Origin of the sequence: Endozoicomonas sp. OPT23 (assembly GCF_009653635.1) — a bacterium.
Classification (GTDB): domain Bacteria; phylum Pseudomonadota; class Gammaproteobacteria; order Pseudomonadales; family Endozoicomonadaceae; genus Endozoicomonas_A.
The window spans coordinates 922743-980413 of sequence record NZ_PPFD01000003.1 but is presented as its reverse complement, the minus strand read 5'-3'; the positions used below and the strand labels follow the sequence as shown (position 1 = coordinate 980413).

Here is a 57671-nt window from a genome sequence, read left to right as displayed (position 1 = left end):
GCGTCGTGTGTTGAAAAGCCCCCAATAGCAATGGTTGAGAAACTGTGACTGATGGCGTCAAACAGGCTCATCCCTGCTCCCCAGTAACCCAGAGTGCAGACCGCTGTCAGGCCCAAATAGAGCATCCAGAGTGCTTTGGCAGTCTCCTTGATACGAGGCGTAAGCTTCTGGTCCTTGATAGGGCCTGGAGTTTCGGTGCGATAGAGCTGCATACCACCAATACCCAGCATTGGCATTATGGCCACGGCCAGCACAATGATTCCCATACCGCCGAGCCACTGCAGCTGCTGGCGATAGAACAGTATTGATTTAGGCAGTTCATCAATGCCCGTCAGAATGGTTGCGCCGGTGGTGGTAAGCCCGGACATGGACTCAAAAATAGCGTCAGTAAGGCTTAGATCAGGCTCAGGCATCAAAGCCAGTGGCAGAGCACCCATACCGCCCAACACCACCCAGAACAGCACGGTAATAATAAAACCGTCGCGATTCCTCAGGTCTGCCTTGATTCGCCGAAACGGAAACCAGAGCAAGGCTCCGATCAGAAAGGTCAGAAAGAAACTGTAGAGAAACAGGGAGACTTCCTGTTCGCCATAGATCAAAGCCACGGCAAGAGGCGGAAGGCTGGAAAAGCTGAACAGCATCAATAGGATGCCCAGGACAGGCAGAATGACAGAAAACTGCATAGAACCCTGATTTTCTATATATACAGGCTGAGCCTGCTGGCATCGCTTGTGATTAGAACGTGTGCGGACACACGTGACTGAATATGTCGTGTGTTCGGTTATTCAACAAGCGGGTAATGGTTAATACTGAATGCGTACTAGTGTACCGCATTGTCGCAAAATATTGTTTGGAAAAGATAGCTGTTGTTAGAAAAAAGCCTCTTTGATATTGGTGGTATCAAGAGGCTTTTCCTGAATGGCTGTGAGCGATATTTGATCAGTCAGAAGAAGCCAAGGCCGACCTGGAAGAGCTGTTCCACTTCATGAATACGACGTTTGTCGCTCAAAAAGAGAATAACATGATCACCGGATTCAATTCTTGTGGTGTCGTGAGCAATCAGCACTTCTTCGTTACGAACAATGGCACCTATGCTGGCACCCTGCGGCAAATCAATCTGCTGAACCGTCTTCCCTACTACCTTGGAAGATTTCTCATCACCATGAGCAATCGCCTCAATGGCTTCTGCTGCGCCACGTCGAAGTGAGTGAACGTTTACGACGTCACCGCGGCGAACGTGCTTAAGCAGACTACCAATAGTGGCCTGTTGCGGGGATATAGCGATATCGATTTCACCACCCTGCACCAGATCTACGTAGGCAGGGTTGTTGATCAGAGCCATAACCTTGCGTGCGCCCAGACGTTTGGCCAGCATGGCGGCCATCACGTTGGCTTCGTCATCGTTGGTGAGAGCACAGAAGATATCGGTCTCTTCGATGTTCTCGGAGATCAGCAGTTCCTTGTCGGAAGCATTGCCGTTGAACACCATAGCTCGAGTCAAAGTTTCAGACAGAAACTGACAACGAGCCATATTCTGTTCGATTACCTTCACCTTGAAATCATCCTCGGCAGACTGAGCCAGACGCAGACCAATGTTACCGCCACCGGCAATAATGATGCGTTTATAATCATCGTCCAGTCGCTGAAGCTCACTCATCACTGCGCGAATATGACGACGATCAGCGACGAAGAAAACCTCGTCATCTGCTTCAATAACGGTTGTGCCTTTCGGAACAATCGCTTTACCACGACGGAAAATAGCTGCAACACGGGTATCCACGTCTGGCATATGTTCGCGTAAGTAACGAAGCTCCTGTCCTACCAATGGCCCACCGTAATAGGCTTTCATAGCAACCAGCTGGGCTCGACCATCAGCAAAATCGAGAACCTGAAGAGCGCCCGGACGTTCCAGCAGGCGACGGACGTAGTTGGTTACGACTTGCTCAGGACTGATCAAAACGTCGATAGGCAGTGCATCGTCGGCAAACAGACCTTCCTTGTTCAGGTAGGCTGCCTGACGAATACGGGCAATTTTCGAAGGCGTATGAAACATGGTGTAGGCAATCTGGCAGGCCACCATGTTCACTTCGTCACTGTTAGTCACTGCAACCAGCATATCGGCATCGTCGGCACCGGCCTGCTTCAATACCGATGGGAAAGAAGCCATACCCTGAATGGTTCGAATATCAATCCGATCCTGAAGTTCACGAAGCCGTTCACCGTTGGTGTCGACCACGGTGATGTCGTTTTCCTCGCTGGCCAGATTTTCAGCCAGAGTTCCGCCTACCTGGCCGGCTCCGAGAATGATAATTTTCATGAATGGCTTATTCCTGTTTTACCAACAGCCACAAGCAGCTTCTATTTTTATTCAGCTGCTCTCTACAAGTCAGAGGTCTTTTCCAGACTGCTTTTCTCAGCAGCCTTTTCTCAGAAGAGCATAGAAAAAACCGTCGCCTGAACCGGGCAGAATCTGACGGCCAAAGCCGGTATCCAATCCCCAGTCACCTTCAAATGCTTGCAGTTCAGCGCACTCTTCTTTGGCAAGAAAGCGTTCGATCTGTTTGCTGTTTTCTGCAGGCATGATTGAACAGGTTGCATACAGCAGTGTGCCACCGGGCTTCAGCAAAGACCACATGGTTTCCAGAATTCTGCCTTGCAGTTCTGCAAGGGCATCAATGTCTTCCGGTTTGCGCAGCAGCTTGATATCCGGATGACGACGAATCACACCAGTGGCGGAACAAGGTGCATCCAGCAGAATATGATCGTACTGTTCACCGTCCCACCAAACGTCAGGTTCGCAACCATCACCGGCCATCAGTTTGGCTCTCAAGCCAATACGTTCAAGGTTTTCCTGAACTCGTGTAAGTCGCTTTTCATCCACATCCAGAGCCTGGAGTTCAATCTCCGGATTGATTTCCAGTAGCTGGCAGGTTTTACCACCGGGAGCGCAACAGGCGTCCAGAACTCTGTCTCCTGCTTTTACTTTCAGCAGGTTTCCTGACAGCTGAGCAGATTCATCCTGAACGCTGGAAACACCATCGAAAAAGCCTGGCAGATTATCCACAGCCTGAGCTTTGGTGAGAGTGATGCCCTGAGGTGCAATTACAGAAGGGTTGGCAGAAATGCCTGCCTCAAGCAGTTTCTTCAGGTAACGGTTACGGCTGACATGTTGTTCATTCACTCGAATGGTCATCGGTGGTGAACTGTTATTGGCAGCAGCAATGTTTTGCCAGTAATCCGGCCATGCCTTTTTGATTTTGCCCAGCAACCATTGTGGGTGTGCTGTAAGGCTGATGTCGTCAGTCTCGGTGAACTCTTTCAGTTCCTGTTCCTGACGTTGTGCATTTCTCAGTACACCATTTACCAAGCCACGAGCCCATGCCTTGCCGAGAGTGCGGGTAACCTGAACGGTTTCACCGATAGCAGCGTGGGCAGGAATACGGGTATAGAACAGTTGATAGAGGCCAACCAGCATCAGACTGTGAATATCCTTTTCCTTGGTTTTCAATGGTTTATCCATCAATTTACCAAGCCAGGCATCCAGTCGGAAATAATAGCGCAGCGTGCCGTAGCAAAGCTCTGCTAACAATGGCTGATCCTTTTTGCCAAGAGTATCCTGATACACAGGCAGAGCCTGATTCAGGGAGTCACCGGCAACGACACGACTAACGACTTTAGCTGCCGCCAGTCGTACGGAAGATTGTTTGGCCATCAGTTGAATACTTTTCCGGTAGCAAACATTTCTTTGCGGCTGTTCAAAATATCTTGAACGGCCATGGCACGACTGCCGGACAGCTGAACGTTTTTCAGTCTCAGCAGACCTTCTGCACAGGCAACATCAATGCCTTCCTTGTCAGCCTTAACGATGGTTCCCGGAGCTGCTTCTGGAGAGATGTCATAATCTTCTTCCACTCTGGTGGCGTCCCAAACTCGAATGGAAACATCATCCATTTGAGTGGTAGTGACAGGCCATGGATTGAATGCACGAACACGGCAATCCAGCTCCGCTGCTGGCTTATTCCAGTCCAGAACCGCTTCTTCCTTGCTCATTTTGTGGGCGTAATTGGCAAGGCTATCGTCCTGCTTTTCAGCTTTAACCGTACCTTCAGCAAAGGCATTCACGGTTTCAATCAAGGCAGGCTGACCTACTTCAATTAAACGGTCGTGAAGGTTGGCAGAGGTATCTGTGTCATTGATCGGGCAGATCGCTTTCAGCAGCATGTCGCCGGTATCCAGACCAACATCCATCTGCATGATGGTGACACCGGACTCTTTGTCACCTGCTTCAACAGCACGTTGAATAGGTGCTGCACCACGCCAGCGAGGCAGGATGGAGCCGTGAACGTTGATGCAGCCGTGCTTTGGAATATCTAGAACGCTCTGAGGCAGAATCAGGCCGTAAGCGACAACAATCATCAGGTCCGGTTTCAGATCAGCCAGTTGCTGACGGGCTTCTTCGTCTTTCTTCAGTGACAAAGGCTGAAAAACAGGAATCTCATGTTGCAGAGCCAGCTCTTTAACCGGGCTGGGCTTGAGTTTGCGCCCTCGTCCTGCCGGTCGGTCCGGCTGGGTGTAAACAGCGATAACTTCGTGCTGGCTGTCCAGTACTGCCTGCAGGTGTGCACTGGCAAATTCCGGAGTTCCGGCAAAAACAATTCGAAGGCTTTTCATCAGGGGTGTTCAGGCCTTTTGGCTGAAAAAGAAAAAATAATACCGCGGTGATGATAGACAGCAATAGTTGATACTACATCTATCAGATGTACGCCAACACTCAGACTCTCAGCACTAAGCAAGTGAAATCTCTGCTTTTCTATACTTTTGTTAATGGAGTTGTCAATCTTTCAAGGAACTCGAGATTATGCCTATACGACCGATATCTGGCGGAAGCACTCAGGAAGCGTCAGGCCATACAAAGACAAGAGAAACAATACCGGCGGGTGTTTCGAATGGTAGGAAGACAACTCCACAGATCGATCGTTCCTACACTGAAAGCTTGCAAAATCCCGCCTCCAATCAGATTGAACAACAACTGCTGGATAGAAAAGTCTCTATTTCTTCTGCTACAGAACAAAGCGGAGAGGAGTTAAGGTGTTGTATTCAGAACCTCTATCAATCAGAAAAAATGACGGTCCGTGAGCGTGCAAACCTTGACCAGGCTCGGGCTGATCATTTTGAGAGTGCTGGAATCCCCCATTACAACGTAGTGGTAGTGGGGGAAGGTCCTGCAGGCTTGAATGCGGCAATAGAGCAAGCCCGCGAAGGTAAGAGCGTTTGTGTATTGGAGAAAAGGGGGGATGAAACCTGGGATATTCGTTCAAGCGTGATGCTTATTGGGACTACTGATTCCAAATCGATTGAAGATATTTTGGCTGAATTACAGGAAGTTTTGGGGGAAGGTTATGTTTTCTCTCATTCGAAAAAATATGATCCGCTGCACCATAAGTCTATCAAGCAGCTTAGAAAAAGAGTCAGTGAAGGAGTGATACAGACTGATGTGCTCCAAAGAATTCTTCACAAAGCAATTGAGCATAAGTACCCTGAAAAAATACAGTTTATGAGAAATGTAGACATAGATGGTTTCGATCCCTGGCTACAGACAGTCAAATATTCAAATAATAATGAACAAGTAGCTTTTGACAGTATTATCCACGCTGATGGCGTTAAGGGACAAACCAGAAAAAACTTTGCTGATGTTTTAGGTATTTCAACAAGGTATGAAACAGTTCCTTTGTCTTATGCTCCTTTCTCACAATGTGCATATATTCATGCACCTGAATTGCTCGAACTCCGTTCTACGGTTCTTGATTCTAATAAGCTACACACTACAAGCCTTCCGCTCAGAGAAAAGCTGAAAGAATTAGGCTGGAAAAATACAGAGAAGCTGCCACTTGCCTATCTACTGAAGAGTCATGAAGGCTCCGAAAAAGTATGGGTAGCTAGTGAGTGTCCATCTAGCCTTACAAAAGAAAAACAGCCTGAGTGGAATAAACTACTGTGTGATCTTGCTTTTGGGCAAACATCATCTGGCTCTGTTCGTGGGGTGGATTGTGTCAATTTTGTCGAACCGGCAAAAAAAGATGAGAGAGCAAGCAAAAAATCAAAATTAAGTCAGGCTATTTTCAAGTTGGATAAAAAGAAACTTATTAATCCTGAAGCACATACGGTTTTTGGTAGAACCATTGCTATTGGAGATGCAGCAGAAACGCCTGTCTTTTTAGTCAGAGAAGGTATTGCTCATGCTTTTTCAGATGGATCTTATGTCCGTGTTCCTGAACCGTACAGATTACAGGCTTCAGATAAACTTTCCGATCAGCTCGTCAAAGATGCTCAAGAAGATGCAAATGAATATGATGAATATGACGAAGACGGGAACGTGATACTTTATCCCTTAAATAAGCGATTGTATTCAGAAGATATCGAGAGAGTTAGTGACTCAGAAGCCTATTCAGCATTACCTATTCCTGTTTCTGAAGATCTTTCTGATGGCTTGTTTCGTCATGAGACGTCAGGAGTCAGTGACACAAAAGCCGGTACTAATGAAACCGTAAATGAAGAGGATATGTATAAAGCTCTATTTATGTGGGCGAATCTGGATGGGGAATCCTCTGATGAGGACTTTTAATGTAGAAAATCTGAATAGCTAGAAACTGTAATTCATCAATCTCCGCTCATTTCTTGAAAAATACAACCGCTCACATTTGATAAACATAAGCGGCTTTGGAAAAATTATCAGGCCATTTCAAGGCGCTTGTTTTTGATCAGTTTCTTACGGATACGTTCCTGCTTGAGCTTGGACAGATAATCTACAAAAAGCTTGCCGTTCAAGTGGTCCAGTTCATGCTGAACGCAGACTGCTGGCAGAGCGTCCAGCTCCATGGAGTACTCTTTACCGTCACGGTCCAGAGCTGTCAGACGAACTTCAGCAAAGCGATCGAGCAGTTCAAAATAACCGGGAACTGACAGGCAACCTTCTGACAGGTCGGTCAGTTCTTCTCCAATGGCTTCAAAAGCTGGATTAATCAGTACCAGAGGTTCATTGCCTTCTTCAGAGAAGTCCATCACTACGATGCGCTTATGAATGTCCACCTGTGTGGCAGCAAGGCCAACACCTTTGGATTCGTACATGGTTTCCAGCATGTCATCGACGATCTTACGAATTTCGTCGTTTACCTCGGCCACTGGCTCGGCGATGGTGCGAAGTCTTTCGTCGGGATATTGCAGGATTTGCAGAAGCGCCATGGGTCTCTCTGATTTTTAATAAATTTGAATAAAAATTAATTCTAAATTTCTTTTAGAGATATAGGTAGTTTTAAGTACGTTTGTTCTTAAATCAAGACCAATGGCTGCATTGCTTGTGAGTACTGACAGCAGCTGACGCATTGGCGCAGTCAGCTGAAAGAAACTGTTTATTTATGTCGTGCAGGTATGAGAGAGGCAGAGCCTGAGTAGCTAAAGGTACTATTTAGCCACTCAGGCTGCATACTGACTGCTGGGCCAATGCCTTGCAGCAGCCAGGACAGCGTTAATATCACAATGCTCGGGGCCCCCGCTGTGCTGAATTAATCGCTTAGTCAGATCTTTGGCTGCAGAATGGGAATAACCCTTTCTTGTCAGAATGCGATAGACCGTTCTGGTCAGCTGGCATTTAACAAAGGCTTTTTCCCTGAGGAGTGCTTTCTGTTCCAGAGATTCATAAGAAGGTTTGTCGTTAACCCACTTAACAAATTCAATCTTACGTCCCTGAAGCTGATACAGAGCTTTTGAAATCGCCTTATCAGAGGCTCTGGCTGAGTAACCTTTGGCAATAAGCTCCCTGAGAGCCCATTGATAGAGGTGAAGGGCTACAACTGAACTGAAGCTGTTTCGCTGACGCCGGGTGGCGAGGACTTCCATTGCTAATCCGTTTAAATGTGGCTTTTCATACCTGCCAGCTCCTACATCCCTGGAGTGACAATTTCTTTTTCTTTTCAGGTCGTTTATTTAGCGGCTGATCAGACGGCCTTATATTTGCCGGTAAATTTATCCCAGAACGCCCGTAATTGGTAGCCTGTGAGCAAAAACAGGGCAATATAGAATCATTCCCTTTGGTCGAGAACAAGAGATAGACATTCTCTGATAGATCACATTTCAGAGCTTGTGGAATGAGCGTCCATTGCCGGGACAAGTAACCAGTTGGTAAACTGCGGGAAAACCGGCATAAGGCTGGCAATAAAAGAATACAGCCGAATCAGGGTTGAATTCAGGCATTGGACCAGAGCGAAATGAAAAGGCTGCAAGGGATCGGGGATCTATGAGACGCATCATAATGGGAGTTCTTCTGCTCTGTCTGTCGATGACAGGCATGGCCTATGAGAGTCCGATCAAGGCCGACTCGCCTCAGGACTATGTGGTCCAGAAAGGCGATACCCTTTGGGAGATATCTAACCGTTTTCTGAAAAGCCCCTGGCTCTGGCCGGAAATCTGGCACGCTAACCAGCAGATTCACAACCCTCACCTGATCTTCCCCGGTGACATGATAAGCATGGTTTACATCGATGGTAAGCCAAGATTGACCGTGATACGTCGTGGTGAGAGTGGCCGTACGATCAAACTCAGCCCCAAGGTTCGCAGGCTGCCTTCAGAGTCAGCCATTCCGGCTATTCCTCTGGGGATGATCAACTCTTTCCTGAACGACAGCAGAATGTTCACTTCCAAGCAGGATATTGAAAGAGCTCCTTATGTCTTTGCTTCCCGGCAGGAACGTATCATTACCGGTGCAGGCGACAAGATTTATGCTCGTGGCCGTGTAGACAGTCTGAGTAAAGATCTCACTATCTATCGTTCTGGTGACGCTGTGCTGGACCCGGATACGGGGGAATTGCTGGGTGTTATCGGTCATAACATCGCCAGTGCAGACCTAATGAAGGTTGAAGATGGTATTGCCAGCCTGAGAGTTAAGAAGAGCAACTCTGAAGTGCGTCCCGGAGATAGATTGATTGCTTCCGATGCTTTCAGTCAGGTTACAACTTTCTTCCCAAGAGCTCCTGATGCGCCAATTACCGGAAAGATTGCCAGTGCCCTGGAAAGCATCAAAAAAGTAGGCCAGTACAACACTGTTATTCTGAACGTGGGTGAGCGTGAAGGCTTGAAACAGGGCGACATTCTGGTGGTTTACAAGAATGTAAAAGTAAAAGACCAGATGACCGGCGAGATGATTCAGCTACCGCTTGAGCGTGCAGGTATCGTGATGGTTTATCGCCCTTTTGAGAAAGTGAGCTATGGTATTGTCCTGACCGCTTTCGAAGAAATTAGTGTTGGGGATGTGATCAAAAGCCCCTGAGGTGAAATGACCGACTCTCATCAACCAGAGCATCAACAAAAATATTCCGATTGGCAGCAGCTACGAAAATGGCTGCTGCTTTCGTTTCAGCCCGGTTTAGGTCCTGTTCGCTTCAACAGTTTATTGCAAGAGTTCGGTTCTGTAGATGCTGTCTTTTCTGCATCCTACACAGAGTTGAAACAGGGGCTTCCGGAAAAGTTGGCAGACAAAATTGCCGGTAATCCGGAAACTCCAGATATTAACGCCTGGTTAGAAAATGCCAGAAATTGGCTGGAAGCCAGCACAGCCCATCATATAATTTCCTTTAACTCACCTTTATACCCAGCCCGCCTTCGTGAGCTTAATGATGCTCCTCCTCTGCTCTATGTGATTGGTAATCCACAACTGCTTAATGAACCTCAGCTGGCAATGGTTGGTAGCCGACGTCCAACACCAGCAGCAAGAAGATTGGCTCAAGAACTTGCTTCGGAGCTCTCAAAAGCAGGTTTGGTAATTACCAGTGGTATGGCATTAGGGGTGGATACAGCAGCCCACCAGGGAACCCTTGGGGGTTATTGTTCAACTATTGCCGTGCTGGGAACGGGTGTGAATGTCGTTTATCCCCAAAGCAATACTGCACTCTATGCCGCTATTGCTCAGCAAGGCGCATTGGTCAGCGAGTTTCCTCTGGGCACTGCTCCAACACCCAACAACTTTCCCAAACGAAACAGAATTATCAGTGGCCTCTCTCTTGGCGTGCTGGTTGTGGAAGCATCGGTAAAAAGTGGTTCTCTTATCTCAGCGCGACTGGCTGCAGAACAAGGACGAGAAGTGTTTGCCGTGCCAGGTTCTGTGCTGAACCCTATGAGTAAAGGCTGTCACAAGTTGATACGGGAGGGGGCTGTGTTGGTGGAAACGGCTGAGGATGTTCTTCTGGAATTACAGCCGTTACTCCAGCCATTGTTGGCGGAAGAGGAAAAATTCGAGCCGTCTTCTGAACTCAGCGGAGCGCAAAGAGTTGTTCTTGAATCAATGGGCTTTGATCCTGTCAGTACTGATTCACTCAGTGAACTTACCGGTCTCAGCTGGGAAGAACTGTCTGTTGTTCTGACTGAGATGGAGCTGGATGGAATCATTGCTTCAGTGCCTGGTGGTTATGTGAGAACCAGAAAATAACCTCGCTGTTACTTTTCAGGCGCTTTCAGGAGAAAAGCCCTGGAGCAAGACGACTGACAAACACCCTGCTAGAATTCGACTTTTCCTGATCAGCCTGGGTGAAAGCCTAAAATGATTAAACCATTTGTTGCCATTCTTATGGATTCTGACTCAGACCTGCCTGTTGCCAAGGCTGCGCTTGAGGTGTTGAAGAATTTGGGTATTCAGATTGAAGTGAAGGTACACTCCGCTCTTCGAACGCCGGATATTATTCGTACTTACGTAGCAGATGCTGACAAGCGTGGAGTCGCCGCTTATATAGCCTGTGCAGGTATGTCGGCTCACCTGGCTGGCGTGGTTGCTTCTCTGACGGTTAAGCCTGTTATCGGGGTGCCTGTCAGTAATAGTTCTCTGGATGGAATGGATGCCCTGCTCTCTACGGTACAGATGCCAGGAGGGACTCCAGTAGCAACGGTTGCGATTGGAGAAACTGGCGCCAGAAATGCAGGCTATCTGGCTGCCCAGATCATAGCTCTTGGCGACAAAGAGCTGGCCAACCGTTTAAGAATGGAACGTCAGGCCAGCGCAGAAGAAGTATTAGCAAAAGACGCTGCATTGCAGCAGCAACTGGCAGGTTAATGAATGGCCCTGAACCCTTCGCTTAATAGCTCTTTAGATAGCTCGACATTAAACAGCTCGACCATAGAAAGTCTGCAAACTATTCCTGATGTTTTAAAAGACAATGGTGTTATAGCTTACCCGACAGAAGCAGTCTGGGGGCTGGGTTGTGACCCATGGAATGAAAAAGCAGTAATGAAGCTGCTCAATATAAAAAAACGACCTGTAGAAAAAGGCGTCATTCTTATTGCCGCCAGTGAAGAGCAGGTTCTGCCTCTGCTGGAAAACCTTTCACAAGAGCAGAGAGCAAAGCTTTCAGCCAGCTGGCCCGGCCCTTACACCTGGTTGCTGCCCGACCCCAACCAGTGGACGCCGGATTGGATTCGTGGCCAGTTCAGCACAGTAGCGGTTCGTGTCAGTAACCATCCTGTAGTTAAAGGGCTCTGTGAAAAAGCGGGAAAACCTCTGGTTTCTACTTCAGCCAACCTGGCTGGAGAAGCTCCACTGATGACTCAGGAAGCCGTTTCAAAACAGCTGGGCAATCAGCTGGATCTTATTGTTGCCGGTGATACTGGCGCACGTAACGAACCTTCGGAAATACGCGATCTTCAGAGTGGGCAGCTGATCAGGGCTGGCTGACAGCTCTGATCAAAAAACAACTTATTTAAAAAGAATATCTCTCCCACAGACAGGACAGACTCGTTCAGGATTAACACCGTGAAAGACTTTTCATCAAAGGCCGCCAGTGAAGCGGTTGAGCAGGTTAAACAGTATCTGATGTCCCTGCAGGACAATATCTGCAAGGCGCTTGAACAGGAAGATGGTTCTGCCTGTTTTAAAGAAGAAAGCTGGGAATACCATGGTGGCGGTGGAGGCCGTGCCCGTGTTATTGAAGGTGGCAATATCTTTGAGAAAGGCGGTGTGAACTTCTCCTTTGTAAAAGGCGACAAGCTGCCAGCATCTTCTACAGCCAGCCGCCCCGAGCTTGAAGGTCGCAGCTTTCAGGCTATGGGTGTTTCTCTGGTTCTACACCCACGTAACCCGCTAGTGCCAACATCTCATGCCAACGTTCGTCTGCTGGTGGCTGAGAAAGAAGGTGAAGACCCTGTCTGGTGGTTTGGCGGCGGCTACGACCTGACGCCTTATTATCCATTTGAAGAAGACTGCCTGCACTGGCACCAGACCGCCAAAGACGCCTGCGATCCTTTTGGTGAAGACGTTTATCCAAGGTTTAAAAGGTGGTGTGATGAGTATTTCTTCCTCAAGCATCGCAACGAAACTCGGGGTGTCGGTGGTCTGTTCTACGATGATCTGAACGAATGGCCTTTCGAACGCTGCTTTGAATTTATGCAGTCCGTGGGTGACAGTTTTATCAAGGCTTATCAGCCTATTGTTCACAAGCGCAAAGAGTCTGAATACACCGAGCAGCAACGCCGTTTCCAGGAATACCGTCGTGGCCGTTATGTGGAGTTCAACCTGGTTTATGACCGTGGCACCCTGTTTGGTCTTCAGTCAGGTGGTCGAACCGAGTCTATTCTTATGTCTCTGCCGCCAGTAGTGCGCTGGGATTACAACTGGCATCCGGAAGATGGCACTGAAGAAGCAAGGCTCTACAATGAGTTCCTGAAGCCAAGAGACTGGGTATAAACGGAGACGACACCATGGCCACAGCGGTTGATCATTATGCGGTAATGGGCAATCCCATTGCTCACAGTAAGTCTCCTTTCATTCATGCGATGTTCGCTGATGCTACTGACCAGAAGCTGCACTATGCGGCTCAGCTGGTGGAGGCGAATGGCTTTGAAAAAGCACTGGCAACCTTTTTTGATCAGGGTGGACACCTTGGGCTCAGCATCACTGTGCCTTTCAAGGAACAGGCATGGCAGCTGGCAGAGATTCGTACAGAGCGAGCCGAAAAGGCTGGTGCCTTGAACACGCTCTGGCTAGACAGTGAAGGCAAGCTGAAGGGTGATAACACCGATGGCCTTGGACTGGTTAGAGATTTGAAGATGAACAATGGTGTGTCTCTGAAAGATGCCCGTGTTCTGGTGCTTGGTGCTGGTGGTGCTGTCAGAGGTGTTCTTGAGCCAATTCTGGCTGAGCAGCCAAAGGACGTGGTGATTGCCAACCGGACTGTCAGTAAGGCAGAAACTCTGGCCGAGCTGTTCTCAGGTAAACCTGTTTCCGCCTGTGGTTTTGCAGAAGTCACTGGCAGCTTTGACGTTATCATTAATGGTACATCAGCCAGCTTACACGGGGATTTACCACCGGTTCCTGCCTCAGTGATTACCAGGACAACTACCTGCTACGACATGATGTATTCAGCCGGAACCACAGTCTTTAATCAGTGGGCTCTGGACCAGGGGGCTGGAAAAGTCATTGATGGTCTGGGTATGCTGGTAGAACAGGCCGCTGAACAGTTCGCTATCTGGCGAGGAGTTCGGCCCGACACGGAAGCAGTCTTCACAAAACTCCGACAAGAGATGAGCTGATATGCTGACTGGCCTGCAAAAGGGTGATCTACTGTTTCAATTCCGCACTGGCGGTGAGCTGGAATGGATTATCAGCCGACTCTTTGCAGGCTATAACGGAATGGCCATTAATCATGTGGCCATCTATTCCGGCGAAAATGAAGTGATAGAAGCCATTATGCCCAGAGTTCAAAAAACGACTCTGGACTACTTTATTTCCCGCTCTGTTGTTGATGGTCTGGATCGCCCGTGTATCCTTCATGCAAGGGTTAAACCCCGGTACTCAGCTTTGGCAGAAGGTGCTGTTGCTTTTGCCGATCAGCAATTGCAGCTTCCCTACAATATTGATTACTCCGCAAAATCCAGAAGCTGGTATTGCAGTGCCTTAATTCTGGAAGCTTTTCGTTATGCCAACGGCAATATCCCTGTCTTTCCCGAAACTCCAATGGGGTTCAGGGATCTGGAAACCGGAGAGCTTTTTCCCTACTGGGTTGAGCTCTATAAAACCATTGGTCAGTCCATTCCTGAAGGAGAGCCCGGCTCTCACCCTGCTCTGCTATCTTGCTCTGACAAACTCGAAGTAGTCGGCCTTTTGGGCCAGCTTCCTGTCAGGCAGAACTCCTGGACCAATCTTGATAAGGGAATGCAGTTGGCCTGATATCAACTGAAAAATGAGATCTTTGGTCGTTACTCATGAAACGCGTGTTGTTGCTCTCAGTTCTGTTTATTCAGCTTATTGCTCCCCAGGCCAAAGCCGTTAGCCTGACTGCTTCGCCAACACCGCAGGCTAATATTTATATAGACTTATTTTTAGTTTCGTTGGCTGTGCTTCAGAGCCTTGAAAGAGACCCGTCACCGGTAGAAATTCAGTATCCAGATCCAATCAGTTACACCATTGAACTGTCTTCAGAAGAATTTGAAAACTCTCAACCTGTTTATATCTGGACTCAACTGCCCTCTCCTCCTGGTCCTGAAGATATAAAGAAACTGAAGGAAAATAACTGCTCAAGTAGTGGTAGCTTTGTGGGGTGTAAGACAGAGGTAGAAGAAAGTTATATCAGGATAAACCTGCCATCTGCGCCATTTTGTGCAAACCAGCTTATACAGTTTGATAGCCATTCATATCTGATGGCTTATGATCCGGAAAGCTATTCAAAAGCATCCGGTTACTCGAAAAGTAAGGTTCGTTTTTCTGAAACTTACGAATGGGGTGAAGAGTTTTTTAACCCTCGTGCTCAGTCTTTTGAGTTGAATATGCTGACAATAAGGCAAACTGGTGGAGAAGAAAGAGGCGATGATGATCCGAATAGAAGACCAAAAAATCCTTTTCCTTCTTTTTTACCAAAAATGGACTTTGCATTTTTGAGTGACCTGGAATTAAAAGCAATGGTTGAACAGGCCTTCAAAAATGGAGACTTGAGAGATCAGGCGTTGCGGAACGTATTTGCAGCGAGCAATGGAATTGACTCTGGGGAATTAAATCAATGGTACTGGAGACAAGAGTACCTAAGACAATTGAGTGATAACCAAAGACCAAGAGCAGGTAGTACTGGAAGTGTTTCAAGAGAAAGAGTTAGTGGTGTTTGGGTTCACAGGAGGGAGAGAAGCTCCAGCTCCCCTTACAGAGCAAGCCGTCACTCAGGCTCTCCATCAGGCTCATTCACTCCCCCATCAACATTGAGCACTGAATTTTCGTCTCTGACAAATCAGGCTTGCCAGTTTCAATCACCGGCGATCACAAGTAACGAACCTGAATTGCCACTGGTGTCTGATGTAGATAAAGAAGGTTATGACAGGCATGGCTGGTCACCTACCTCAGATGGAGATGTGGACGACGATGAATTAGAAGATGAGGAACTATAAGTAAAGACTTGCGAGAGAAAAGCCCATAATCTGGGCTTCCCAATAAAATTACTGTTTTTTTAATTCAGCCTGAAGATAAAGCATCTCCAGCGCCACAGTAGCACCCGCCAGAGCGGTAATATCACCATGGTCGTAAGCCGGAGCCACTTCCACCACATCCATACCGACAATATCCAATCCCTGCAAACCACGCAGCAAGTGCAGAGCACGATCTGTCGTTAAACCACCACAGACAGGTGTTCCTGTGCCGGGTGCATAAGCCGGATCAAGACCATCAACGTCAAACGTCAGATAAATACGACGATCACCCACTGTTTCACGAATCTTCTGCAGAATTTCATCCACAGGAGCACTGTTCACATAGCTGGCATCCAGCACATTAAACGGTGTGTTTTCATGGTCGTAAGTGGTGCGAATACCGATCTGAACCGATGCAGACGCATCGATCAAACCTTCAGTCTGAGCGTGGTGGAACATGGTGCCGTGGTCAAACTTGCCGCCCTGATCATAGTCATCGGTGTGAGCATCGAAATGCACCAGAGCCAGCGGACCATAGTGTTTGGCGTGTGCTCTCAATAGAGGCAGAGTCACGAAGTGATCGCCACCAAAGCTGAGCATACGTTTGCCGGAAGCAATGATCTGATCAGAGTGAGCGAACAGGGTGTCGCACATATCCTGAGCATCACCGCAGTCAAACACCAGATCGCCGCAGTCAGCCACTGACAGATGCTTCTGGAAGTTATAAAACCATGGGTAACGCTTGCCTTCCCAGGCCAGATTCACCGATGCCTTACGAATGGCCTCAGGCCCGAAACGACTGCCGCTGCGACCAGTGGTAGCGATATCAAAGGGAATGCCTGTGACAATCACATCCGAATCAGCATTCACCGGATCGAAATCCAGTGGCTGCCTCAGAAACCCGAAGGCATTGGAGTAAAGGGAATAGTCTTCCCGCTTTCCGAGAGTACTCATACCAGTTCCTCGGCCTCAACCTTGCAGTGAGCCTTGTGTTGGTAATGATTGAAACTCATATCATACCCACATTTCAGTGGCAGCTGACACTCGGTCATGCAACTGAATTCGCCATTTTCACGCAGAGGCGCTGGCGAGTTAAAACCAATCAGGTCCCAGCTGCCCGGCTTCAGGGCTTCCAGCAGCTTCTCCAGAATCTGTGTATCTTCCTGAACATCCAGATTGGTTTCAAAGCTGACGTAAGAGCTGTCTTCCTGAGGCGTGATATGGAAAGTGGCGTAGCGATCACCCTTGATGGCATTCAGGGAATAACCGAAAGGTTCGAACAGCCAGTCACTCAGTGCAAAGCCTGGCAGAATCTCATCCAGTCTTAGCAGCTTGCGAATACCTTCAATGGTCTGGCCTTCACTGCGCAAATACTCAGCACCCTCACCCTTGATGTGATACATCAGCAGTTCACTGGTTTGATCACAGTCATCCGGTGAGTAAGGACGGTCCATATGAAAGATGTAGTTATGGTGGCTGTCCATATTGCCCAGTCGGAACGCTTTGCCTGGAATACGCGCTTTCAGACGTTCGATATCCTGCTCCCACGATGTCACCTGCAGGTGAGACATATACTCGTTCTTGCGCTGATAGCTGGCAAAAAGCAGGTGATCTTCGTTGATACTGTCGAGAAAATGCAAAAATGCATCAATCAGTGTGGTGGTGCCACAAGTCAGCATCAGGAAGCGGTCTTTCCAGACAAACAGACTGGACTCAGACAGTAGATAAGCATCGCAGTCATCGTTGCTGATGGTGGTCAGGATTTCAGCCTGAGCTTTGGCAACCACCTTTGCCCAGTATTCACGGCCCAGTTCTCTCAGAGAACCGGCTTCAGAAGCTGTAACGACTTCTACTTTTTTTTCAGAGCCTTCGAAGAACATCACAGCTCGTTTCCTCCAAGATGTTCGAGGTAGGTATAGCCTTTCAGGCCTGCTTCCAGTTCATCGAGAACCGATTCCCGCTCTTCTTCAGGCAGGTAGTCTTCCACCAGTTTCTGATAGGTGTGCAGGAAGCTTTCCGGCTTCAGGTTAACGTAGCGAAGCACGTCTTCGACCGAATCACCGGCCTGATAGTCAGACAGTTCTATAAGACCAATGTCGCTAACACGAACAGAAACCGTGTCTGTGTCACCAAACAGGTTATGCATATCACCAAGAATTTCCTGATAAGCGCCGACCAGAAAAATACCGATCATATAAGGCTTATCCGGGTGCCATTCAGGAACCGGCAACGTAGTTTCTATGCCCTGCCCGTCCACATACTGGTCAATGGTGCCGTCGGAATCGCAGGTGATATCCAGCATCACCGCACGCTTCTCTGGTGGACGATTCAGACCAGACAGTGGAAGTACAGGGAAGACCTGATCAATACCCCAGGCATCGGGTAGAGACTGAAACAGAGAAAAGTTCACATAGAACTTGTCAGCCAGTTTCTCACTGAGTTCATCAATGATGGGGCGATGTGAACGGTTTTTGTGAGAAAGCCGTTTTGACAGCTCATAACAGATACGCAGGTTTATGTTCTCAGCCCAGGCGCGTTGCTGAAGGTCCAGCATTCCCATGCCAAACTGAGTATGAACCTCTGTTACGTCGCTTTGGGTATCATGGAAAATCTCCCCCAGAGCACGCTGGGAAACGCCTTTCTCCAGCTCCTGCCAGGAGTGCCACATATTGTGGAGCAATTGCGGATCTTCTTCCGCAGGTGCTTCCTGTTCTTCAGGCTCGTAGCTTTCGACACCGACTACGTCGGTGATCAGAACAGCGTGGTGAGCCGTCAGGTTTCGACCGGATTCGGAGATGATTCGTGGAACCGGAATTTCCTGCTCTGCACAAAGATCTCCAATGGTATAGACGATATTGTTCGCATATTCCTGCAGACCGTAGTTCATGGAGCAACTGCTCTGACTGCGAGTGCCTTCATAATCCACAGCCAGACCTCCACCGACGTCGATGCAGTGAATCGGTGCACCCAGTCGAAAGAGCTCAGCATAAACCCGTGCACACTCACTGATACCGTGACGAATATCTCGAATGTTGGACATCTGTGAACCGAGATGGAAATGCAGCAATTGCATGCTGTCGAGATTGCCACCGGCTTTAAGTTTGCCGATAACGGTCAGAACCTGGCTGGCAGAAAGACCGAACTTGGATTTCTCACCACCGCTGGCCTGCCACTTGCCTTTACCCTGCGACGCAAGGCGAACCCGAAGGCCAAGGCGAGGCGTAACGCCCAGCTCTTTGGCTTCCTTCATGACCATTTCCAGCTCGGTCATTTTTTCCAGAACGATATAAACCTGATGCCCCAGCTTTTCACCGATCAGCGCCAGACGAATGTATTCCTTATCCTTGTAACCGTTGCAAACGATTACCGAGCTGGCACGGTTGGCCATTGCCAGCACGGCCAGAAGCTCAGGCTTTGAGCCTGCTTCCAGACCCAGCTGACGATCCTGACGGGCAGACTGGCTTTCCAGAATCTCTTCCACAACCGTGCGCTGCTGGTTCACCTTGATGGGGTAAACCGCAAGATACTCATTCTGGTAGCCGTACTCATGGATGGCCTGATTAAAGGCATCGCAGAGCGTGTTCACCCTGTGATGAAGTATTTCAGGGAAGCGAACCAGTACCGGCAGAGAGGCACCCTTGCGCACCAGCTGAGCAGCAATATCGTTCAGACTGACCGCAGGGCGACCCTGAGGAAGGTAAACCACTTCCCCATTGTCGTTGATGTCGAAGTACCCCTGACTCCAGTAGCGGGCATTGTAAGTGGAGCGTGATTCTTCAACGCTCCAGCCGCTTTCTACGGGGCCTTCCGGAAGCATGTCCGGCTCTTTTAACAGAGGTTGATTAATATCTTTAGCCATTAACCTTGTTTATCGCCTGTTCTACGTAGGCCGGAAGAGCAAAGCAGGCCTGATGGATAGCCGGAGTGTAGTAGCGGGTTTCGATACCGCTGGCTGCAAAGCGTTGGGTGATCACATCCAGAGGCAGCTTGCGTGCTTCATGGTTGTCGGAACCCCATGCGAAGGTCATTACACCGCCAACGTAAGTAGGAACGGCAGCGTTGTAGAAGTTGGTGTCGCTCATGTAAGGGCTCAAGCGGCGAACGGTGGTTTCCACCTCTTCCAGCTGCATGAAGCAGACGCCGTTTTGAGCAACAAAGATGCCGCCTTCAGTCAGCAGGCGCTTGCAACCAGCGTAGAAGTCGGAGGAGAACAGAACTTCACCCGGACCAATCGGGTCGGTGCAGTCGGAAATGATAACGTCGAAGCTGCCATCAGCCGCCAGTTCCGGGTTGTTAACGAAGTCTACGCCGTCAGCAATCACCAGGTTGGTTCTTGGTTCGTCGAAAGCGCCTGCCGAGTGGTTTGGCAGCCACTTCTTGCACATTTCTACCACGGCGTTGTCGATCTCAACCATGGTCACGTGCTCAATGCTTTTGTGACGCAACACTTCACGAAGGATGCCGCCGTCGCCACCGCCGATGATCAGCACACGCTTAGCATTGCCATGGGACAGAATAGGCACATGAGTCATCATCTCGTGGTAGATAAACTCATCACGTTCGGTGGTCTGGATTACGCCGTCCAGAGCCATCATGCGGCCAAATGCCTTGTTGTTGAAAATCACCAGATGCTGGTGTTCGGTCTGATGCTCAAACAACAGTTCGTCCACGGAAAAGCTCTGGCCGTAACCATCGTAAAGCGTTTCGGAATAGGTATTGTCTTTCAGCATGGTGCTTTTCCTTTTAAAACCGACAGTACCGCGGCTCTGAACAGGCAGGCGCGGATCGGGACAACTTATTAGTTAACTTAGCGGCTAAGTGGTTTCTGGAAAGTTATTCGAGTGAAATTGGTATCGACGTTCAGGCTTAACCGTTGAGAACAGGGCAAGCTAACATCCGTCATTTACCAGGTATTTTTGATGGGCGAATTAAACCCCTGAAAGCTATCGGAGGCAACCCCTCTAGGTAGATAAATCAGGTCGAGTGGTGCTGATTCCTCCTCGAGCTATTACCGCCTGAGAATATTGTGATTTAAGTACGCTGAATGGGATGAAATTAATGCAGTGGCATGAAGATGGGAGCTCGAACTTTCTCTTTGAGTAATCACTGCTAACCAGCAAAATCTCGTATTCATCCTGCCCTTTTATAAACGAGGTTTCTGTTTCGTTTTTCTGAATAGCGGCCTGTGAATCGAAAATATTGGCTAATGTTTTTCTGAGCACAGCTGGATCATCATCACCGTAAGGGTCGAATGTAAATATACCTTCCTGCCAGCGTTTATCTGAATCGAATCCAGCCCCCAAAGCGATGGCCGCAACAACATGGTTGGCAGAAGTACCTCCAGTAAGGCTGCTTAATACTGATCCGGCAGAGCCGGATTTTCCCAGCACAACAGGTACTGCACACCTCAGATTCTGCTTTATCAGTTCTCTGGTCGTTTTCGTATCAAGCTGAGCAGCTGGAATTTCAATATAATTTGAAGACCTTTTAAGAAGTGGCTTTGCAAGAAATTGAATCTCTGGCAGGCAACGAAGACTGTTTCTGGCATCTGAATAATCCAGAGGGTTTCCTTTACCTCCTGCTCCGGGCAGTAGCTCAAGCTGCGTATTTAGCTCTCTTATTACAGGTGCACTGACCTCTTCCTGTATCAGGCTTTGAAGGCATTCTCTTCGATTGAGCATAAGCGCCAGGTATGCCTTTTCAAAAAGGCCAGGCCAACTGGAAGCAAGAGAGTCTCTGAATGAGAAGATATCCTGATTATTGCTATTGAGCAGCCTGTGTGAGGACACAATCACAGGCGTGTCCTGCTCAAGAATGGGGTCAAAAAGGGTAACTCTGAAGTAATGATCTCGTTCGTGGTTTATAGAGCTGGCTATGACTCTTTGACCAGTGGGTGAAGCAGCATAACTGGCCAGGCTGGCTAAAAGGAAACAGCTTGAACGGCTACTGGTTTGTTTGATGTCAGAGATAGTCGGGGTGACTTTAATAACCGCGTCAGAATACTGAAGGTAGCTTGCTTTATCGATATTTAGATCAGCAAGTAACTCTTGGTCAGAACAGAAAACTGCTTGAGCAGAGGTCATTGATTGAACCTCTTCTGGCAGCCGGTTGGGAAGAATAATAAATGGTTCAGCACACACTTTTTGTGTGTCCTTATATGAATGCAGAACCCTCTGAACAGTTCTAGTAAGCGGCTGGCTGATAGCTACTTCCCTGGATGCTCTGGGAATAAGCATTTCATCATTAGAGCGGGCCTTGACACTCATTTCCTTAAATTTTGCTATCAGCTTCCCTTTAATCTCGTCTCGCAGGCCTGCACCTGCTGGAGAAGCGTCCAGTAATAGAAACTCCCCTGATGAAGAAAGATCTTTGCTGCCATCCATAGCTGTCAGTCGGTTCCAAGTTCTTTATTAGAGAATAGCTTCTCTTTGCAGTGCGGCTTATCGACTGCAGGCATTTTGCTGAATATTAACTAACCTGATGTTCTCGTTTTATAGAAACCATTCAAATAAATCAGCCTCAAGTGAAGAAGCCCTTCACGACGTAGCGCTTCACGATAAGAAGGTGCAAATATTGAATAAGGAGTACTCTCTTTCCAGAAAGCAGCTGGCAGGGCTTTTACTGGGCAATATCATTGAGTATTACGACTACATTCTCTATGGCCTGATGACGCCTGTTATTGCCACACTCTTTTTTCCATCTGATGATCGTCTCACTTCTCTACTAAACAGCTTTGTACTCTTTGCGTCAGGCATGCTGATACGCCCAGTCAGTGGTGTCATTCTTGGTTATCTCGGTGACTGTTACGGAAGGCGCAGAGTGCTGCTGTTGAGCTGTTTCGCAACTGGGCTTGGGACATTTGGTATTGGCTGTTTGCCGGATGCTGCCAGTGCCGGAGTGATGGCGACTGTTTTACTAGTGCTTTTACGGCTGTTGCAGGGTTTTGGTATGGCGGGCGAGTTCTGCTCGGTACTGGTTTGTCTCGGAGAAATGGCTCCGCCTTCCAGGCGAGGATTTATCACCAGTCTTGCCCACAGCAGTGGCATGCTGGGAACGCTGCTTTCTTCTCTTGTAGTAGCTCTTATATATCTGCTTCCGGACGAACAGTTATACAGCTGGGGCTGGAGACTGCCTTTCTGGTTTGGGGGGATCGTTTGTTTTACTGCGTGGGGAGCCAGGAAAAAGCTCCCCAGGTTGCCAGATAACAATGCTGAACCGATCAACACCAGGCTCTATACCAGTGAGTATGTCGGATTATTGAGAATGCTTATGGTGGTTGGTGTAAACACTCTGATTTTTCATCTGTTTTTTGTTTTCTTCAGCACGCAGATGATCGAGATTCTGGCTATCCCCAAACAAACAGCCATGCTGATTAACAGCATTAACCTTGTTGGCCTTGTTGCATTCTCTGCATTGGGGGGCTGGTTGGGAGACCGGTTTGGCCGTCGAAAAGTTTATAGCCTTTGCCTTACATGCATCACTCTGATTTCGGTGCCTGCTTATTCTCTGCTTAATGAAGGTTATGGCTGGGTTGCCTGTGCAATAGTTCAGGGCGTATTCGCAATGCTGGGTGGTTGCACTCTGGGGGTCAGCAGCGCTTTATATACTGAGCTGTTACCTGCCCGTATAAGAATGTCTGGAACAATGGTTCCTTACAATATTGCCATTGTCGTTTTTGGCGGAACGGCACCACTCATAGCTATAGGTCTGATGGAGTGGACGGGTACGGTTTCTGCTCCTGGTTATTATCTGTCTTTGGTGTGTCTGTTAGCGTTTTTGTTGCAGCGTCGCATCAGGGACAAAACAGGGCTTATTTTAGAGTGATTTTACCTAGCCTGACTCGGAGTAATCACTGAGAGTCTCGCCAACCTCCTCGCGGCACAAAGTTGTCGCTGTGAAAGATGATGAAAAGGCCCAGCGCAATCGTGATTGGAACGTATGAAGTGTTTTGCCACTGATCTGGAAAGTACCTTCTTCCCAAGGCATGAATAAGCACGTGCAGTCTTTCACTAGCTTCGGTGATTATTTGGTTCAGTGGCTGCAATCGATCAGGCACTGCACCTTCAGTACTAATTGCCAGCCTTTTGAAGCCTCGAATGCTCTGAATTGAATGAATAGCTTTATTTAATTCAGCGTCTTCCAGAGGAGATAAGGCACAGCTGTTTAAAAGGTTCGTAACAAGCTCGAATACTAATGAAGCATAGTGAAGAGAGCCAAGAATATGATGGACGGAGTTATTCTGGTCAAATTCGAAAGTCATACCGCCAGTGTGAATCATTATCTGACTGGAAGGATGTTTATTGGTTTTTGTATCCTGAGAGGAGGCGACTATCTCACGGCACTGACTGTTTGTACTCTCTGTGTTTTGTAACAGGCGCAAAATGATTTTGATAACTGTTTCTGCAGAGTTTTGCATACTTATAATTTGAGTACACAATGTTTGCTGTTCTATAGAGTGAGCCTCGAGGTAATTCGCAAGAGCAGAAGTTAGCGTTGCCGAGCAGATCGGATTCAATAAAATATTAATCTGATCAGTAATCTGGCTAACCAGATTAAGTAATTGTTCCAGTACACAGCAGTCAACAGCAGTTGGACTTAGCTCTGAAACACCCATCTGAATATCTGCCAGCCTTTTGCAGGATTGTCTTAAGAATTGAAGCTGGTGGAGGATTACGCTGCTGTTATTACTTATTTCAAGTTGTATGTCCGGAAGTTGAATGAGCTCTTCTCCCAATCCGGAAGTATGAACTGAAAGTAGTTGCTGAAGTTGCTGAAGATAATTCTGAATTCCAGATGTCCAAGTATCCTCTGGTGTTTCAGGCTCTGCTTGAAGTGCAAACCACATTCCTTCAAAAAGAACCAGTTGGTGCTCAGGCATGGGTTGGGATGCAAACTGCGGGCTGTAGACAGAAAAAGCACCGGATGAATTAATCAGAATACTTTCAGGGATTATTTGGAATGAGGAATTCAGCTGAAGAACAAGGATGGATTGCCCCAGCATGTCGGCCATAGCGACTGCTTCCGCACTTCCCTGCCAGCTTGATGAATCATCTTTGCATGGAGTGTGCAATAAGTGGTGACTCAGGTCTGAAATGGATGAATTAACAACAATATGCCCTAAGTTATCTTCCAGATTCGAAGGCATTAATGGGTTAAAATTATTCAGGTGGCGCCTTAATCTTTGGTAAAGCTGTTCCGCAGTATCTCCACTTCTAAGTAGGTTAGCTATTGAGTGATAGAAACAGTATCCGTCGTGTTCGACCTCAATTAACGTCAGCTTCCATGGCTTGGCTGAGGCTGGATATGAAATAAAGTAGGCACTCATGGCTAGTGCTGAAATTATTATTAGCCTCAGTCTCATAACAACTCAGAGTTATATAATTAAAGGCTTAAAAGTAGATTCCTTTTGGTGATTCAGCTATTTCAAATATGAAAAAAGCCGCACCCCTCTAAGGGTGCAGCCTTTTTATTAAAGCAGCATGCTATTACAGTGCTTTAGGACAAGCTACATAGTGCTCTTGTCCCAGATCACTCAGGATCGGGCGATCTTTCGCACAGCTGGCATCAGCAATCGGGCAGCGGGTTCTGAACACGCAACCTGAAGGCGGGCTGATAGGAGAAGGCAGGTCACCTTCCAGCAGTTCAATCTCCTTAGCTCTTTCCAGCTTCGGATCAGGAATCGGAACTGCAGACAGCAAAGCCTTGGTGTACGGATGACGAGGGTCAGCGTACATAGGTTCGGACTTGGCCGTTTCCACTTCGTTGCCGAGATACATTACCAGTACACGGTCACTGATGTGTTTTACAACACTCAGGTCGTGGGCGATAAAGATCAGGGACAAGCCCATCTCCTTCTGAATCTCTTTCAGCAGGTTAACCACCTGAGCCTGAATGGATACGTCCAGAGCACTTACCGGCTCATCACAGATGATCAGCTTTGGTTTCAGAATCAATGCCCGGGCAATACCGATACGCTGACACTGACCGCCGGAGAATTCGTGCGGGTAACGGTTGATTACGTTAGGCAGCAAACCTACCTTCGTCATCATTTCACGGACACGCTGCAGAACTTCTGCCTTGGGTGTTTCCGGGTAATAGTTACGCAGTGGCTCGGCAATGATATCGCCGATGGTCATACGAGGGTTCAGGGACGCCAGCGGGTCCTGGAAGATCATCTGAATGTCTTTACGGACTTCGTTCATGTCTTTTTCAGACAATCCAACGATGTTCTTACCGTTCCACTCGATTTGACCTTCGGTGGCTTTTACCAGGCCGATAATGGCGCGGGCAAAAGTAGACTTACCACAACCGGACTCACCTACTACACCCAAAGTTTCACCGGCATACAGGTCGATGTTGACGCCATCAACGGCCTTCAGCATCGGAGCCTTATCCCATGGCCACTTCTTGGCCTTGTGGATAGGAAAGTGAACCTTGACGTCACGTACTTTCAGGATCGGTTCATTACTCATGCCACGACTCCTTCAGCAGGTGCGTTACTGGTTGCAATAGTGTCTGGAGTCCAGAAGCAGGCTTTTTGACGACCATCGTCAAAGGTTTCCAGTGGTGGTGCTTCTTTACGACACTTGTCCATCACATGAGCGCAACGCTCCTGGAATGGACAGCCGGTTGGCAGACTCAGCAGGTTTGGTGGATTGCCCGGGATAGTAGGCAGAACCTCACCTTCAGTATCCAGACGCGGAATAGCTTCCAGTAGGCCGGCAGAGTATGGATGACGAGGATCGTAGAATACGTCGTTAGTGGTGCCGTACTCCATGGTACGACCAGCGTACATCACCAGCACTTTGTCGCAGATACCCGCTACCACACCCAGATCGTGGGTGATCATGATGATGGCGGTGTTGAATTCACTTTTCAGTTCGTTCAGCAGTTCCATAATCTGAGCCTGAACGGTTACGTCCAGAGCAGTGGTTGGCTCGTCAGCAATCAACAGTTTTGGACGACAGAGCAATGCCATAGCGATCATTACACGCTGACGCATACCGCCAGAGAATTCGTACGGGTACATATCCATCCGCTTGCGGGCTTCCGGCATTTTTACCGCGTCCAGCATTTTCACGGATTCTTCAAAGGCTTCTTTCTTGCTCATGCCCTTATGCAGCTGAAGTACTTCCATCAGCTGCGGACCTACTTTCATGTAGGGATTCAGGGAGGTCATCGGGTCCTGGAAGATCATGGCAATCTGCTCAGCACGAACTTTGTTCAGCTCGGCTTCGGTCAGACCCAGTACTTCCTTACCTTCAAATTTGGCAGAACCTTCGATGATGCCGTTCTTGGCCAGCAGCCCCATCAGGGCGAAAGCCGTCTGGCTTTTACCGGAACCGGATTCACCTACGAGGCCGAGAGTTTGACCGGCTTCGAGTGTGAAGGTCATGTTGTTGACGGCGGTTACATCGCCGTCGGGTGTCGTAAATCTAACCCGCAGGTTATCTACATCTAGAAGACTCATTGAAACCTCCGGTTAGCGATCTTTAGGATCCAGCGCGTCACGCAGACCGTCGCCGATAAAGTTAAAACAGAACAGGGTGATAACCAGGAACGCTGTTGGGAAAGCCAGCTGCCATAAGGCTACATCCATAGTTTGTGCACCTTCGTTAACCAGAGCGCCCCAGCTGGTCATTGGCTCTTGAACACCAAGGCCCAGGAAGCTGAGGAAAGACTCAAACAAAATCATGCCAGGTACCAGCAGGGAGGCGTATACCACAACGATACCCAGCAGGTTTGGAATCAGGTGACGGAACACGATCTGACGGGAAGTTGCACCACAAACAATAGCGGCTTCAATAAACTCCTTTCCTTTCAGGGAGAGAGTCTGCCCTCTCACTATTCGCGCCATATCGAGCCATGATACTGCCCCGATCGCGACAAATATCAACAGGATTGAGCGGCCAAAGAAGGTCACCATCAGGATAACCAGGAACATGAATGGGAAAGACTGGAGGATTTCCAGCGCACGCATCATCAGATTATCAACACGACCACCCATGAAGCCTGCGGTGGCGCCATAGACCGTACCGATCAGTACCGCTACCAGTGCGCCAAGTGCGCCAACCATGAAGGAGATACGACCACCTTCGAGAGTACGGACAAACAGGTCTCGACCCAGAGAATCGGTACCAAAGAAGTGGCCGTTCTCAGCGGATGGACCTTCAGCCATGTAGCCCCAGTCGATTTCGTCGTAAGCGTAGTCGCTGATTAATGGTCCAAAAGTAACCATCAGGGTAACGATACCCAGAATGATCATACTGGCTACAGCCGCTTTGTTATTAAGAAAACGACGGCGAGCGTCAGCCCAGAGACTGCGGCCTTCGATTTCCAGTCCGCCTGAGGAGAGTGCTTCCGAGAAGTTTTCAACCGCTTTCTGGTTGTCTTCTTTCATCGTTTTATTCATTGATGTTACAGCCATGCGATTAACGTCCCACCCGGATTTTTGGATCGATCAGACCGTAAAGAATGTCAACGATCGCGGTAAACAGAATGGTGAGAGCGCCAATGATTACAGTCAGGCCCAGTACCAGGGAGTAGTCACGGTTAAGAGCACCATTAACAAAGTGCTGGCCGATTCCTGGCAGACCAAATACGGTTTCGATAACAACGGAGCCGGTGATAATGCCGACAAATGCAGGGCCGAGATAAGACACAACAGGCAGCAGGGATGGTTTCAGAGCGTGCTTGAAGATGATGTGGCTGTTTGGCAGACCTTTGGCACGAGCAGTACGGATAAAGTTACTGTTCATTGTTTCAATCATGCTTGATCGCATGATACGGGCTACAGCAGCAACATAGAGGATAGCCATGGCTGCTACCGGAAGAACCATATTCTGCCAGCTACCATCGTTCCAGCCACCGGCCGGTAGCCATGGCAGAACAACGGCAAATGCCAGAACCATCAGTGGTGCAATTACGAAAGATGGCAGAACAACGCCGACCATGGAGAAGGTCATAACGGTGTAGTCGACCCAGCTGTTCTGTTTCAGAGCAGCCAGAGTACCCAGACCAACACCCATGATAACGGTGATAACAAAAGCAATGGAGCCAATGGTCAGGGAAACCGGAAAGCTTTGAGCTACCAGTTCATTAACGGTGTAGTCCTTGTACTTGAAGGACGGACCCAAATCACCATGGAGAAGGTCACTCAGGTAGTAGGCAAACTGTTTCCACAGAGGCTCGTTAAGGTGGTACTTGGCCTCGAGGTTGGCAAGAATTTCCGGCGGCATATTGAAATCACCGGTAAACGGGCTGCCAGGTGCCATCTGCATCAGGAAAAAAGATAAAGTGATGAGAATGAACAGCGTCGGGATAGCAACGGCAAAGCGTTTTATAGCAAATGTAAACATAGAGGTACCGATATTGATTCCCTTCAGGGTGCGATACCAGCTGTCGTGATCAACGTTGGCTGGTATTAAAACGCTGAAAAGGCAGGGAAATACTTCACCTGCCCTTTCTGCTTACCCAAAAGGGCGGTTAGTGCTTCTTGATGTAGAGGTCTCGAGAGTAAATGTTGTCCTCAACGTTTTTGGTGGTGTAACCACCGACCCAAGGCTTAACCATACGGTGTGTAACGTATTGGTAGATTGGTGCGATAGGCATCTCTTCCGCCAGAATCTTCTCAGCTTCTTCGTACAGAGCTACACGCTTCTCGTCAGAAGAAACCAGTCTGGACTCAGCCATAATCTGGTCGTAACGCTTGTTGTACCACTTGCCATCGTTATTACCGTGGCCAGTAGTTTTCAGGTCCAGCATGGTGGATGGTTCATTGTAGTCACCAATCCAGCCTGCACGGGAAACTTCGAACTTGCCTTCGTTCTTGGTATCCAGGAATGTTTTCCATTCCTGATTTTCCAGAGTGGTCTGAACACCCAGAGATTTCCACATGTAAGAAACGGCTACAGCAACGTCCTTATGAGATTCACTGGTGTTGTACAGCAGGTTCAGTTTCAGAGGGTTGCTCTTGTTGTAACCCGCTGCTTCAAGCAGTTCTTTCGCCTTCTTGTTACGCTCTTTCTGAGTCATCAGGCTGTAATCGGTAGCCGGTGGTGTAAAGCCGGCAACAGCTTCTGGTGTAAAGGCGTAAGCAGGGAGCTCACCTTTTTTGGTGATGCTCTTGGTGATCGCGTCACGGTTAATGGCGTAGGACAACGCCTTACGTACACGAACATCGTCAAATGGTTTTACTTGAGTGTTGAACTCGTAGTAGTAAGTACCCAGCTGAGGAGTGATCTTTATTTCACCCGGGATTTCTTTCTGCAGAGACACGAAGTGCTTGGAAGAGATTTCGTTAGTCAGGTCCAGTTCACCGGCCTTATAACGGTTCAGTTCAGCAGTCTGGGAAGCGATTGGCAGGAAAGTTACCTGATCGAGAACCGTTTCCTTATCGTTCCAGTATTTGGTGTTGCGCTTTAGAACGATACGCTCGTTAACAACCCACTTGTCCATCACAAAGGCACCGTTGGAAACGATGTTTTCAGCCTTGGTCCAGTCAGCACCAAACTTCTCTACAACCTTTTTGGGTACAGGGAAAGTGGTCTGGTGAGCCAGCATCTTGATGAAGTAAGGAACGGCTTTTTCCAGAGTTACCTGGAAGGTTTTGTCATCAACAGCTTTAACACCCAAACTATCTACAGGCGCTTTACCTGCGATGATGTTGGAAGCATTGATGATGGTAGGGATTTTCATGTACCACGCGTAGTTAGACGCAGTAACAGGGTCTACAGCGCGCTGAAATGCGAAGACGAAATCGCCAGCAGTTACAGGCTCACCATTGGACCAGACAGCGTCTTTACGCAGTTTAAAGGTGAATACCTTGTTGTCTGCAGAAACATTCCAGCTTTCGGCCTGTGCTGGAATAGTGTTGCCTTCCAGATCTTGAGTGACCAGACCTTCAAACATGTCACGGGTTACGCGGGAACCAGGAGTACCCTCTACTTTCTGGGGGTCAAGAGAAGCTGGCTCAGCACCATTGCCTCGAGTAATTTCCTGCACGTCAGACAGCTGGGTACCAGCCGGCACGATTGCAGCGGAAGCAGTGGTGGCAGCAATAGCGGCTGCCAGTGTCAGGGCTGGGATACCAGCCAGTTTCAGAGCCTTGGATGGCTTCTTCATTTTATAAATCCCCCTTTGCAGTAGCTACGGGTATGCAGTCACCGCGTAATTTTAGTCGGAGTTATGATTTTTGAGCGAGATTCAGTCAATTACTGTTTTTGACAGTGCATAACTGATTTGACGAATAACACCCGATCCTGAGTGCCACCTATTAGAATCAATACTTTGAACGGCTTTCGACATATCCGCCAGGTGCTACACAAATCCTGTTAAAACGGCATACGTTGTTTAACTTTGCTTCGGTTTTTGCTTAAGCAATAACCGAACCGTAAATCAATGAAGCCCGAATATAACTAAAAGTTTGATTTCGAATCAAGAAACTTTTTAATGGATATAGGGCAGTAGACTAATAAGGCTCCATGTTAATTTTTTGTTTTAATGACTTTTATGGGAGAAATGATTGGAAGCGTAACTGTCGCTGGTATTTTTTTTGGTTTTTATAGCATCGATCTTGTAAGAATAACTATATTGCTTTTTTTTGACTTTATGCAGAATTATCTAGGTAAAAGTGCGATAGGTATTTATTTCATCCCTCTGCCTTTTATACTTATTTGATGAAAGGCAGAGAAGTTTTGAAATTAAGTTTCTAGAAATTAACTCAGATAACTGGCTATACCATCCATAAACATTTGTACTGCAATCATAACCAGAATCATTCCCATCAAACGTTCAATGGCAAATACACCTCGCTCACCCAGTAATTTCATAAAGCGACCAGAGCACAGCAGAATAGCAGAACTGACAGTCCAGGCCAGGAGTACAGCTGTTAGCAGCTGCCATTGCTCCTGTGGGTGCTGGTGACCCAGCAGTATCAGGGTTGCGAGTATTGAAGGCCCCGCCACCATTGGGATAGCAAGAGGAACGATGAAAGGCTCGCCGTCAGGTGTATCACCCATAATGCCACCTCCGCCACGGCCAGGAGGAAAAATCATTTTAACGGCAATCATAAATAGAATAATGGCACCGGCAATACTCACTGATTCCTGTTTCAAATGAAGTGTGGCCAGAATCTGTTCACCTGTGAAAAGAAACAGAACCAGAATTAACAGTGCAATGAGCATCTCTCTCATCAATACTTTCGAGCGGCGATGTTCGGGAACTGTTTTCAGAACAGAAATAAAAATAGGGATATTGCCTAAAGGATCCATGATCAAAAAGAGCAATATTGTTGTGGAGAAAATATCCATCAGATCTAGCCTGGATTACAAAGTGGTTAAAAATAGCCTCGACTGCTTATTAGAGAGTGGGCAGTTGGCAAATAAGTAAATAATTTAAATTATAGGTGTTAGTACTTATGTTTCTATTTCTTCTGGGTTGATGATTTAGCCATGCACAAAAGAAACTATTCATTAAAACAAGTCAGACTAGCAGTTATAAATTTCGGTGAGCTTATATCACCTCTTATGGATTTATTACAGATGAAAAGCATATGTTGTCGCTGGAATTAAATAGACAGGTTCTTTTGAGCAACTATCAACGCCAATCGAGCCATTTTATCTTTAACAGGCATTCTGCTTTGCTCTGCACTGACCTCGCCAAGGTAGTCGTGGTACTTCTCTTCTCTTTTTTTGGCAGAAGTAATTTCCTGGTTGTCCAGTTGCTCATCAATAACCAGATTGGTATTGATTTGTGAGTTGGCACTTGTATCTATGGGCTGTATTGATTCAGACATAACACTCTCTTTTCACGTTCGTTTTCCATATTTCTCAATATTCAGACTAGGAAGCGGGATAGAGAGTGTCCGTAAGACTAAGGGCTAAAATAGCGTTTGGTTATATCAGTTTGCCAGATACTCATCCTTCAGGCGGGCGTAGTTACCAGCACCATAGGAGAAGAAGGACTTCTCTTTATCTGTCACAGGCCTTACCTTTTTAGCCGGGTTGCCTTTATAAACGAAGCCGCTTTCCAGACGTTTCCCAGGTGGTACCAGGCAGCCCGCAGCAACAATCACCTCTTCTTCTATCACTGCACCATCAAGAACAATGGCACCAATACCGATCAGGCAGCGATCATGAATGGTACAACCATGAAGAGTCGCTTTATGACCCACAGTGACTTCATTACCAATGATCAACGGGTAACCGTCAGGGTTGTAGTCGCTGGAGTGAGTGATATGAAGGACAGAGCCATCCTGAATGCTGGTGCGTTCTCCAATGCGAATCTTATGCATATCGCCACGGACCACTGCCATTGGCCAGATGGAACTGTCATCACCGATTTCCACATCGCCAAGGACAACGGCTGTTTCATCAACAAAAACCTTTTTGCCAAGTTTTGGCGTATGGCCGCGAAATGTTCTGATGGCTTCAGGCATGATTCCCTTTACCTCTGAGAGAAAGTGGTCGAATGTTGTATTTATAGTTGAAATACCCTGCAGACTAAACATTGTCCTTGAAACAGAAGGCGACTGCACCCATTGTGATTTCAAGACCTAAGACAAATTGCCACCAGAGAGCCGGATAACAATGACCAACCCACTGCTGGAACAATGCGAACTTCCTCCTTTTACAAAGATCACTCCAGAGCAGGTAAAACCTGCGGTTGAACAGATCATCAGCGATAGCGAAGCCGCGATAGAAAAGCTATTAAACGAAACAACATCGTTCAGCTGGAGCTCTCTTCAGGAACCGATGGACAGCATTGGAGATCGCCTCAGTCAGTCATGGTCGCCAGTGGGGCATATGAATGCGGTCGTAAACAGCGATGAGCTTCGCGATGCCTACAACTCATGTTTGCCATTGTTGTCTGAATATTCCACAAAAATGGGACAGAATCAGAAGCTCTATCAAGCTTACTTTTCCCTGAGTGAGTCTGGTGAATTTAACAAGCTCGATAGTGCACAGCAGAAAGTCATTGAGGACAACCTTCGTGATTTTAAACTCGCTGGTGTTGCCCTCTCTGAAGACAAGAAAGTCCGTTATGGAGAAATCAAGAAGAAGCTTTCTGAGCTGACCAGTAAGTTCTCCGATAACGTTCTCGATGCCACCATGGCCTGGTCAAAACTGATTACTGATGAAACTGAACTGGCGGGTTTGCCTGATTCAGCTCTGGCAGGTGCAAAACAACTGGCAGAAGCTAAAGGCCATAGTGAAGGCTGGTTACTGAACCTGGATTTCCCAAGCTATATGCCGGTGATGACCTATGCCGACAATCGTGAGCTGCGTGAGGAGGTTTATACAGCCTTTGCAACCCGAGCTTCGGACCAGGGACCCGATGCCGGAAAATTTGATAACACTGACAACATTAATGACATTCTGAAACTGCGTCATGAACTGGCTCAGCTTCTGGACTTTGATAATTATGCTGAGTATTCCCTTGCCACCAAAATGGCAGACTCAACGGATAAGGTTATCGAATTCCTTGAAGACCTTGCCAAGAAGAGCAAGCCTCAGGCAGAAAAAGAATTGGCTGAGTTGAAAGCATTTGCCAACGCTGAACATGGCGCTGAAGACCTCCAGGCTTGGGACGTTGGTTACTACGGTGAGAAGTTACGCCAACAACGTTATGCGATTTCTCAGGAAGAGCTGCGCCCTTGGTTTCCTGCAGAAATAGCAGTTGATGGTATGTTCTCTGTCGTGAACCGTTTGTACGGTATCAGCTTTGAACAGGACGAAAGTGTAGAAACCTGGCACAAAGATGTTCGTTTCTTCAATGTGAAGAAAGGCAGTGAAGTCATTGGCCGTTTTTATCTGGATCTCTTTGCCCGTGAGCACAAACGTGGCGGAGCCTGGATGGATGAATGCCGTGTTCGTCGCAAAATTGGTGACAAGCTGCAACTCCCTGTTGCTTACCTGACCTGTAATTTCACTCCGCCTGTTGGCGATAAGCCTGCCCTGTTGACCCATGATGAAGTCGTCACTTTGTTCCATGAGTTTGGTCACGGCCTTCATCACATGCTGACCAGAGTAGATTACGCTGCAGTTTCCGGCATCAATGGTGTTGCCTGGGATGCGGTAGAGCTGCCAAGTCAGTTTATGGAGAACTGGTGTTGGGAAGAAGAAGGTCTGGCATTAATCTCCGGTCATTTTGAAACCGGTGACCCATTGCCAAAGGATAAACTGGATAAGCTGCTGGCTGCCAAGAATTTCCAGTCAGCGATGATGATGGTTCGTCAGCTGGAATTCTCTCTGTTCGATTTCAAACTGCATAAGAATCAGGCTGAAGGAAAGTCGGTTCAGGAAGTGCTGGATGCAGTGCGTAAGCAAGTTTCAGTCATTATGCCCCCAGCCTTTAACCGCTTTCAGAATGGTTTCAGTCATATTTTTGCAGGTGGCTATGCGGCGGGTTACTACAGCTACAAATGGGCTGAAGTACTGTCTGCCGACGCTTTCTCAAAATTTGAGGAAGAAGGAATTTTTAACGCTGAGACAGGTCAAAGCTTCCTGCAGGAGATTCTTGAGAAAGGCGGTTCGGCTGAACCTATGGAATTGTTCGTTAACTTCAGAGGCCGTGAGCCTCAGGTTGATGCACTGCTAAGGCATTGCGGGATTAATTAAAAGACTGTCAGAGATCGGAACGACTGTTCTGGTCTCTGATTCACCCTACCTTGAATTTCTTTCCTGCTTCGTCATCGTCACTTTGTGTTTGCTGGGCTATTTTTGGGTGTAGCCGCACAAAGTATGTATGGCCTATTACTATTTGCTCAGGCAACCAATGGACAGGAAAATAAATATTAATACAACATCGAATCATGCTATTCAGGTTCACCCTCATGGGATAGTTCAGGCCGGTGATGAGATAGACCTGTTCGAACTCATGTCCAAGCTTTGGATGCATAAAAGACTGGTAACGGTTACAACCGTGGTTGTAGTTATTCTGGCTGCAGTGCTGGCTTTCAAACTACCAGCAGCCTGGGAAAGCAGCACGAAAATATATATGGCTGACCCATCGGATTTGACTGATCTGAATATTGTCTGGGGTTTGCTAAATAATGATGAAACAGCTAACCCTATTACTCCTGAAAGAACCTACAGCCATTTCTATCGAGCTTTAACTTCCCCCAAGGTTCAGAGGAAGGTTTTCACTGCCAGCGGTTTGGAAGCAAAAGCGATAGAAGGTGTTCCCGATTCTCAAAAGGAGCAAACTGTCAGTGCTTTCTGGGAAGGATTTACCAAAGATTTATCCATAGAGCGATCCGATGAAGAAAAGAAAAACGGTCCGATTTCTTTTATCAAAGTGAGTTATAAGTCCGATAGTCAGACGATGTCAGCGAACCTGATTAATGACTTCCTGCTACCAGAGGCCTATTCCTATACAAGAAAGCTGCTACTGGCCAATTTGGAAAGCGACCGCTCCCGAAAACTGGAAAAAATTGATCGCCAAATAGCCGAGATAGAAACACGCTTTATAGAGAGTAACCAGACAAAAGAAATAGCAATACGAGATGCTCTCGCCGTAGCTAAGGCTGGCAACATTGAGCAGTCAAAAAACCTAAACCTCTCCAGAACACTGGGTGATAAGTCCTTTATGCTGGGAACCCGTATTCTTAATGAACAACTGGCAATTCAAAAGCAGGAGATCAATCGATACCAACTGTTCAGCCGCAATGGTAAGCCAGTTAAAGATACCCGGCCTTATTTACCGGCAGTTGCCAGTATACTGATTGGCGATCGTCAGAGGGTGGCAGGGCTGGACCTGAAACACCTCAAGTGGAACTCAGTCTCTCAGGATTTACCCGCTTTAATACCAGCTTCGCCAGTAAAACCGAAAAAAACCATGATTGTAGCTTTGGGACTTATCCTTGGGTTGATGGCTGGAGTTTTTCTGGCTTTGATAAGAATTGCCATTGAGTCCAGAAGAACGAACTTTTCTTAAGAGCAGCCCTCGTTCTTCTCGTCTCTCGCTCGTGTTGTTAAGCCAGAGCCGGCTTTCTGCATTTAAGATTTTGTATTATCGGTTACACTGGCGCTTCAGAGTAAAAGATAAGTCAGCCAATCATGACAACAGTAAAAAAACAGTTTATAGCCGGAGTTGTCTGCCCCAGCTGTGGCGCACAGGACACCATTCAGATGTACACAATCGACGAAGAGCAGTTTCGTGAGTGCGTAGATTGTGGTTTTTCGGATGAGATGGAAAAAGAACCTTCTTTGTTGGGGAAACCTCTGGCAACGAGAGTTTCCCCTGAAGAAGAATTAAAGCAGGAGCAGGCAAGAAGTGATGATGTGCAGATTGTTCATATTCTGGACAACAGTAAACTTCATTAACAACTACTTCTACATGTAGACCTGTGATCAGGCAGCAGATGTAAACTTCAGCTCAATACCCATACGACTGGACAGACAGTTCCACTGAGACCAGGTATTTACCCACAGTTCCGTGTCTCTGTTATTCACAAAGTCCTTGAACATACGGTCGTTGTAGATTTCGTGAGAGCGCATCATCTGCTGCACCGTTTGCTCAACTATCTTATCCAGCTCGTTACCGAACTCTTCACCCAGAATGGCATGAATGATCAGGTTGGCCCAGGTCATGTTCATGGGGATCAGCGTACTGCCAGTCTTCGCCAGGTAGCTGTCATTGACCTCTTCGATTAGCCGGTGAGCGAAGTAAGCCTTGTCCAGAAGGTCAAACAGGCCGGTTTCAGCTTCAGCCTGAAGCACAGGTGCAAGGAAGTTTTCCTCGGCAATGCTCAGAAACGGCGAGATAAAGTGTTCTATCTTCAGCTCTGCTGAAGCCTTGTCGAGCGCTTCAAGAAAGTTGGGGACGTGATCTATATATTCGTTGGTAAACTTCAGAAGGGTTTCACAAGCCATGTCTTCAGGCAGCTCAATCGTATGATGTAGCTGCTCAAGTTGCTGACTGACAAGAGAGTGAAGCTGACGGCTATGAACTTCATGTTCTTTGGCACAATCGATCAGATTGTGAATTGCCTGCACATCCATGATTTTCTCCGTTGCGATCAATCGGGCACTGAAGGTATGCACAAAAAAACAACTTACTTATGTATGAGCCTTCTGACCAGATCTTTTGGTTATTTTTGGTTACTGCAACGTCATCCCGAGTGACTAAATGACCACAGTCAGAAGTGTAAGACAAGCGTTTTTTGATCCAATTTTTTGACACTCATCGAAAAATAGTGCGATTAGAAATAGTCTTGAATTCAGGTGTTATTATTAATTATGCAACAACTTGTGCAGTCAATTTACTGACACACAATATGTGTATTCGTTGATGAAGATAGAGCTTGTGAAGATGTCATAAAAATTAAATGAAATAATTTTCAGAAAATCAGAAAAAGATACGAAACAGTAAAATATAATGCTTTGAATAGACGACAAAATAGTAATTTTTTCCAAGTTTAATGAAAGGGGTTTTCCTTTTAAGGGCTCATGTTGTTTAATGAGTAACAGGGACTATACTCTGTGAGCGATTATTGTCAGACTGATAAACGTCTTATGGGGTATTGGTATTTGCAGGGTGTTCCTGTGATGTGTGTTTTGCAGGTTGGGTCCGAAGCGGTATAACGGAATTAAAACGTTGTCAGAGCTTAACGGTCGCTTGTGTTGAAATATTGAATGCTTTGATTCTGAGTACTGGGGCAAACAAGGTTGTATTAGATCGTATAACGATTCTCCAGCAGAAGTATTGAAGTTGTATTGACCGGTCAGGTATAGACAGGTCAAGAATTAAAGTGTGCTGAGGTTATTCAGGCAAGAAACCGAGTGAAGGTCAGGAATGACCAACGACAATAACTAAATCAGTAAACGATGCAGTACCCGGAATCAGGCTTACCCTCATTCTGGCTCTACCTCTTCGCTTACTGTCCCAACACCTCTGAAAGCAAGACTCTGGGTCTGCTCAATAATAATAAGAAGTCACTGTACGGGCGGATGGCCTGTGCAGACAGTCAGGGGATGTAAGGGAATGATGCTGCTGCATACGCCAGCTCTCTTTCACTCGATTGCTGAAAGAGCTTCGAATATGAAGAGTGCTTCAAAGCTTAAGACGTTGTTTTTTTTGCGTCTGGGGTGGTTGGTCGGTTTAACAGGAACATTTGTTTCTGGTTCTGCTCTGGCTGACTGGACCGTCAACATGACCGAAGGGGTGACTGCCGTCAGCCGTTCTGTCTATAGCCTTCACATGATCATCTTTCTCATTTGCGTTGTCATCGGCGTGCTTGTTTTTGGTGTCATGTTCTATTCCATTCTGGTTCATCGAAAGTCAAAAGGTGCTGTTCCTCAACAGTTTCATGAAAGCACTTTGGTGGAAGTTTTATGGACAACTGTACCCTTTTTAATTTTGGTAGGAATGGCCATTCCAGCCACTAAAACCCTGATTGATATTTACAATACCGATGAATCGGAAGTGGATATAAAAATAACGGGATATCAATGGAAATGGCAGTATGAGTATGTGGGTGAAGGTGTTTCTTTTTTCAGTAGTTTAAATACGCCTCGAGAACAAATTCAAAATTCGCGAATTAAAAACCCAAACTATTTGTTGGAGGTAGACGAGCCTCTTGTTTTACCAGTGGGTAAAAAGGTTCGTTTTCTGGTAACAGCAGCGGATGTAATTCATTCCTGGTGGGTACCTGCTTTTGCTGTAAAAAGGGATGCCATTCCCGGCTTTATTAATGAAGCCTGGACCAAAATTGAGCGCCCCGGAATCTACCGTGGGCAGTGTGCTGAGCTCTGCGGTAAAGACCACGGATTTATGCCCATTGTTGTGGATGTTCGTTCAGAAGAAGACTACGCAAAATGGCTTGTTGAACGTAAGGAAGCCGCTGCCAAAGAGCGCATGATTCTGGAAGAAGACTGGCCTATGGATCGTTTGATGACGACCGGTAAAAAGGTTTATGAGAAAACCTGTGCGGTATGCCACCAGGTCAACGGTCAGGGTATGCCTCCTATCTTCCCGGCACTGAAAGGTGCTGACCTCGTGGTGGATAAAGCCCGGGTTGGTGACCATGTGGATATCCTTATGAACGGCATCAAGGGAACCGCCATGCAGTCCTTTGCCAATCAGCTGAATGAAGCCGAGATTGCCGCTGTTATCACCTACGAGCGAAATGCCTGGGGCAATAACACCGGCGAGATGGTGACACCGAAGGAAATCCTTAATTACAGGAAAAACGGGAAATATACCCCGGACCCTGACAACAAGACTGTGACGCCTTTCGTTAACACGAAACAGGCCGGACTGTGAGGGAGAAACCATGACTGCTGTGACTGATACAACACATCATGACGATCACCGTCACGGCCCCGCCAAAGGCCTGATGAGGTGGGTGCTGACCACCAACCACAAAGACATTGGCTCAATGTACCTGTGGTTCAGTTTTGCGATGTTCCTGACTGGCGGAGCCATGGCAATGATCATTCGAGCCGAGCTGTTTCAGCCCGGCTTGCAGATCGTCGAACCGGCCTTCTTTAACCAGATGACCACCATGCACGGATTGATTATGGTGTTTGGTGCAGTAATGCCAGCTTTCGTAGGCCTTGCCAACTGGATGATTCCGATGATGATTGGTGCGCCGGATATGGCACTGCCACGAATGAACAACTGGAGTTTCTGGATACTTCCTTTTGCGGCAGTGATGCTGGTGAGCACTCTGTTTATGGAAGGAGGTGGTCCTAACTTCGGCTGGACCTTCTATGCGCCATTGTCGACAGACTTTGCGCCTCCCTCTACCACCTTCTTTATCTTTGCTATCCACATGCTGGGTATCTCATCGATTATGGGAGCGATCAATATTATCGCTACCATTCTTAACCTGAGAGCGCCCGGCATGACCATGATGAAGATGCCGCTGTTTGTCTGGACCTGGTTGATCACAGCCTATCTGTTGATTGCAGTAATGCCGGTTCTGGCGGGTGCAGTGACCATGATGTTGATGGATATTCACTTCGGTACCAGCTTCTTCAATGCCGGCGGCGGTGGTGACCCGGTGTTGTTCCAGCATATTTTCTGGTTCTTTGGTCATCCGGAAGTGTACATCATGATTTTGCCGTCTTTCGGTATAGTCTCTGCCATCCTTCCAGCCTTTGCTCGAAAGCCTCTGTTTGGTTACACATCCATGGTGTACGCGGTGGCGAGTATTGCATTCCTGTCGTTTATCGTCTGGGCGCACCATATGTTCACCGTGGGTATTCCATTGGTGGGTGAGCTGTTCTTTATGTACGCCACCATGCTGATTGCAGTACCAACGGGAGTGAAAGTGTTCAACTGGGTGAGCACGATGTTCCGTGGCTCCATGACCTTTGAAACGCCGATGCTGTTCAGTATTGCCTTCGTGGTGCTGTTTACCATTGGTGGCTTCTCCGGGTTGATGCTCTCCATAGCACCTGCAGATTTCCAGTACCACGATACCTATTTCGTAGTGGCGCATTTCCATTACGTGCTGGTGCCTGGGGCCATCTTTGCCATCTTTGCTGCCACCTATTACTGGCTACCAAAGTGGACCGGTCATATGTACGACGAGACTCTGGCCAAGACCCATTTCTGGATGTCGTTCATTGGCATGAACCTGACTTTCTTCCCGATGCACTTTATCGGGCTGGCCGGTATGCCAAGGCGAATCCCTGATTACGCACTGCAGTTTGCGGACTTCAATATGATCGCCAGTATTGGTGGGTTTATGTTCGGGGTAACCCAGTTCCTGTTCCTGTTTATCGTCATCAAGTGCATTAAAGGCGGTGAAAAAGCAGAAGCCAAACCCTGGGACGGTGCTGATGGTCTCGAGTGGAGTCTGCCCTCACCTGCTCCTTATCACACCTTTACGACTCCGCCGGATGTGAAGTAATGGCTGATAAGGATGACAAGAGCCCGATTGATCTGTCACGTCGAACCCTGATTCGTTCAGGGCTGGTGGCAGGCGGAATGTTTGGCTTTGGTTTTGCTATGGTGCCCATCTACAACGTCTTCTGCAAAGTGACGGGGCTCAACGGTAAAACTGACCCGAATCCTTACAACTACAACGCCGAGACGGCCAAGGTTGATACCAGCCGAACCATAAAAGTGCAGTTTGTGGCGACCAAAAACACCGGAATGAGTTGGGATTTTAAACCTACGGTCACGGAAGTTCTGGTTCATCCGGGTCAGGTAGGAGAGCTCGAATTTGTGGCTCGTAATCCTACAGAAAAGCAGATGATTGGACAGGCGATTCCCAGCGTTACGCCTTTTCAGGCCACTAATTACCTGCACAAGGTCGAATGTTTCTGCTTCACCACGCAGACGTTGGAAGCGGGTGAAGAAAAAGTCATGCCGTTGAGAATTATTGTGGATCAGGCATTACCCCGGCATATCACCAAATTAACCCTGTCGTACACGCTGTTTGATGTAACGACGATGGGCGAAAGGACGCTGGCGTCCTGATATACGAGGAGATAACCGATGGCACATGAAGGTCATGAAGGTGAAGCCACCTCTGATTCTGCTGTCTATTACGTTCCGGCTCAGAGTAAGTGGCCGATCATTGCTTCCGTAGGCCTGTTCACCACTCTACTCGGTGCAGGGATGATGATGAACGATATGTCCGCAGGCGTGAAAGACTCCATTGCCCACTATGTCATGTTTGGTGGTGCACTGATTATGGCCTACATGCTGTTTGGCTGGTTTGGGCATGTTATTGAAGAGTCTCAAAAAGGACTTTACAGCGCACAGATGGATCGCAGTTTCCGCTGGGGAATGGGCTGGTTTATCTTTTCGGAAGTAATGTTCTTTGCCGCCTTCTTTGGAACCCTGTTTTATGTTCGTTCGCTTTCTGTGCCCTGGTTGGCAGGAGAAGGTGACGGAGCCATGACTCACAAGTTTCTCTGGCCTGACTTTGTGGCTGAATGGCCACTGGTCAATAACCCGGACAACCAGAATTTCCCCGGTGCCAAAGGATTAATTGATCCGTTTCATCTGCCCTTGTTGAACACTGTGTTACTGGTGATTTCGAGTATCACGTTGACCATTGCGCATCATGCTCTGAGAAAGAATGAACGCAATAAAGTGAAAGTCTGGATGGTTGCGACGCTGATTCTGGGTTTTGCTTTCCTGTTCTTTCAGGCTGAGGAGTACGCAGAGGCATACAACGACCTGGGTCTGACACTGAGTGCCGGTATCTATGGTTCAACCTTCTTCATTCTCACTGGGTTTCATGGTGCCCACGTAACTCTTGGCGCCATCATGCTGCTGATAATGACCATCAGAATTTACAAAGGTCACTTTGAAGCGGATAACCATTTCGGCTTCGAAGCAGCCAGCTGGTACTGGCACTTCGTAGACGTGGTGTGGATAGGGTTGTTTATCTTTGTCTATTTAATTTAACGATTTAACCAGGGTGCCTGGCTGTGAATATCTCCTGACAGCCAGGCGACAACAATAATCAACAGAATCAATGCCGTAAGACTGACTCGAGCCGTCAGTGAGTTCACCAGTTTTTCTGAGCCACTGTTTTCAGAGTCACTGTGGCCTGTGAGCAAAAAGTAGAGTCCTCTGCCGAGGCAGAAAACGACACCGAAGAAAAGAATAACAATAAGAACTTTCAACCACATAAATAGCATCCTGCTGATGTAACTGAACAAATACCAGTGTTGGTATTAAAAGCTACGACCAGCTTAACAGCAGCATCAAACAGGATGCCAGTTTACGAAAGTGGTGGAGCACCGGATGTTGAAGTATAGATTCAGTTATCGAGTCAAGTTGTCGCTGTTGGTGGCACTGCTCCTGCCTGTACTTTTAAAACTGGGTTTCTGGCAGCTATCCCGATATCAGGAAAAGCTTGATCTGGAGCTGAGCCTTAAGGAAAGGCTTGAGATGCCAGTGATGTCTCTTTTTGAGGCTAACCGCTACGCCGACCCTATGTATTTGCCAGTAAAAGTCCGTGGACGTTTTGTTTCTGACCAGTACTTTCTCCATGATAACCAGATTCATAACGGGCAGGCAGGCTATGACCTGTTGATGCCATTCGTCACTGAGAGTGGTCGCTGGCTGTTGATCAATCGTGGCTGGCTGGTATCAGGCTTTCGGGATGTTCTTCCTGATATCACAACATCTTCAGGGCCTCTGGAAATCAAAGGAAGTCTCTACCGTCTTCTGGGTGACAGTTTCACTCTAGGTCAGGATTACTGGGGAGAAGACTGGCCAAAACGAATTCAAAGTATTGATTTCAACAGAGTCTCAGACGCACTTAATAAATCCGTACCCATGTTTATTTTCAAGCTGGATGCAGACCAGGCAGGCGCTCTGCAATACCGCCCTCAGGAATTCAGAACCAGCTCCCAGAAACATCTTGGCTATGCTGTGCAGTGGTTTCTGATGTCGCTGGTGCTGTTGGCGCTTTATTTGTGGCAAATGAAAAACCATGCAAGTTCAACATCCTTCAATAACACTACCAATAGAGAGGAACATCCGTGATGCAGGATGCGGCCATTCCAAGTTCTGATCAACCAGGTTCTTACAAACAAAAGTCTGGTCATGCTGCTTCAAATCACCGAAGTGAAGGACGCTGGCAGTTATATCTGGTGATACTTATTCCCTCTCTAGCTATGGGCTTAGCCTGGTATCTCTATTTCTTTGGTGTCGGCTTCGTACCTGATGGGCGAACCAATAAAGGTGAGTTGCTTTTGCCTCCGGCCAGTTTTCAATCAATGAACCTTTCTCAGAATGGTCAAACTTTTGATATTGAGCAGATTGATGGTAAATGGGGAATAGTCGTCATTGGTGAATCAGGTTGCACCAGTGATATTTGTCAGGAAAGCCTTTATCAAACCCGTCAGGCCCATGTGGCTCTAGGTCGTGAAACAGATCGGGTTGTGCGGCTTTTCATTTCGGGTTCTGGCCTTCCCGCATCAAGCTTGCAGGAAGAACATCCCGAAGTTTTCTGGTTAAAGGCTGATAAGGCTTCTGTACTTGAAACACTGAAGAAAACTGAGTGGCCAGCAAACCGTTATTACATCGTCGATCCCCTCGGCAACATTATGATGCAGTACGAAGCAGGCCAGTATGGTCGTGATCTGATTAAGGATCTTCAAAAATTATTAAAAGCATCCAGTATTGGCTGAATAGCTGGCTGGTAACGAATTTAAAGTTTATTTACCCGCTGCAGGCGGGCGAATAAACGATCAGGAATTCCATTAAGTGCTTAGAGGCACTTAATTAGTGGTTGAGGTTAAGCCATGAAAACAACAAAAAAAGGATACAACCTCTCCCTGTTTGCCACCTTGCTGGCAGTCGTTGTCGTGGGTTTGGGAGCTTATACAAGGCTGGTCCATGCCGGCCTTGGTTGTCCGGACTGGCCCGGCTGTTACGGCTTTCTGACTGTGCCGGAAACATCTCAGGAAATAGCAGTAGCCGAGATGGCCTTTCCCGATGCGCCGGTAGAAGTAGAGAAAGGCTGGGCTGAAATGGTTCATCGTTACGTAGCTGGCAGTTTGCTATTACTTGTTTTGATGATTGCAGTTATCAGTTTTCGTAATAGGCATATTGAAGGTCAGCCCGTTGCCCTGCCCTTTATCACTCTGGGGCTGATTATCCTTCAGGCTGCTTTTGGTATGTGGACAGTGACGTTGAAGCTATGGCCTCAGGTAGTGACAGCGCACCTGCTGGGTGGCTTTGCAACATTAAGCCTGTTGTTACTTTTGACCTTGAGGTTATCAGGACTTGGTTGGAAACGGCTTGAGATATCGAAAGCCTCAGCAAAAGTGAAACGCTTTGCCTTTCTCGCCCTTTTGGTGGTTGTGCTTCAGGTCACTCTTGGTGGCTGGACCAGCTCTAATTATGCCGCCCTCGCCTGCCCTGACTTCCCCAAATGCCATGGTGAATGGTTACCAGAACTGGATATGAGCACCGGCTTTGATGTTGGCCAGTCCATAGGCCCTAATTATCTTGGCGGACAGCTGGATTCCGATGCTCGAACGGCTATTCACTTCACACACCGAATCGGTGCGCTGGTGACCAGCCTGATACTGGTACTGCTGTTTTTTAAAGTTCGGCGATTCAGCAGTTCATTGTCGTTTACTGAGCGAACCAGCCTGCAGCGTCTATCTTTTCTAATGCTGTTAGCCTTACTGGTTCAAGTCGGGCTGGGTATTACCAATATTGTTGGTCACTTGCCACTTTCTGTGGCAGTGGCTCATAACCTAGGGGGAGCAGCCTTGTTGCTGACTCTGGTTGCACTCAATTACCGGCTGAATAAAAAGACCGATGGAATCGGCGGAGATCCACTATGAAGGAAGGCCATTATGAATAAGGTCATTGCACAGCAGGAAAGCGCACAATGGCAGGACTATCTTGAGCTCACCAAGCCTAAGGTAGTTGCTCTGATGATTCTAACCACCGTCATTGGTATGTGCCTTGCCACACCTGGCTGGGTACCCATGGATGCATTGATTTTTGGCAACCTCGGTATTGCTCTCTGTGCCGGTTCTGCAGCAGTTATTAATCACGTAGTCGATCGTCAGATTGATACTCTGATGTCCCGAACCAGCAAACGACCTGTTGCAACAGGTCGCGTAGAACCTGCACAGGCAATAGTATTTGCGTTGGCTCTTGGGCTGGTTGGCATGAGTGTGTTGATCTGGCTGGTGAATGCACTGACAGCCTGGCTGACATTGGCATCATTGATTGGCTATGCCGTGATTTATACCCTGATTCTCAAGCGTGCTACGCCACAGAATATTGTGATCGGTGGTATTGCCGGAGCGGCTCCCCCGCTGCTGGGTTGGACCGCTGTGACCGGGCAGTTTGAAGGTCATGCCTTGCTGCTGGTCCTGATCATCTTTGCATGGACACCACCGCATTTCTGGGCGCTGGCGATACATCGCAAAGATGAATACGCAAAGGCTGATGTGCCCATGTTACCTGTGACACATGGCGTGGAGTACACCAAGCTTCACATTCTGCTTTACACAGTCATCATGATATTGGTGAGCTGGCTGCCCTTCATTACTGGCATGAGTGGCATGATTTATCTGGTCGGTGCTACTGCACTTGGGGCTCGCTTCCTGTGGTGGTCAATCGTATTGAAGAACGATAGCCGTCCCCATGCGGCAATTTGTACCTTTAAGTTTTCCATCAGCTATCTTATGTTGCTCTTTCTGGTGTTGCTGGTGGACCACTACGCCTTCTACCTCTGGCTTTAAGCTTTAGAACTAAACAGCGGAAATAACAAACGCATGAGTACGTCAATGACAGGAAGAGTTCAGAAGACGGTTTTACTACTGGTTGCAGTCATTGCAGTGGTTTTGGGGCTGACTTTTTATAAACACATGAGTAAACCTGCCGTGACGCCGCAGCAGCTCCAGCAGATGGGAGCTGTGATTTTTGAAAAGCCTCGCAGCTTCGAGATGAAAAATCTGGTGGATCATAACAATCAGCCTTTCACCAAAGACAACCTGAAAGGGAAATGGACTCTGGCTTACTTTGGTTACACATTTTGCCCTGATATCTGTCCGACGACACTGGCTCAGGTTAACCAGATGACCAAGCTGTTGAAAAAGGATAACCCTGATCTGGTTCCTAAAATGGGCTATATCATGGTGACCGTTGACCCACGCAGGGACACACCTGAAAAGCTGAAGGGTTATGTGCCGCATTTCAATAAAGACTTCGTCGGGGTTACAGGTGGAATGAAAGAGCTTCATAACCTGACCGTGCAGATGAACATTCCCTACACACCGGTGATTGATCCGAAAGATGAATACTATCTGGTGGATCACGGTGCCAATCTGGTGATTATTAATCCGCAGGGGGATTATCAGGGCTTTATTCGCCCGCCGCTTGATTCGGATAAGCTCGCCAAAGTCATGACTGCAGTAGATAGCCTCAACTGACAAAAAAGCAATTCTGGAAACGAACCTGCACTCACAAGTTGTTATATTTTTTAACAGCTTGTGAGAGGCGTTTGAGATGGCTGTGTTTGTACTGGTGTTGGTTAACCTGTTCTTTGCCCTGGGGGTGGGAGCCTTTCTGGTCATTCCAGTCACTTCAAATTGGGCCTGGCTCGGGCTCCTGTTTAGCTGGTGTGTTGCAGAAGGTTGGTTGTCTAAAAGCGCCAGTCTGAAGTGGTGGCACTTCACTTTACTGTTCATTGTTCTTGGCGCTGGGGAGCTTTGGCTGCTTCAGTACACAGCAAACTGGAGATAAGTCATGTTCTGGAAGGTTGTCGGTGTTTTTCTTCTGGGTTGGGTCGGTTGGGATTTATTCTACGGTTATACCTACCTGTTTGATGTTGTTTACCGTGATCAGGATCCGACTCTCTACTGGGTTGCAGTATCAGGCTGGACTTTGCTTGGCATAAGCTGTTTTTTTTCGTGGGATTAAACCGGGAAAACCGGGTTGGAAAAAGCATGCTGAACAGGGCTACGCAGTTAACAGCGATAGCCCCATTACGGCTGAACGGATTACGCTCTTTTATAACTAAGGCTGGTCAGAAAAATCATAAACCCTGCTACAACTACTGAAGGTCCGGCAGGTGTATCAAGATGCCATGAAGCAGCCAGACCCGCAGAGACACTCAGTAGACCCACACAGCTGGCACCAACCGCCATTTGCTCAGGGGTTCTTGAAAAACGCTGGGCGGTAGCTGCTGGAATGATCATCAGGGAGGTGATCAGTAGTACGCCGACAATCTTCATGGCGACAGCAATTACCAGTGCCATCAAAAGTGTCAAAACTATGCGGGTTCTTTGTACCGGGTAGCCTTCTACCTGCGCCAGTTCAGCATGAATTGTCATCGCTAGAAGTGGTTTCCAGATCCACGCCAGAGTAGAAAGCACCAGTGCGCCGCCACCATAAATCCAGAAAATATCTTCTGGAGAAGTCGCAAGAAGATCTCCGAAAAGATAAGACATCATGTCGATGCGAACATTTTCCGCAAAACTTACCGCTACCAGACCCAATGACAAGCTACTGTGTGCGAGTATTCCCAATAGTGTATCTGAAGCCATCTTCTGTTTTTGCTGCATGGAAACCAGCAGTACAGCAATAATGAGCGAGCAGAGAATAACGGCCAGATTCAGGTTTATGTCCAGCAATAAGCCCAAAGCTACACCCAGCAAAGCCGAGTGCGAAAGCGTGTCGCCAAAATAGGCCATACGACGCCAGACTACAAAGCAGCCCAGCGGACCAGCAACCAGAGCAATACCAAAACCGGCAAGCAACGCATGAAAGAGAAGCTCAGACATCAGTGCTTCTCCCCATTATGGTCACTGTTTTTGCATTTATGAACAATGTGTCCATCAACAGAGTGGTCATGGTCATGGTCGTGGGTATAAACAGCGAGCTCTTCCGATTCACGGCCAAACAACTTCAGATAAGCTGGATGTTTCTGAACCTGTTGAGGGTGTCCGGAACAGCATACATGCTGGTTCAGGCAGATAACCTGATCAGTGGATGCCATAACAAGATGTAGGTCATGGGAGACCATCAGTACCGAACAGCCCTGTTCATTTCTCAGTTCGGTGATCAGGTGGTAAAGCTCAGTCTGACCATTAACGTCAACGCCCTGAACGGGTTCATCCAGTACCAGCAGATGGGGTTTCTGCAGAATAGCCCTAGTCAGCAGTACACGCTGAAATTCACCGCCAGAGAGGGTGTGAACAGGGGAGTCGATAACGTGACGAACATTGGTACGTTCAAGTGCGGATAAAATCTCTTTTTTTGGTTGCCCGGTCAGAGACAGAAAACGATGAACGCTTAACGGCATGCTTTGATCAACATGCAGCTTCTGCGGCATATAACCAATTCTTAAACCAGACTTAACGGTTCGAGTACCGGAATCCGCTTTCTGGAGGCCAAGAACAATTCGAACCAGTGTGGTTTTGCCAGCACCATTTGGACCAATCAGTGTGACAATCTCTCCTGGCTGAAGGTCAATATTGACGCTCGTAAGAACTTCCCGTTCACGGAAATTCATATATACATCACGCAGGGATATCAGTGGCTGTTGAGAACTCATTCTTGATTTGCTCCCACACAGTTAGGACAGAGGCCGGTGAGTTCAATAGATGAGTCTATGATTTTGAATCCCTGACTTTGGGCGCAATCTTTCAGAGAGGCATCGATGCTCGGGTGCTCAATCTCCTGAGCAACGTGACATTTTTCACAAATCAAAAAGCAGCTGTTGTGCTGCTCTGACGGATGAGAACAGCCAATAAAAGCGTTGAGTGACGATAAGCGGTGGATCAAGCCATGCTCCATCAAAAAATCCAGTGCCCGATATACTGTTGGCGGCTGTGCAGACCTTTCCTCAAGTCGGCCAAGCTCGGCAAGAATATCGTAGGCACCAATAGGGCTGTGGCTCTGCCAGACGAGTTCAAGAACTTTCTCACGAAGTGGAGTCAATCTGGCACCTTTGTCCTTGCAGAGGCTTCTCGCTTCTTGCAAGGCATCTTCGATACAGTGCCTGTGGTTATGCGGGTGATATGGGTTAGTCATTAATGCCGTGGGAAAGTTAACTGCTTCATAATTGTTACAATATAACGTATTTTGAAGCAGTTATCATAAAAGCATTAACTCAATGGCTTATTTCCACTGAAAAATGGTCCAGGAAGGAATCAGTAAAGTCGGTCTGCTGGGATCTATAAAATTACCTTTATGGTCTGCAGCCACCAGATAGTAAGGCTTGCCAACCTTTGGGGTAACCAGAATGCCGTAGAGAAAACCATTGATACGGTATTCCTTTATCGATTTCTGTGTTCCCGGACGAATCACTACCGTGGTGTCATCCCTTTCTTCCAGCTGCTCAGGCCGCAAACCTTTGGGGATCTTCTCGAAATCTTCCTTACTGATGGGCAGTGCTGATGAGCTGGAATTACTGGCATGAGGTGGTTTGGGAGCAGAGCCTGCTGCAGGCTCTTTTGACAGACTACTACAGCCAACAAGCCCCAAAGAAAGAATCAACAATGCGAAAAGCGATTTCATAATGTCCTCTTACCCCGTGTCGGGAATGCGTCCTTAGTCAAAAAAGGATTAGAATAGCTGATTAGCAGTCCACCCCGACAACAGCTCCGAGGGCTGAAGGCTCTCTAGAAGAAGCTTAAGGCTTTCATATAAGAGCAGTTGAAGGCTCTTACCGTTAGCCTACGGGATGAAACGAGCCGTTGACAATCAGATTATAGAGACAGTATTTCGTCATGCCGAATCAAACAACTGCCCCACTGGTTCTGGTGGATGGATCATCCTACCTTTACCGTGCATTTCACGCTTCCGAACGAGCGAACCTGCGAACCTCTGATGGCCAGCCTACCGGTGCCATTCGAGTGATGACCAATATGCTGAAAAGTCTTCTGCGAGACTTTCCTGGCAGTCCGGTTGCGGTGATATTCGATGCCAAGGGTAAGAATTTCCGTCATGACATGTTCGAAGACTACAAGGCAACCCGTAAGCCCATGCCTGACGATCTTCGTTCACAGGTTCAGCCTATACACGACATAGTACGTGCGCTCGGAATGCCGTTGCTGATGATTGATGGTGTAGAGGCTGATGATGTAATAGGTACGCTGGCGAAACAGGCCACCGAGAAGAAGATCGCTACGGTTATCTCAACCGGCGATAAAGATATCGCCCAGCTGGTGTCAGAGCACGTCACCCTAATGGATACCATGAATGATTCCAGAACCGATCTGGATGGTGTGGTTGATAAGTTTGGCATTCCTGCTCATCTGATTATTGATTACCTTGCCCTGATGGGCGACTCCAGCGATAACATTCCGGGTATGCCGGGGGTTGGTCAGAAGACAGCACTGGCTCTGTTACAAGGTATAGGCAGCATTGATGAAGTGGCCGAACGTCTGGATGAAGTAGCCGCTCTGGGTTTCCGTGGCAGTAAAACCTTTGCGGCCAAATTTGAAGAACACAAAGAGATCGTACTGCTTTCCCGTGATCTGGCTACGATCAAGCTCGATGTTGAGTTACCGGTTTCTATAGAAGAATTAAAAGCTGAACCGCTGAATACGGAAGCACTGCTGGCACTGTTCAAGCAGTTTGAATTCCGCTCCATGATTACTGACCTTGAGAAGAGTGGTGCAGACGTATCGGGTGTCGCAGAAGAAGAAACCATTCCTGCGATTGAAACTGACTATGAAACTGTTTTGACCAAAGAATCTTTCGAAAGCTGGTTCAAGCTGCTGAACGAATCTGAACTCTTTGCCTTTGATACAGAAACCACAAGTCTCGATTATATGGTGGCCGAGCTGGTGGGTGTGTCCTTTGCTGTGGAAGCAGGCAAAGCGGCTTATGTGCCGGTTGCTCATGATTATATGGGGGCACCGGAGCAGCTGGACAGAAACTGGGTTCTGGAACAGCTGAAGCCATTGCTGGCGGATGACAGTAAAAAGAAAGTCGGTCAGAACCTGAAATACGACAGAAGTGTGCTGGCTAATTATGATGTTGAGCTGAACGGTATTGCCTATGACACCATGCTGGAGTCCTACGTTCTCAACTCAACCGCCACTCGCCATGATATGAACAGTCTGGCAGATAAGTACCTTGGTCATAAGTGCATCTCCTTCGAAGAAATTGCCGGTAAAGGTAAGAAGCAGCTGACCTTTAACCAGATTGAACTGGAACAGGCCGGGCCATATGCAGCGGAAGACGCAGATATCACTCTGCGACTGCATCAGGCTATTTATCCACAACTGGAAAAAGAAGAGTCACTGGCCAAGGTTTTCCATGACATTGAGATGCCACTGGTTTCATTGATGTCCCGTATGGAGCGTAATGGCGCCAAAGTTGACGGTGCATTGCTTGGCAAACAAAGCATGATGATTGGTACTCGTCTTCAGGAGCTGGAAAAACAAGCTCATGAGGCAGCCGGTGAGCCTTTCAATCTGGCTTCACCGAAACAGCTACAGGCGATACTGTTTGAAAAACTGGGTCTGCCAGTCATCAAGAAAACGCCAAAAGGTCAGCCATCCACAGCGGAAGAAGTGCTGCAGGAACTGGCGCTGGATTACCCACTGCCAAAACTGCTGATTGAACATCGTGGTCTGAGCAAACTGAAGTCGACCTATACCGACAAGCTGCCGCAGATGATCAATCCAAAGACTCAGCGCATTCATACCTCTTATCATCAGGCTGTGACCGCTACAGGACGATTGTCTTCTTCTGATCCAAACCTGCAGAACATTCCTATTCGTACTGAAGAAGGCCGCAAAGTACGTCAGGCTTTTGTTGCCCCTGAAGGTTACAAGCTGGTTGCAGCGGATTACTCTCAAATCGAACTGCGCATTATGGCGCACCTGTCCGGTGACGAAGGTTTGCTGAATGCCTTTGCCAAAGGTCTGGATATCCACAAGGCTACTGCGGCGGAAGTCTTTGGTGTTGAGCTGGAAAGTGTCACCACCGAACAGCGACGCAGTGCCAAGGCGATTAACTTTGGCTTGATCTATGGCATGTCTTCTTTCGGCCTGGCTAAACAACTGGGTATTTCCAGAAAGTCCGCTCAGGAATATATCGACCTCTACTTCGATCGTTATCCAGGTGTCCTGAAATATATGGATACCACTAAGGAAGCGGCCAAGGAGAAAGGTTATGTTGAAACTCTGTTTGGTCGTCGCCTCTACCTGCCGGAAATCAATGCCCGCAACGGTATGCGTCGTCAGGCAGCAGAACGCACAGCGATTAACGCGCCTATGCAGGGAACCGCTGCAGACATTATCAAACGTGCCATGTTTGCTGTTGATGAATGGCTGGCCAGTTCAGACATTGATGCCCGCATGATTATGCAGGTACACGATGAACTGGTTCTGGAAGTCGCTGAGAGCCAGCTGGAAGAAGTACAGGCAGGTATCATTGAGAAGATGTCTCAGGCTGCAGATCTTCATGTACCTCTGCTGGTGGAAGCGGGTGTGGGTGATAACTGGGATGAGGCTCATTAATCAGGGGCGCTGGCCGGGAGTTATACGACTCCCGGTTTAAAACTTTTTTCTTCTAGCGGGAACTTTTTCGAAAAGTGATTGTCTCAGTATATGTAGCAGGAAAAAACTCTTTCTACAGTTCCTTGTGTGTTTAGTGTTGGTGTAATAATGCAGACTGATGTTCCCCGACAAACAGACTGCAGACTACCGGTTTTCAATCCCCCTGAAAGCCGGTTTTTTTTGTTCTTCTTTCAGGCTTCAAAAATATTTTTATAAAAAAGTTATTTTTTCAGGAACTTTTCTGGAAAGTGGTGGTCTCAGTATATGTAGCAAGAAAAAACCTCTTTCTACAGCTCCTTGTGTGTTTAGTGTTGGTGTAATAATGCAGACTGATGTTCCCCGACAGACAGACTGCAAACTACCGGTTTTCACTCCCCCTGAAATCCGGTTTTTTTTGTCCTTCTTTCAGGCTTCAAAAATATTTTTATAAAAAGGTTATTTTTTTCGGAACTTTTCTGAAAAGTGGTTGTCTCAATATATGTAGCAAGTGAAAACCTCTTTCTACAGCTCCTTGTGTGTTTAGTGTTGGCAAAAAAGCGATGGAATGTTCCCCGACAAACATCGCGATCAATCCGGTAACCATCCCCCTGGTACCGGATTTTTTTTGTCTGCTGTTTTTACTTTTAAGACCTTTGGTCGAATACCAGTTACTCAGACTGGAACTAATGAGTCAGGTGCCAGTCTGATGTTATGTAAGATGAAGAATCTCCCCCCAGAAACCTTCTTCTTACAACGACTCCTTGTGTGTTATGTGTGTGAAAAGTGTTGAACTCCGTACCTCCCAATAAAAAAACGGAGCTTGTGGCGCCAGTTATCCTCCCCCGATAACTGGCGTCTTTTTTTGTTTCACTTTTCACCCTACTCTTCGTCGAAATGACCTTCTTCAAACTGCTCTTCTTCGTGCATCTCTTCAAGGTCGTCGTCCTCAACCAGAAGCCAGCTATCCAGTTTCTGGGCAAGTAAATCTACACCGGTTTTTTTCAGGGCAGAAAAAGGCTGGACAGTAATCTGTGGGTATTCCCTAAGTTCATTCTTCAGCTTGTTAACCGCCTGTTTGGCTACACCTGATTTCAGCTTGTCGCTCTTGGTCAACAGAATATGCAGTGGCAGTTTTGATTCAATGCTCCATTGAATCATCATGCGGTCAAATTCTTTTGGCGGGTGACGAATATCAACCAGAAGCACCAGCCCCATAAGAGATTGTCTGTTGGTCAGGTAGTCATCTAGATGTTTCTGCCATTGCAGTTTCATGGCCTCTGGTACTTTCGCGTAGCCATAACCAGGGAGGTCAACCAGATGAATGTTCTCTTCAATGGTGAAGTAGTTCATCAGCTGGGTACGGCCCGGAGTCTTACTGGTACGGGCAATTTTTGAACCGGTCAGGGTGTTCAGGGCACTGGACTTACCTGCATTGGAACGGCCAGCAAAGGCGACTTCACGGCAATTGTCCGGCGGGCAGAGCTTAAGGGTTGGTGCACTGGTAACAAACGTTGCCTTGCGGTAGTTCAAACCATCTCTGGTATCTGTCATTGAGCAGACCTTTTATAAGTGTCAGGGCACTTGTAATTAAATATCTAACTGGTCATTAACACGGTAAAGGCGGCTAATGATTCGCAAATTCATATGTCCGAATATCTAGAGGCGTACCTTCGTCCGGACTTCTTCAGGAAAATGAAAATTGCTGCAATTTTCCTTGACTTGGCAGTCGATTGGAATAGCTCCTGAACAGACTCCGACAAAAGGAGTCGAAAGGCGGTTCACATACTGCGTCATATACTAGGTAGCAGCCATGGCAATGTGCCGGTCAACGGCAGTTTCTCTGGGGGTGAGCAACTACCGGAAAGAATCAATCCAGTATATACTAGCTCTCGTTTTGGGGCATATGCAGCCGTTCACGTCGCCTTTTTCAGAATAAAGACCGGGCACAGGTCTAATAAACAAGCTGGAACAAAGAGGATTTTTGTAAGGGAAAACAAAGCTTTTTCTTTACAGACCATCATGAAAACAGCTGACTGGGAAGGTTGGAATAATAACAGTCACTCATGGCAAGTGCTGTAGCTGGGTCGGGTTTAATGAAAAAAGTTATTTTCAGTCTTGTAGTGTCTTTGGGGGTTTCAGGGGTCGCATTTGCAAAAGGGGATGCAAGTGCGGGCAAGGCAAAAGTTGCCACCTGTACTGCCTGTCATGGCGCTGCCGGTGTCAGTCTGGCACCTAACTTTCCTCATCTTGCAGGTCAGGGCGAACGTTATCTGACCAAGCAGATTACAGAAATCAAAGCCGGTGAGCGAGTGGTGCCAGAAATGGTTCCTTTCGTTGGCAGTCTGAGCAAGCAGGATATTGAAGATATCGCTGCCTTTTATGCCAGTCAGCCAGCACCAGTAGGCGCAGCTGATCCTAAGTTGGCAAAACTGGGTGAAACGCTGTACCGCTTTGGTAATGAGAAGAAAGCTATTCCGGCCTGTGGTGCTTGTCACTCTCCAACCGGTAAGGGCAACTCTCTGGCGGGTTTCCCACAGATCGCTGGTCAGCACGCGCAGTACACTGCAAAGCAGTTGCGTGATTTCCGTGAAGGCGATCGTGTGAACGATGGTGACACCAAGATTATGCGCACCATCGCTGAAAAGTTGAGTAATAAAGAAGTAGACGCACTGTCCAGCTATATCAGCGGCCTGCGTTAATCTTCAGCTCTGGCCCCTTAAGCAGGAGCCTTCAATGAGCACTTCAAAAATGCCGATCAGATTAACATCTGATCGGCATTTTTTGTTTGTGTAAGGTAAGGCAGGTGAATGTTTTTCAAACCCCTTACAGTCCCTCTATATACACGACATCCTGTCGCTTATATCCGCATTCTATGCAGTTCCCACTGTAATCATGTCTGATTGAGCCATAATCTTGGTTCGTTTTTTCAATGGTTCGAACAAAACAGTCGGCAGCCCGTGCTGTCATACTGTGCAGAGCCGATGAACTTTTGATACTGTTTGACCGATATAGATATTTATAAAGAACTGGAGCGTATGTTAATGCCGAAAATCATGAAGCACCTTTGGCTGGTGATGTTATTTCCCCTGCTGGCTCATGCTGCCGCACAGGATAAATTTAAAGAAGGTGAACACTATCGGGTGCTGAGTAGCCCGGTTCAGACTTCTGTGAAGAAAGACCAGATCGAAGTGTCAGAAGTCTTCTGGTACGGCTGCCCACATTGCTACAGTCTGGAACCTATTGTTGATGCCTGGAAACCTAAGCTGAAGGCCGACACTGTTTTTGTTCATGTTCCTGGCTTTTTTGGCCCGAACATCTGGAAGACACACGCTCAGCTTTACTTCGCTCTGGAATCCATGGTTTCCGACAAGAAAGAACTGCATAAAATTCATGACAAGATCTTTATTGAAGTTCAGGAACGCAGAAACCGTCTGGGTGATGTGAAAACCATGGCTGAATACCTGAACAGGGAATTCAAGCTGGATAAGAAACTGTTCACCAGTTACTACAACTCTTTCGGTGTGCTGAACCTGTTGAACCAGGCCGGTGCCAAAGTTCGAGGCTATCAGCTAACTGGCGTTCCAGCCATGATCGTAGATGGCCGTTTCGTGGTTGAACCAACCGTTGGTCTGGGCAAGATGCCTGAAGTTGCTGACTTCCTGATTGAGAAAGTCCGAAAGGAACGTGCTGCCAAGGCTAAGAAAGAAACCAAGCCTAAGCAAGAGAGCAAACCAGCCAAATCCTGATTCCTCTCCAGGTACATTTGATGCCGTTGAATGAAATCAAGGGAACCCTGACCCGCCGCTTGCGGCGGATCAGGCATCCGGGAACCGTACCCTCTCTTCAGGAGTACCATTCCAAAGCCAGAAAGCCCGGGCACTTAAGGCTCCTGAGCTTTAATATTCAGGTTGGGATCAATACCCAGCAGTACCGTCATTACCTCACCAGAAGCTGGCAGCATGTTCTTCCCAATGCCAGACGAATCAAAACCCTTGATCAAATAGCGTCTACTGTTTCAGACTTTGACCTTGTTGCGCTTCAGGAGGTCGATGGTGGAAGCCTGCGCAGTGGCTTTGTGAATCAGACCGAATATCTGGCCCTTAGAGCAGGTTTTCCTTTCTGGTATCAACAGCTCAACCGCAATCTGGGCAAGCTGGCACAGCACAGTAATGGCCTTCTCAGTCGCTACCGTCCCGGCAGTCTGGAAGACCATAAACTCCCGGGGTTAATTCCTGGCAGAGGTGCGATTATTTCCCACTTTGGCAATGAAGAAAGCCCTCTGGTAGTGGTTATGATGCATCT

The 57671-nt window shown here is 47.6% G+C and carries 55 protein-coding genes (2 of these 55 cut by a window edge); 28 read left to right on the top strand and 27 right to left on the bottom strand.

All coding sequences use genetic code 11. The annotated features are described in order from the left end of the window. From EOPP23_RS10255 to fmt, 4 genes are all read right to left on the bottom strand, one after another. Window positions 1-683: the 5' portion of a TrkH family potassium uptake protein gene (locus EOPP23_RS10255; RefSeq protein WP_153765844.1), read on the bottom strand. 766 nt of this gene lie to the left of the window's left edge; only the first 683 of its 1449 coding nucleotides appear in the window; its start codon is at window positions 681-683; its stop codon lies beyond the left edge, outside the window. A 260-nt stretch (window positions 684-943) separates the two neighbouring features. Then, window positions 944-2317 carry a Trk system potassium transporter TrkA gene (gene trkA / locus EOPP23_RS10250; RefSeq protein WP_153765843.1) on the bottom strand — a complete coding sequence of 458 codons (1374 nt, stop codon included), beginning with the start codon at window positions 2315-2317 and terminating at the stop codon, window positions 944-946. Between the two features lie 96 nt (window positions 2318-2413). After that, window positions 2414-3712, bottom strand: coding sequence for a 16S rRNA (cytosine(967)-C(5))-methyltransferase RsmB (gene rsmB / locus EOPP23_RS10245; RefSeq protein WP_153765842.1), 1299 nt, complete (start codon window positions 3710-3712; stop codon window positions 2414-2416). Beyond that, window positions 3712-4671, bottom strand: coding sequence for a methionyl-tRNA formyltransferase (gene fmt, locus EOPP23_RS10240; RefSeq protein ID WP_153765841.1), 960 nt, complete (start codon window positions 4669-4671; stop codon window positions 3712-3714). Before fmt ends, rsmB begins: the two co-directional genes overlap by 1 nt. 187 nt (window positions 4672-4858) lie before the next feature. Here fmt and EOPP23_RS10235 point away from each other — a divergent pair, with 187 nt between their 5' ends. Beyond that, window positions 4859-6622: an NAD(P)/FAD-dependent oxidoreductase gene (locus EOPP23_RS10235; RefSeq protein ID WP_153765840.1), complete on the top strand. Its 1764-nt coding sequence runs from the start codon at window positions 4859-4861 to the stop codon at window positions 6620-6622. 107 nt (window positions 6623-6729) lie between these two features. Here the strand turns inward: EOPP23_RS10235 and def are convergent, their stop codons facing one another. Both def and EOPP23_RS10225 read right to left on the bottom strand, forming a co-directional pair. Continuing rightward, complete coding sequence (gene def, locus EOPP23_RS10230) at window positions 6730-7239, bottom strand: peptide deformylase (protein ID WP_153765839.1); 510 nt, start codon at window positions 7237-7239, stop codon at window positions 6730-6732. A gap of 231 nt (window positions 7240-7470) precedes the next feature. Further along, the gene (locus EOPP23_RS10225; protein WP_153765838.1) at window positions 7471-7893 is read right to left on the bottom strand and encodes a hypothetical protein; all 423 of its coding nucleotides are present in this window, start codon (window positions 7891-7893) and stop codon (window positions 7471-7473) included. Between the two features lie 397 nt (window positions 7894-8290). On the opposite strand from EOPP23_RS10225, the gene EOPP23_RS10220 reads away from it, so the two are divergent. The 8 genes from EOPP23_RS10220 (at window position 8291) to EOPP23_RS10185 (ending at window position 15405) form a co-directional block, all read left to right on the top strand. Next, window positions 8291-9319, top strand: a complete 1029-nt coding sequence (locus EOPP23_RS10220) for a LysM peptidoglycan-binding domain-containing protein (RefSeq protein ID WP_153765837.1) — start codon at window positions 8291-8293, stop codon at window positions 9317-9319. Window positions 9320-9325: 6 nt separating this feature from the next. Continuing rightward, on the top strand, window positions 9326-10474 hold the full coding sequence (gene dprA / locus EOPP23_RS10215) for a DNA-processing protein DprA (RefSeq protein ID WP_153765836.1): 1149 nt from the start codon (window positions 9326-9328) through the stop codon (window positions 10472-10474). 111 nt (window positions 10475-10585) lie between these two features. Continuing rightward, entirely contained in the window at window positions 10586-11092 is a 507-nt protein-coding gene (gene purE, locus EOPP23_RS10210; protein ID WP_153765835.1) for a 5-(carboxyamino)imidazole ribonucleotide mutase, read from the top strand. 3 nt (window positions 11093-11095) lie between these two features. Continuing rightward, window positions 11096-11710 (top strand): L-threonylcarbamoyladenylate synthase, encoded by a 615-nt coding sequence (locus EOPP23_RS10205; RefSeq protein WP_153765834.1) that lies wholly within the window; start codon window positions 11096-11098, stop codon window positions 11708-11710. Between the two features lie 78 nt (window positions 11711-11788). Beyond that, complete coding sequence (gene hemF / locus EOPP23_RS10200) at window positions 11789-12718, top strand: oxygen-dependent coproporphyrinogen oxidase (protein ID WP_370514740.1); 930 nt, start codon at window positions 11789-11791, stop codon at window positions 12716-12718. Window positions 12719-12732: 14 nt separating this feature from the next. Next, window positions 12733-13563, top strand: a complete 831-nt coding sequence (gene aroE, locus EOPP23_RS10195; RefSeq protein ID WP_153765833.1) for a shikimate dehydrogenase — start codon at window positions 12733-12735, stop codon at window positions 13561-13563. A gap of 1 nt (window position 13564) precedes the next feature. After that, a complete protein-coding gene (locus tag EOPP23_RS10190; RefSeq protein WP_153765832.1) occupies window positions 13565-14200 on the top strand; it encodes a YiiX/YebB-like N1pC/P60 family cysteine hydrolase in 636 nt (211 codons plus the stop codon). A 35-nt stretch (window positions 14201-14235) separates the two neighbouring features. After that, window positions 14236-15405, top strand: coding sequence for a hypothetical protein (locus EOPP23_RS10185; RefSeq protein WP_153765831.1), 1170 nt, complete (start codon window positions 14236-14238; stop codon window positions 15403-15405). 48 nt (window positions 15406-15453) lie between these two features. Here the strand turns inward: EOPP23_RS10185 and speB are convergent, their stop codons facing one another. From speB to EOPP23_RS10160, 5 genes are all read right to left on the bottom strand, one after another. Next, the gene (speB, locus tag EOPP23_RS10180) at window positions 15454-16377 is read right to left on the bottom strand and encodes an agmatinase (protein ID WP_153765830.1); all 924 of its coding nucleotides are present in this window, start codon (window positions 16375-16377) and stop codon (window positions 15454-15456) included. Continuing rightward, window positions 16374-17303 (bottom strand): adenosylmethionine decarboxylase, encoded by a 930-nt coding sequence (locus tag EOPP23_RS10175; protein WP_153765937.1) that lies wholly within the window; start codon window positions 17301-17303, stop codon window positions 16374-16376. Before EOPP23_RS10175 ends, speB begins: the two co-directional genes overlap by 4 nt. Further along, window positions 17303-19282, bottom strand: coding sequence for a biosynthetic arginine decarboxylase (speA, locus tag EOPP23_RS10170; protein WP_228550646.1), 1980 nt, complete (start codon window positions 19280-19282; stop codon window positions 17303-17305). Before speA ends, EOPP23_RS10175 begins: the two co-directional genes overlap by 1 nt. After that, window positions 19275-20153, bottom strand: coding sequence for a polyamine aminopropyltransferase (gene speE / locus EOPP23_RS10165; RefSeq protein ID WP_153765829.1), 879 nt, complete (start codon window positions 20151-20153; stop codon window positions 19275-19277). Before speE ends, speA begins: the two co-directional genes overlap by 8 nt. A gap of 231 nt (window positions 20154-20384) precedes the next feature. Continuing rightward, on the bottom strand, window positions 20385-21806 hold the full coding sequence (locus EOPP23_RS10160) for a hypothetical protein (RefSeq protein WP_153765828.1): 1422 nt from the start codon (window positions 21804-21806) through the stop codon (window positions 20385-20387). A gap of 190 nt (window positions 21807-21996) precedes the next feature. Between EOPP23_RS10160 and EOPP23_RS10155 the strand changes: the two genes are divergently transcribed. Further along, window positions 21997-23247, top strand: coding sequence for an MFS transporter (locus EOPP23_RS10155; protein WP_194842567.1), 1251 nt, complete (start codon window positions 21997-21999; stop codon window positions 23245-23247). Window positions 23248-23272: 25 nt separating this feature from the next. Here EOPP23_RS10155 and EOPP23_RS10150 read toward each other — a convergent pair whose 3' ends face one another. The 9 genes from EOPP23_RS10150 to EOPP23_RS10110 all read right to left on the bottom strand — a co-directional run bounded on the left by EOPP23_RS10150 (window position 23273) and on the right by EOPP23_RS10110 (window position 32860). Further along, window positions 23273-24748: an OTU domain-containing protein gene (locus EOPP23_RS10150; protein WP_153765826.1), complete on the bottom strand. Its 1476-nt coding sequence runs from the start codon at window positions 24746-24748 to the stop codon at window positions 23273-23275. 160 nt (window positions 24749-24908) lie between these two features. Then, window positions 24909-25895 carry a murein tripeptide/oligopeptide ABC transporter ATP binding protein OppF gene (gene oppF, locus EOPP23_RS10145; protein ID WP_153765825.1) on the bottom strand — a complete coding sequence of 329 codons (987 nt, stop codon included), beginning with the start codon at window positions 25893-25895 and terminating at the stop codon, window positions 24909-24911. Next, window positions 25892-26893 (bottom strand): ABC transporter ATP-binding protein, encoded by a 1002-nt coding sequence (locus EOPP23_RS10140; protein ID WP_153765824.1) that lies wholly within the window; start codon window positions 26891-26893, stop codon window positions 25892-25894. Before EOPP23_RS10140 ends, oppF begins: the two co-directional genes overlap by 4 nt. Window positions 26894-26905: 12 nt before the next feature. Continuing rightward, complete coding sequence (gene oppC / locus EOPP23_RS10135) at window positions 26906-27835, bottom strand: oligopeptide ABC transporter permease OppC (protein ID WP_370514750.1); 930 nt, start codon at window positions 27833-27835, stop codon at window positions 26906-26908. A gap of 19 nt (window positions 27836-27854) precedes the next feature. After that, a complete protein-coding gene (gene oppB / locus EOPP23_RS10130) occupies window positions 27855-28781 on the bottom strand; it encodes an oligopeptide ABC transporter permease OppB (protein ID WP_153765823.1) in 927 nt (308 codons plus the stop codon). A 127-nt stretch (window positions 28782-28908) separates the two neighbouring features. Then, window positions 28909-30546 carry an ABC transporter substrate-binding protein gene (locus EOPP23_RS10125; RefSeq protein WP_153765822.1) on the bottom strand — a complete coding sequence of 546 codons (1638 nt, stop codon included), beginning with the start codon at window positions 30544-30546 and terminating at the stop codon, window positions 28909-28911. Window positions 30547-31139: 593 nt separating this feature from the next. Next, window positions 31140-31733 (bottom strand): YhgN family NAAT transporter, encoded by a 594-nt coding sequence (locus EOPP23_RS10120; protein ID WP_370514739.1) that lies wholly within the window; start codon window positions 31731-31733, stop codon window positions 31140-31142. 257 nt (window positions 31734-31990) lie between these two features. Next, window positions 31991-32218 (bottom strand): hypothetical protein, encoded by a 228-nt coding sequence (locus EOPP23_RS10115; protein ID WP_153765820.1) that lies wholly within the window; start codon window positions 32216-32218, stop codon window positions 31991-31993. 105 nt (window positions 32219-32323) lie between these two features. Next, window positions 32324-32860, bottom strand: a complete 537-nt coding sequence (locus tag EOPP23_RS10110) for a gamma carbonic anhydrase family protein (protein WP_153765819.1) — start codon at window positions 32858-32860, stop codon at window positions 32324-32326. Between the two features lie 151 nt (window positions 32861-33011). Between EOPP23_RS10110 and prlC the strand changes: the two genes are divergently transcribed. The 3 genes from prlC to EOPP23_RS10095 all read left to right on the top strand — a co-directional run bounded on the left by prlC (window position 33012) and on the right by EOPP23_RS10095 (window position 36749). Further along, entirely contained in the window at window positions 33012-35042 is a 2031-nt protein-coding gene (prlC, locus tag EOPP23_RS10105) for an oligopeptidase A (RefSeq protein ID WP_153765818.1), read from the top strand. Between the two features lie 157 nt (window positions 35043-35199). Beyond that, window positions 35200-36360 carry a Wzz/FepE/Etk N-terminal domain-containing protein gene (locus tag EOPP23_RS10100; RefSeq protein WP_194842566.1) on the top strand — a complete coding sequence of 387 codons (1161 nt, stop codon included), beginning with the start codon at window positions 35200-35202 and terminating at the stop codon, window positions 36358-36360. Between the two features lie 122 nt (window positions 36361-36482). Continuing rightward, a complete protein-coding gene (locus tag EOPP23_RS10095; protein WP_153765816.1) occupies window positions 36483-36749 on the top strand; it encodes a YheV family putative zinc ribbon protein in 267 nt (88 codons plus the stop codon). A gap of 27 nt (window positions 36750-36776) precedes the next feature. On the opposite strand, the gene EOPP23_RS10090 is transcribed toward EOPP23_RS10095, so the two are convergent. After that, a complete protein-coding gene (locus tag EOPP23_RS10090) occupies window positions 36777-37427 on the bottom strand; it encodes a hypothetical protein (protein WP_153765815.1) in 651 nt (216 codons plus the stop codon). A gap of 982 nt (window positions 37428-38409) precedes the next feature. Here EOPP23_RS10090 and coxB point away from each other — a divergent pair. Genes coxB through EOPP23_RS10070 form a run of 4 tightly spaced genes read left to right on the top strand, consistent with a single transcriptional unit; the run spans window position 38410 to window position 42798 of the window. Next, a complete protein-coding gene (gene coxB, locus EOPP23_RS10085; protein WP_370514738.1) occupies window positions 38410-39690 on the top strand; it encodes a cytochrome c oxidase subunit II in 1281 nt (426 codons plus the stop codon). 10 nt (window positions 39691-39700) lie between these two features. After that, window positions 39701-41287 carry a cytochrome c oxidase subunit I gene (gene ctaD / locus EOPP23_RS10080; RefSeq protein ID WP_153765814.1) on the top strand — a complete coding sequence of 529 codons (1587 nt, stop codon included), beginning with the start codon at window positions 39701-39703 and terminating at the stop codon, window positions 41285-41287. Then, window positions 41287-41859: a cytochrome c oxidase assembly protein gene (locus EOPP23_RS10075; RefSeq protein WP_153765813.1), complete on the top strand. Its 573-nt coding sequence runs from the start codon at window positions 41287-41289 to the stop codon at window positions 41857-41859. Before ctaD ends, EOPP23_RS10075 begins: the two co-directional genes overlap by 1 nt. 18 nt (window positions 41860-41877) lie before the next feature. Next, window positions 41878-42798 carry a cytochrome c oxidase subunit 3 gene (locus EOPP23_RS10070; protein ID WP_153765812.1) on the top strand — a complete coding sequence of 307 codons (921 nt, stop codon included), beginning with the start codon at window positions 41878-41880 and terminating at the stop codon, window positions 42796-42798. On the opposite strand, the gene EOPP23_RS10065 is transcribed toward EOPP23_RS10070, so the two are convergent. Then, window positions 42795-43025: a DUF2909 domain-containing protein gene (locus EOPP23_RS10065; protein WP_194842565.1), complete on the bottom strand. Its 231-nt coding sequence runs from the start codon at window positions 43023-43025 to the stop codon at window positions 42795-42797. The two genes, EOPP23_RS10070 and EOPP23_RS10065, sit on opposite strands and share 4 nt — an antisense overlap. Before the next feature lie 115 nt (window positions 43026-43140). Between EOPP23_RS10065 and EOPP23_RS10060 the strand changes: the two genes are divergently transcribed. From EOPP23_RS10060 to EOPP23_RS21345, 7 genes are all read left to right on the top strand, one after another. Beyond that, window positions 43141-43887, top strand: coding sequence for an SURF1 family protein (locus EOPP23_RS10060; protein ID WP_153765810.1), 747 nt, complete (start codon window positions 43141-43143; stop codon window positions 43885-43887). Beyond that, on the top strand, window positions 43887-44534 hold the full coding sequence (locus tag EOPP23_RS10055; protein WP_194842564.1) for a hypothetical protein: 648 nt from the start codon (window positions 43887-43889) through the stop codon (window positions 44532-44534). Before EOPP23_RS10060 ends, EOPP23_RS10055 begins: the two co-directional genes overlap by 1 nt. A 114-nt stretch (window positions 44535-44648) precedes the next feature. Continuing rightward, window positions 44649-45701, top strand: a complete 1053-nt coding sequence (locus EOPP23_RS10050) for a heme A synthase (RefSeq protein ID WP_153765808.1) — start codon at window positions 44649-44651, stop codon at window positions 45699-45701. 12 nt (window positions 45702-45713) lie between these two features. Beyond that, window positions 45714-46613, top strand: coding sequence for a heme o synthase (gene cyoE, locus EOPP23_RS10045; protein ID WP_153765807.1), 900 nt, complete (start codon window positions 45714-45716; stop codon window positions 46611-46613). A gap of 33 nt (window positions 46614-46646) precedes the next feature. Next, complete coding sequence (locus EOPP23_RS10040) at window positions 46647-47303, top strand: SCO family protein (protein WP_153765806.1); 657 nt, start codon at window positions 46647-46649, stop codon at window positions 47301-47303. A 76-nt stretch (window positions 47304-47379) separates the two neighbouring features. Then, on the top strand, window positions 47380-47616 hold the full coding sequence (locus EOPP23_RS10035) for a hypothetical protein (RefSeq protein ID WP_153765805.1): 237 nt from the start codon (window positions 47380-47382) through the stop codon (window positions 47614-47616). 3 nt (window positions 47617-47619) lie between these two features. Then, complete coding sequence (locus EOPP23_RS21345) at window positions 47620-47793, top strand: hypothetical protein (protein WP_194842563.1); 174 nt, start codon at window positions 47620-47622, stop codon at window positions 47791-47793. Between the two features lie 80 nt (window positions 47794-47873). Here EOPP23_RS21345 and znuB read toward each other — a convergent pair whose 3' ends face one another. The 4 genes from znuB to EOPP23_RS10015 form a co-directional block, all read right to left on the bottom strand. Next, complete coding sequence (gene znuB, locus EOPP23_RS10030; RefSeq protein WP_153765804.1) at window positions 47874-48656, bottom strand: zinc ABC transporter permease subunit ZnuB; 783 nt, start codon at window positions 48654-48656, stop codon at window positions 47874-47876. Beyond that, a complete protein-coding gene (gene znuC, locus EOPP23_RS10025) occupies window positions 48656-49429 on the bottom strand; it encodes a zinc ABC transporter ATP-binding protein ZnuC (RefSeq protein WP_153765803.1) in 774 nt (257 codons plus the stop codon). The genes znuB and znuC overlap by 1 nt, the downstream gene beginning before the upstream one ends. Next, on the bottom strand, window positions 49426-49908 hold the full coding sequence (locus EOPP23_RS10020) for a Fur family transcriptional regulator (protein ID WP_153765802.1): 483 nt from the start codon (window positions 49906-49908) through the stop codon (window positions 49426-49428). Before EOPP23_RS10020 ends, znuC begins: the two co-directional genes overlap by 4 nt. An 87-nt stretch (window positions 49909-49995) precedes the next feature. Continuing rightward, window positions 49996-50394, bottom strand: coding sequence for a DUF2782 domain-containing protein (locus tag EOPP23_RS10015; protein WP_153765801.1), 399 nt, complete (start codon window positions 50392-50394; stop codon window positions 49996-49998). A gap of 212 nt (window positions 50395-50606) precedes the next feature. Between EOPP23_RS10015 and polA the strand changes: the two genes are divergently transcribed. Then, window positions 50607-53351, top strand: a complete 2745-nt coding sequence (gene polA, locus EOPP23_RS10010; RefSeq protein WP_153765800.1) for a DNA polymerase I — start codon at window positions 50607-50609, stop codon at window positions 53349-53351. Between the two features lie 897 nt (window positions 53352-54248). On the opposite strand, the gene yihA is transcribed toward polA, so the two are convergent. Then, window positions 54249-54920 carry a ribosome biogenesis GTP-binding protein YihA/YsxC gene (gene yihA / locus EOPP23_RS10005; protein ID WP_153765799.1) on the bottom strand — a complete coding sequence of 224 codons (672 nt, stop codon included), beginning with the start codon at window positions 54918-54920 and terminating at the stop codon, window positions 54249-54251. A 542-nt stretch (window positions 54921-55462) separates the two neighbouring features. Here yihA and EOPP23_RS10000 point away from each other — a divergent pair. The 3 genes from EOPP23_RS10000 to EOPP23_RS09990 all read left to right on the top strand — a co-directional run. Then, window positions 55463-56068 carry a cytochrome c gene (locus EOPP23_RS10000; RefSeq protein WP_153765798.1) on the top strand — a complete coding sequence of 202 codons (606 nt, stop codon included), beginning with the start codon at window positions 55463-55465 and terminating at the stop codon, window positions 56066-56068. A gap of 342 nt (window positions 56069-56410) precedes the next feature. Next, window positions 56411-57115 (top strand): thiol:disulfide interchange protein DsbA/DsbL, encoded by a 705-nt coding sequence (locus EOPP23_RS09995; protein ID WP_153765797.1) that lies wholly within the window; start codon window positions 56411-56413, stop codon window positions 57113-57115. 20 nt (window positions 57116-57135) lie between these two features. Continuing rightward, window positions 57136-57671: the 5' portion of an endonuclease/exonuclease/phosphatase family protein gene (locus EOPP23_RS09990; protein ID WP_153765796.1), read on the top strand. Its footprint extends 331 nt past the window's final position; only the first 536 of its 867 coding nucleotides appear in the window; its start codon is at window positions 57136-57138; the stop codon falls past the right edge of the window.

Bases quoted from the DNA above. Each gene is read 5' to 3' on its own strand.
- trkA (WP_153765843.1), bottom strand. From the start codon at position 2,317: ATGAAAATTATCATTCTCGGAGCCGGCCAGGTAGGCGGAACTCTGGCT.
- rsmB (WP_153765842.1), bottom strand. From the start codon at position 3,712: ATGGCCAAACAATCTTCCGTACGACTGGCGGCAGCTAAAGTCGTTAGT.
- fmt (WP_153765841.1), bottom strand. From the start codon at position 4,671: ATGAAAAGCCTTCGAATTGTTTTTGCCGGAACTCCGGAATTTGCCAGT.
- EOPP23_RS10235 (WP_153765840.1), top strand. From the start codon at position 4,859: ATGCCTATACGACCGATATCTGGCGGAAGCACTCAGGAAGCGTCAGGC.
- def (WP_153765839.1), bottom strand. From the start codon at position 7,239: ATGGCGCTTCTGCAAATCCTGCAATATCCCGACGAAAGACTTCGCACC.
- EOPP23_RS10225 (WP_153765838.1), bottom strand. From the start codon at position 7,893: ATGGAAGTCCTCGCCACCCGGCGTCAGCGAAACAGCTTCAGTTCAGTT.
- EOPP23_RS10220 (WP_153765837.1), top strand. From the start codon at position 8,291: ATGAGACGCATCATAATGGGAGTTCTTCTGCTCTGTCTGTCGATGACA.
- dprA (WP_153765836.1), top strand. From the start codon at position 9,326: ATGACCGACTCTCATCAACCAGAGCATCAACAAAAATATTCCGATTGG.
- purE (WP_153765835.1), top strand. From the start codon at position 10,586: ATGATTAAACCATTTGTTGCCATTCTTATGGATTCTGACTCAGACCTG.
- EOPP23_RS10205 (WP_153765834.1), top strand. From the start codon at position 11,096: ATGGCCCTGAACCCTTCGCTTAATAGCTCTTTAGATAGCTCGACATTA.
- aroE (WP_153765833.1), top strand. From the start codon at position 12,733: ATGGCCACAGCGGTTGATCATTATGCGGTAATGGGCAATCCCATTGCT.
- EOPP23_RS10190 (WP_153765832.1), top strand. From the start codon at position 13,565: ATGCTGACTGGCCTGCAAAAGGGTGATCTACTGTTTCAATTCCGCACT.
- EOPP23_RS10185 (WP_153765831.1), top strand. From the start codon at position 14,236: ATGAAACGCGTGTTGTTGCTCTCAGTTCTGTTTATTCAGCTTATTGCT.
- speB (WP_153765830.1), bottom strand. From the start codon at position 16,377: ATGAGTACTCTCGGAAAGCGGGAAGACTATTCCCTTTACTCCAATGCC.
- EOPP23_RS10175 (WP_153765937.1), bottom strand. From the start codon at position 17,303: ATGTTCTTCGAAGGCTCTGAAAAAAAAGTAGAAGTCGTTACAGCTTCT.
- speA (WP_228550646.1), bottom strand. From the start codon at position 19,282: ATGGCTAAAGATATTAATCAACCTCTGTTAAAAGAGCCGGACATGCTT.
- speE (WP_153765829.1), bottom strand. From the start codon at position 20,153: ATGCTGAAAGACAATACCTATTCCGAAACGCTTTACGATGGTTACGGC.
- EOPP23_RS10160 (WP_153765828.1), bottom strand. From the start codon at position 21,806: ATGGATGGCAGCAAAGATCTTTCTTCATCAGGGGAGTTTCTATTACTG.
- EOPP23_RS10150 (WP_153765826.1), bottom strand. From the start codon at position 24,748: ATGAGTGCCTACTTTATTTCATATCCAGCCTCAGCCAAGCCATGGAAG.
- oppF (WP_153765825.1), bottom strand. From the start codon at position 25,895: ATGAGTAATGAACCGATCCTGAAAGTACGTGACGTCAAGGTTCACTTT.
- EOPP23_RS10140 (WP_153765824.1), bottom strand. From the start codon at position 26,893: ATGAGTCTTCTAGATGTAGATAACCTGCGGGTTAGATTTACGACACCC.
- oppC (WP_370514750.1), bottom strand. From the start codon at position 27,835: ATGAATAAAACGATGAAAGAAGACAACCAGAAAGCGGTTGAAAACTTC.
- oppB (WP_153765823.1), bottom strand. From the start codon at position 28,781: ATGTTTACATTTGCTATAAAACGCTTTGCCGTTGCTATCCCGACGCTG.
- EOPP23_RS10125 (WP_153765822.1), bottom strand. From the start codon at position 30,546: ATGAAGAAGCCATCCAAGGCTCTGAAACTGGCTGGTATCCCAGCCCTG.
- EOPP23_RS10120 (WP_370514739.1), bottom strand. From the start codon at position 31,733: ATGGATATTTTCTCCACAACAATATTGCTCTTTTTGATCATGGATCCT.
- EOPP23_RS10115 (WP_153765820.1), bottom strand. From the start codon at position 32,218: ATGTCTGAATCAATACAGCCCATAGATACAAGTGCCAACTCACAAATC.
- EOPP23_RS10110 (WP_153765819.1), bottom strand. From the start codon at position 32,860: ATGCCTGAAGCCATCAGAACATTTCGCGGCCATACGCCAAAACTTGGC.
- prlC (WP_153765818.1), top strand. From the start codon at position 33,012: ATGACCAACCCACTGCTGGAACAATGCGAACTTCCTCCTTTTACAAAG.
- EOPP23_RS10100 (WP_194842566.1), top strand. From the start codon at position 35,200: ATGGACAGGAAAATAAATATTAATACAACATCGAATCATGCTATTCAG.
- EOPP23_RS10095 (WP_153765816.1), top strand. From the start codon at position 36,483: ATGACAACAGTAAAAAAACAGTTTATAGCCGGAGTTGTCTGCCCCAGC.
- EOPP23_RS10090 (WP_153765815.1), bottom strand. From the start codon at position 37,427: ATGGATGTGCAGGCAATTCACAATCTGATCGATTGTGCCAAAGAACAT.
- coxB (WP_370514738.1), top strand. From the start codon at position 38,410: ATGATGCTGCTGCATACGCCAGCTCTCTTTCACTCGATTGCTGAAAGA.
- ctaD (WP_153765814.1), top strand. From the start codon at position 39,701: ATGACTGCTGTGACTGATACAACACATCATGACGATCACCGTCACGGC.
- EOPP23_RS10075 (WP_153765813.1), top strand. From the start codon at position 41,287: ATGGCTGATAAGGATGACAAGAGCCCGATTGATCTGTCACGTCGAACC.
- EOPP23_RS10070 (WP_153765812.1), top strand. From the start codon at position 41,878: ATGGCACATGAAGGTCATGAAGGTGAAGCCACCTCTGATTCTGCTGTC.
- EOPP23_RS10065 (WP_194842565.1), bottom strand. From the start codon at position 43,025: ATGTGGTTGAAAGTTCTTATTGTTATTCTTTTCTTCGGTGTCGTTTTC.
- EOPP23_RS10060 (WP_153765810.1), top strand. From the start codon at position 43,141: ATGTTGAAGTATAGATTCAGTTATCGAGTCAAGTTGTCGCTGTTGGTG.
- EOPP23_RS10055 (WP_194842564.1), top strand. From the start codon at position 43,887: ATGCAGGATGCGGCCATTCCAAGTTCTGATCAACCAGGTTCTTACAAA.
- EOPP23_RS10050 (WP_153765808.1), top strand. From the start codon at position 44,649: ATGAAAACAACAAAAAAAGGATACAACCTCTCCCTGTTTGCCACCTTG.
- cyoE (WP_153765807.1), top strand. From the start codon at position 45,714: ATGAATAAGGTCATTGCACAGCAGGAAAGCGCACAATGGCAGGACTAT.
- EOPP23_RS10040 (WP_153765806.1), top strand. From the start codon at position 46,647: ATGAGTACGTCAATGACAGGAAGAGTTCAGAAGACGGTTTTACTACTG.
- EOPP23_RS10035 (WP_153765805.1), top strand. From the start codon at position 47,380: ATGGCTGTGTTTGTACTGGTGTTGGTTAACCTGTTCTTTGCCCTGGGG.
- EOPP23_RS21345 (WP_194842563.1), top strand. From the start codon at position 47,620: ATGTTCTGGAAGGTTGTCGGTGTTTTTCTTCTGGGTTGGGTCGGTTGG.
- znuB (WP_153765804.1), bottom strand. From the start codon at position 48,656: ATGTCTGAGCTTCTCTTTCATGCGTTGCTTGCCGGTTTTGGTATTGCT.
- znuC (WP_153765803.1), bottom strand. From the start codon at position 49,429: ATGAGTTCTCAACAGCCACTGATATCCCTGCGTGATGTATATATGAAT.
- EOPP23_RS10020 (WP_153765802.1), bottom strand. From the start codon at position 49,908: ATGACTAACCCATATCACCCGCATAACCACAGGCACTGTATCGAAGAT.
- EOPP23_RS10015 (WP_153765801.1), bottom strand. From the start codon at position 50,394: ATGAAATCGCTTTTCGCATTGTTGATTCTTTCTTTGGGGCTTGTTGGC.
- polA (WP_153765800.1), top strand. From the start codon at position 50,607: ATGCCGAATCAAACAACTGCCCCACTGGTTCTGGTGGATGGATCATCC.
- yihA (WP_153765799.1), bottom strand. From the start codon at position 54,920: ATGACAGATACCAGAGATGGTTTGAACTACCGCAAGGCAACGTTTGTT.
- EOPP23_RS10000 (WP_153765798.1), top strand. From the start codon at position 55,463: ATGAAAAAAGTTATTTTCAGTCTTGTAGTGTCTTTGGGGGTTTCAGGG.
- EOPP23_RS09995 (WP_153765797.1), top strand. From the start codon at position 56,411: ATGCCGAAAATCATGAAGCACCTTTGGCTGGTGATGTTATTTCCCCTG.